The organism is Dysgonomonas sp. UBA7710, assembly GCF_002482385.1.
In the GTDB taxonomy this organism is placed as follows: domain Bacteria; phylum Bacteroidota; class Bacteroidia; order Bacteroidales; family Dysgonomonadaceae; genus Dysgonomonas.
Genome location: NZ_DLFW01000006.1, coordinates 1 through 55,028, shown reverse-complemented (window position 1 = coordinate 55,028; position 55,028 = coordinate 1). Strand labels below are relative to the sequence as shown.

Annotated in this window: 49 protein-coding genes; 33 read left to right on the top strand and 16 right to left on the bottom strand. The window is 39.8% G+C overall.

Features of this window, described 5'->3' with window-relative positions:
- Positions 1-106: 106 nt before the first annotated feature.
- Entirely contained in the window at positions 107-853 is a 747-nt protein-coding gene (locus B3317_RS03585; RefSeq protein WP_291108717.1) for a T9SS type A sorting domain-containing protein, read from the top strand.
- Between the two features lie 51 nt (positions 854-904).
- On the opposite strand, the gene B3317_RS03580 is transcribed toward B3317_RS03585, so the two are convergent.
- A complete protein-coding gene (locus B3317_RS03580; protein ID WP_291108715.1) occupies positions 905-1,057 on the bottom strand; it encodes a thermonuclease family protein in 153 nt (50 codons plus the stop codon).
- Positions 1,058-1,244: 187 nt separating this feature from the next.
- Between B3317_RS03580 and B3317_RS03575 the strand changes: the two genes are divergently transcribed.
- From B3317_RS03575 to B3317_RS03560, 4 genes are read left to right on the top strand one after another with little or no spacing between them, the layout of a single operon-like run.
- The gene (locus tag B3317_RS03575) at positions 1,245-2,393 is read left to right on the top strand and encodes a T9SS type A sorting domain-containing protein (RefSeq protein ID WP_291108713.1); all 1,149 of its coding nucleotides are present in this window, start codon (positions 1,245-1,247) and stop codon (positions 2,391-2,393) included.
- Positions 2,394-2,398: 5 nt separating this feature from the next.
- Positions 2,399-6,148, top strand: a complete 3,750-nt coding sequence (locus tag B3317_RS03570) for a hypothetical protein (RefSeq protein ID WP_291108711.1) — start codon at positions 2,399-2,401, stop codon at positions 6,146-6,148.
- 55 nt (positions 6,149-6,203) lie between these two features.
- Positions 6,204-9,452 carry a DUF6443 domain-containing protein gene (locus B3317_RS03565; RefSeq protein WP_291108709.1) on the top strand — a complete coding sequence of 1,083 codons (3,249 nt, stop codon included), beginning with the start codon at positions 6,204-6,206 and terminating at the stop codon, positions 9,450-9,452.
- Positions 9,453-9,476: 24 nt separating this feature from the next.
- On the top strand, positions 9,477-10,025 hold the full coding sequence (locus B3317_RS03560) for a DUF4738 domain-containing protein (protein ID WP_291108707.1): 549 nt from the start codon (positions 9,477-9,479) through the stop codon (positions 10,023-10,025).
- Between the two features lie 96 nt (positions 10,026-10,121).
- Here the strand turns inward: B3317_RS03560 and B3317_RS03555 are convergent, their stop codons facing one another.
- Both B3317_RS03555 and B3317_RS03550 read right to left on the bottom strand, forming a co-directional pair.
- Complete coding sequence (locus B3317_RS03555; protein ID WP_291108705.1) at positions 10,122-10,475, bottom strand: hypothetical protein; 354 nt, start codon at positions 10,473-10,475, stop codon at positions 10,122-10,124.
- A 44-nt stretch (positions 10,476-10,519) separates the two neighbouring features.
- Positions 10,520-10,816 (bottom strand): putative quorum-sensing-regulated virulence factor, encoded by a 297-nt coding sequence (locus B3317_RS03550; RefSeq protein WP_291108704.1) that lies wholly within the window; start codon positions 10,814-10,816, stop codon positions 10,520-10,522.
- Between the two features lie 217 nt (positions 10,817-11,033).
- On the opposite strand from B3317_RS03550, the gene B3317_RS03545 reads away from it, so the two are divergent.
- The 11 genes from B3317_RS03545 to B3317_RS03495 all read left to right on the top strand — a co-directional run bounded on the left by B3317_RS03545 (position 11,034) and on the right by B3317_RS03495 (position 19,069).
- Positions 11,034-11,333, top strand: coding sequence for a hypothetical protein (locus B3317_RS03545; protein ID WP_291108702.1), 300 nt, complete (start codon positions 11,034-11,036; stop codon positions 11,331-11,333).
- 12 nt (positions 11,334-11,345) lie between these two features.
- The gene (locus B3317_RS03540; protein ID WP_291108700.1) at positions 11,346-14,003 is read left to right on the top strand and encodes a DUF6443 domain-containing protein; all 2,658 of its coding nucleotides are present in this window, start codon (positions 11,346-11,348) and stop codon (positions 14,001-14,003) included.
- A 72-nt stretch (positions 14,004-14,075) separates the two neighbouring features.
- A complete protein-coding gene (locus B3317_RS03535) occupies positions 14,076-14,696 on the top strand; it encodes a hypothetical protein (RefSeq protein ID WP_291108698.1) in 621 nt (206 codons plus the stop codon).
- The gene (locus B3317_RS03530; protein WP_291108696.1) at positions 14,693-15,184 is read left to right on the top strand and encodes a hypothetical protein; all 492 of its coding nucleotides are present in this window, start codon (positions 14,693-14,695) and stop codon (positions 15,182-15,184) included. Before B3317_RS03535 ends, B3317_RS03530 begins: the two co-directional genes overlap by 4 nt.
- A gap of 190 nt (positions 15,185-15,374) precedes the next feature.
- On the top strand, positions 15,375-15,875 hold the full coding sequence (locus tag B3317_RS03525; protein ID WP_291108694.1) for a phBC6A51 family helix-turn-helix protein: 501 nt from the start codon (positions 15,375-15,377) through the stop codon (positions 15,873-15,875).
- Positions 15,853-16,182, top strand: coding sequence for a hypothetical protein (locus B3317_RS03520; protein WP_291108692.1), 330 nt, complete (start codon positions 15,853-15,855; stop codon positions 16,180-16,182). The genes B3317_RS03525 and B3317_RS03520 overlap by 23 nt, the downstream gene beginning before the upstream one ends.
- 19 nt (positions 16,183-16,201) lie before the next feature.
- Positions 16,202-16,483: a hypothetical protein gene (locus tag B3317_RS03515; protein ID WP_291108690.1), complete on the top strand. Its 282-nt coding sequence runs from the start codon at positions 16,202-16,204 to the stop codon at positions 16,481-16,483.
- Positions 16,464-16,637 (top strand): hypothetical protein, encoded by a 174-nt coding sequence (locus tag B3317_RS03510; RefSeq protein ID WP_291108688.1) that lies wholly within the window; start codon positions 16,464-16,466, stop codon positions 16,635-16,637. The genes B3317_RS03515 and B3317_RS03510 overlap by 20 nt, the downstream gene beginning before the upstream one ends.
- Complete coding sequence (locus tag B3317_RS03505) at positions 16,595-16,870, top strand: D-Ala-D-Ala carboxypeptidase family metallohydrolase (protein ID WP_349680489.1); 276 nt, start codon at positions 16,595-16,597, stop codon at positions 16,868-16,870. Before B3317_RS03510 ends, B3317_RS03505 begins: the two co-directional genes overlap by 43 nt.
- Positions 16,867-17,214 carry a hypothetical protein gene (locus B3317_RS03500; protein ID WP_291108686.1) on the top strand — a complete coding sequence of 116 codons (348 nt, stop codon included), beginning with the start codon at positions 16,867-16,869 and terminating at the stop codon, positions 17,212-17,214. The genes B3317_RS03505 and B3317_RS03500 overlap by 4 nt, the downstream gene beginning before the upstream one ends.
- A gap of 481 nt (positions 17,215-17,695) precedes the next feature.
- Complete coding sequence (locus tag B3317_RS03495) at positions 17,696-19,069, top strand: T9SS type A sorting domain-containing protein (RefSeq protein WP_291108684.1); 1,374 nt, start codon at positions 17,696-17,698, stop codon at positions 19,067-19,069.
- On the opposite strand, the gene B3317_RS03490 is transcribed toward B3317_RS03495, so the two are convergent.
- The 3 genes from B3317_RS03490 to B3317_RS03480 all read right to left on the bottom strand — a co-directional run bounded on the left by B3317_RS03490 (position 19,062) and on the right by B3317_RS03480 (position 21,379).
- Positions 19,062-19,235, bottom strand: a complete 174-nt coding sequence (locus B3317_RS03490) for a hypothetical protein (RefSeq protein WP_291108682.1) — start codon at positions 19,233-19,235, stop codon at positions 19,062-19,064. The genes B3317_RS03495 and B3317_RS03490 overlap by 8 nt on opposite strands.
- 262 nt (positions 19,236-19,497) lie before the next feature.
- On the bottom strand, positions 19,498-20,898 hold the full coding sequence (gene fumC / locus B3317_RS03485) for a class II fumarate hydratase (protein WP_291108680.1): 1,401 nt from the start codon (positions 20,896-20,898) through the stop codon (positions 19,498-19,500).
- Between the two features lie 121 nt (positions 20,899-21,019).
- Complete coding sequence (locus B3317_RS03480) at positions 21,020-21,379, bottom strand: hypothetical protein (protein ID WP_291108678.1); 360 nt, start codon at positions 21,377-21,379, stop codon at positions 21,020-21,022.
- A gap of 369 nt (positions 21,380-21,748) precedes the next feature.
- On the opposite strand from B3317_RS03480, the gene B3317_RS03475 reads away from it, so the two are divergent.
- Both B3317_RS03475 and B3317_RS03470 read left to right on the top strand, forming a co-directional pair.
- Complete coding sequence (locus B3317_RS03475; RefSeq protein ID WP_291108676.1) at positions 21,749-23,596, top strand: 2-oxoacid:acceptor oxidoreductase subunit alpha; 1,848 nt, start codon at positions 21,749-21,751, stop codon at positions 23,594-23,596.
- Between the two features lie 4 nt (positions 23,597-23,600).
- The gene (locus tag B3317_RS03470) at positions 23,601-24,632 is read left to right on the top strand and encodes a 2-oxoacid:ferredoxin oxidoreductase subunit beta (protein WP_291108674.1); all 1,032 of its coding nucleotides are present in this window, start codon (positions 23,601-23,603) and stop codon (positions 24,630-24,632) included.
- Between the two features lie 160 nt (positions 24,633-24,792).
- On the opposite strand, the gene B3317_RS03465 is transcribed toward B3317_RS03470, so the two are convergent.
- Together B3317_RS03465 and B3317_RS03460 are read right to left on the bottom strand one after the other, a co-directional pair.
- Positions 24,793-26,493, bottom strand: a complete 1,701-nt coding sequence (locus B3317_RS03465; protein WP_291108673.1) for a tetratricopeptide repeat protein — start codon at positions 26,491-26,493, stop codon at positions 24,793-24,795.
- A 133-nt stretch (positions 26,494-26,626) separates the two neighbouring features.
- On the bottom strand, positions 26,627-27,490 hold the full coding sequence (locus B3317_RS03460; RefSeq protein ID WP_291108671.1) for a mechanosensitive ion channel family protein: 864 nt from the start codon (positions 27,488-27,490) through the stop codon (positions 26,627-26,629).
- Between the two features lie 206 nt (positions 27,491-27,696).
- Here B3317_RS03460 and B3317_RS03455 point away from each other — a divergent pair, with 206 nt between their 5' ends.
- The 5 genes from B3317_RS03455 to B3317_RS03435 all read left to right on the top strand — a co-directional run bounded on the left by B3317_RS03455 (position 27,697) and on the right by B3317_RS03435 (position 33,201).
- Positions 27,697-28,485, top strand: coding sequence for a TIGR02757 family protein (locus B3317_RS03455; RefSeq protein ID WP_291108669.1), 789 nt, complete (start codon positions 27,697-27,699; stop codon positions 28,483-28,485).
- A gap of 271 nt (positions 28,486-28,756) precedes the next feature.
- A complete protein-coding gene (gene rsmI, locus B3317_RS03450) occupies positions 28,757-29,431 on the top strand; it encodes a 16S rRNA (cytidine(1402)-2'-O)-methyltransferase (RefSeq protein ID WP_291108667.1) in 675 nt (224 codons plus the stop codon).
- 40 nt (positions 29,432-29,471) lie between these two features.
- A complete protein-coding gene (locus tag B3317_RS03445) occupies positions 29,472-30,344 on the top strand; it encodes a hypothetical protein (RefSeq protein ID WP_291108665.1) in 873 nt (290 codons plus the stop codon).
- Positions 30,345-30,915: 571 nt separating this feature from the next.
- On the top strand, positions 30,916-32,586 hold the full coding sequence (locus B3317_RS03440) for a B12-binding domain-containing radical SAM protein (protein WP_291108663.1): 1,671 nt from the start codon (positions 30,916-30,918) through the stop codon (positions 32,584-32,586).
- Between the two features lie 204 nt (positions 32,587-32,790).
- A complete protein-coding gene (locus B3317_RS03435; RefSeq protein ID WP_291108661.1) occupies positions 32,791-33,201 on the top strand; it encodes a YybH family protein in 411 nt (136 codons plus the stop codon).
- Between the two features lie 8 nt (positions 33,202-33,209).
- On the opposite strand, the gene B3317_RS03430 is transcribed toward B3317_RS03435, so the two are convergent.
- Positions 33,210-33,944: an HAD family hydrolase gene (locus tag B3317_RS03430; protein ID WP_291108659.1), complete on the bottom strand. Its 735-nt coding sequence runs from the start codon at positions 33,942-33,944 to the stop codon at positions 33,210-33,212.
- A gap of 49 nt (positions 33,945-33,993) precedes the next feature.
- Positions 33,994-34,944, bottom strand: coding sequence for a glycosyltransferase family 2 protein (locus B3317_RS03425; RefSeq protein ID WP_291108657.1), 951 nt, complete (start codon positions 34,942-34,944; stop codon positions 33,994-33,996).
- 386 nt (positions 34,945-35,330) lie between these two features.
- Here B3317_RS03425 and B3317_RS03420 point away from each other — a divergent pair, with 386 nt between their 5' ends.
- The 6 genes from B3317_RS03420 (at position 35,331) to leuB (ending at position 42,056) form a co-directional block, all read left to right on the top strand.
- Positions 35,331-36,821, top strand: a complete 1,491-nt coding sequence (locus B3317_RS03420) for a 2-isopropylmalate synthase (protein WP_291108655.1) — start codon at positions 35,331-35,333, stop codon at positions 36,819-36,821.
- A 26-nt stretch (positions 36,822-36,847) separates the two neighbouring features.
- Positions 36,848-38,242, top strand: a complete 1,395-nt coding sequence (gene leuC / locus B3317_RS03415; RefSeq protein ID WP_291108653.1) for a 3-isopropylmalate dehydratase large subunit — start codon at positions 36,848-36,850, stop codon at positions 38,240-38,242.
- Positions 38,243-38,273: 31 nt separating this feature from the next.
- Positions 38,274-38,621 (top strand): four helix bundle protein, encoded by a 348-nt coding sequence (locus B3317_RS03410; protein WP_291108651.1) that lies wholly within the window; start codon positions 38,274-38,276, stop codon positions 38,619-38,621.
- Positions 38,622-38,665: 44 nt separating this feature from the next.
- Entirely contained in the window at positions 38,666-39,256 is a 591-nt protein-coding gene (gene leuD / locus B3317_RS03405; RefSeq protein ID WP_291108649.1) for a 3-isopropylmalate dehydratase small subunit, read from the top strand.
- An 80-nt stretch (positions 39,257-39,336) separates the two neighbouring features.
- Positions 39,337-40,848 (top strand): alpha-isopropylmalate synthase regulatory domain-containing protein, encoded by a 1,512-nt coding sequence (locus tag B3317_RS03400; RefSeq protein WP_291108719.1) that lies wholly within the window; start codon positions 39,337-39,339, stop codon positions 40,846-40,848.
- Between the two features lie 137 nt (positions 40,849-40,985).
- Entirely contained in the window at positions 40,986-42,056 is a 1,071-nt protein-coding gene (gene leuB / locus B3317_RS03395) for a 3-isopropylmalate dehydrogenase (protein WP_291108647.1), read from the top strand.
- A gap of 147 nt (positions 42,057-42,203) precedes the next feature.
- Here the strand turns inward: leuB and B3317_RS03390 are convergent, their stop codons facing one another.
- The gene (locus B3317_RS03390) at positions 42,204-43,415 is read right to left on the bottom strand and encodes a DUF418 domain-containing protein (RefSeq protein WP_291108645.1); all 1,212 of its coding nucleotides are present in this window, start codon (positions 43,413-43,415) and stop codon (positions 42,204-42,206) included.
- Between the two features lie 238 nt (positions 43,416-43,653).
- Here B3317_RS03390 and B3317_RS03385 point away from each other — a divergent pair, with 238 nt between their 5' ends.
- Entirely contained in the window at positions 43,654-45,450 is a 1,797-nt protein-coding gene (locus B3317_RS03385; RefSeq protein WP_291108643.1) for a chloride channel protein, read from the top strand.
- Positions 45,451-45,558: 108 nt separating this feature from the next.
- Here the strand turns inward: B3317_RS03385 and B3317_RS03380 are convergent, their stop codons facing one another.
- Positions 45,559-46,911: a 3-keto-disaccharide hydrolase gene (locus B3317_RS03380; RefSeq protein ID WP_291108641.1), complete on the bottom strand. Its 1,353-nt coding sequence runs from the start codon at positions 46,909-46,911 to the stop codon at positions 45,559-45,561.
- Between the two features lie 88 nt (positions 46,912-46,999).
- Positions 47,000-48,418 carry a Gfo/Idh/MocA family oxidoreductase gene (locus B3317_RS03375; RefSeq protein ID WP_291108639.1) on the bottom strand — a complete coding sequence of 473 codons (1,419 nt, stop codon included), beginning with the start codon at positions 48,416-48,418 and terminating at the stop codon, positions 47,000-47,002.
- A gap of 501 nt (positions 48,419-48,919) precedes the next feature.
- On the opposite strand from B3317_RS03375, the gene B3317_RS03370 reads away from it, so the two are divergent.
- From B3317_RS03370 to B3317_RS03360, 3 genes are all read left to right on the top strand, one after another.
- The gene (locus tag B3317_RS03370; protein ID WP_291108637.1) at positions 48,920-50,377 is read left to right on the top strand and encodes an amino acid permease; all 1,458 of its coding nucleotides are present in this window, start codon (positions 48,920-48,922) and stop codon (positions 50,375-50,377) included.
- 82 nt (positions 50,378-50,459) lie between these two features.
- Entirely contained in the window at positions 50,460-51,182 is a 723-nt protein-coding gene (locus B3317_RS03365) for an MBL fold metallo-hydrolase (protein WP_291108635.1), read from the top strand.
- Positions 51,183-51,708: 526 nt separating this feature from the next.
- Positions 51,709-52,089 (top strand): VOC family protein, encoded by a 381-nt coding sequence (locus tag B3317_RS03360; RefSeq protein WP_291108633.1) that lies wholly within the window; start codon positions 51,709-51,711, stop codon positions 52,087-52,089.
- Positions 52,090-52,092: 3 nt separating this feature from the next.
- Here the strand turns inward: B3317_RS03360 and aroB are convergent, their stop codons facing one another.
- The 3 genes from aroB to B3317_RS03345 form a co-directional block, all read right to left on the bottom strand.
- Complete coding sequence (gene aroB, locus B3317_RS03355; RefSeq protein WP_291108631.1) at positions 52,093-53,148, bottom strand: 3-dehydroquinate synthase; 1,056 nt, start codon at positions 53,146-53,148, stop codon at positions 52,093-52,095.
- Between the two features lie 214 nt (positions 53,149-53,362).
- The gene (fmt, locus tag B3317_RS03350) at positions 53,363-54,334 is read right to left on the bottom strand and encodes a methionyl-tRNA formyltransferase (RefSeq protein WP_291108629.1); all 972 of its coding nucleotides are present in this window, start codon (positions 54,332-54,334) and stop codon (positions 53,363-53,365) included.
- A 235-nt stretch (positions 54,335-54,569) separates the two neighbouring features.
- On the bottom strand, positions 54,570-54,785 hold the full coding sequence (locus B3317_RS03345; protein ID WP_291108627.1) for a hypothetical protein: 216 nt from the start codon (positions 54,783-54,785) through the stop codon (positions 54,570-54,572).
- Between the last annotated feature and the right edge of the window lie 243 nt (positions 54,786-55,028).

The following is a 55,028-nucleotide window of genomic DNA, read 5'->3' as shown; positions in this document are numbered from 1 at the left end:
GATCCCGACAACTGGAAGAACCGGCAAGAAAACAAACTCTCGGGTGAGGTTGGCATCAAGAGCAACCTAGAAAATCTATCAGACGAAGACTTACAAAATATTATAGATGGCAAAGCTGAGTGACAGAGACATACTCATAAGAAAAGCGGAAGCGGCCATCATACTGCGAAAGCGAGACTCAGGTCAGGGAACACCTAATGCAACTTTCCGTGCTTCAGACAATGAATTTGGAACAGTAAAAGCAACTGTTATGTATGATGGTGTAAGTTACCAAGTGGAAAACTCTCGAGTATGGGTAGGACCTCCTGGGTATTATGCCTCCACTGACGGAGAGACATGGTTTCCGAAGCCAATTTGTATTGACAAAGGCATTGGGCCGGACAATGATGTTTACCCTAAATTGGAAGGAATCGAAGGAAATAGCCCACTTGATTATAAATGGACTCAAAAGTCAAATAATTTTCAATTTTTTCATACTAGTGTAAACAGAGCAATAGTACAACCATTATCAAAAGGTGATATGCTATTTACTTATAGTGCTAAGAACCAATGTGGCTGGTCTGTTACTCCTCAAATATTCCAGATTCCGGCTATAAGCTGCAGTGGATCTGGAGGGGGACTCCCAGGTGAAGGAGTACCAACTGATGGACCATTAAAGAGTACCGCCACTGGCACTCCGACTTCAACCTCCATAAAAGTCTATTCTTTCCCTACAGGTTCGCTTGTTTACAAAGAAAATAAAGCGATCAATTTCGACATTCAGAATACAACCCTTAATGCAGGTATCTATATTCTGGAAAAAACTGACGAAGAAGGTAATGTGACGCGTGAGAAAGTGATGAAAATTAAATAGAAAAATAATTTCTTCTGATAAATGAACCGCCTTTTTTAGATTATAGGCGGTTCACTTTCTTTTCTCCTTTCTCCATTGCCACGGATCAATAGTATCCCCATCTTTCCAAAGTCCTTTTCTATCCGCTCTTGCTCTTTCCTGAAGCTTTATATAATATTTATCCTTTGAATATTTGTAGTTGCATGCATAACCGGATCGGATCATTTCTTTACACAATTTTTATGTTTTAAAACCTGTTATCAAATATTAAATATTAATTAAATTGTGTTATTTTTATATTTTATTTGTGAAATCTGAAGAAGACATTTATCTATATTATAAGAGAGAAGCATTTCTCTTTATACAAGTGCCTGAAATCGTAATTTAAATACTAATAATTAATATCTTAACTATGAAACCTGCCCAAATTCTCATTTTGCTGTTCCTATGGATGGCATTACCCGGTTTTAGCCAATTGAACAGTTCTCACAACCATCTTCGTCCTGGCGATGTGTTAATAAAACAACAAGTAGAATACAAAGATCCCGGAGGGGCAGGCAAAGACCAGCTTTGGGATTTCAGAGATATCAAGACACTGAATGATGCCTATACCCTGACATATTCATTACCACCTCTGGAAGGGGATAGTGTCTATATACTGGGTGCTACCCGCTATCCTAAAAAGGATATTTCGGATGATGAGTTAATTGTGGGCACGGAACATAATACGATGTATTATTACCGGATGATACATGACTCGCTATTACAGACAGGGCATGAAAACCCCGTTGTCGAACTGAAATATACCAACCCGATGGTACTAATGCAATATCCGCTGAATTACGGTCAGTCGATTACCTCGGATTATACCTCTAAAGGTTTGTATTCGGGTACAGTGGATATACATACCCATGGTACAATGGTTACCGTGGCTGACGCCTATGGTAAGATGATATTACCTTCGGGGGATACATTAAGTCCTATACTTCGGGTAAAGGCAATACAAACCATCCTGAATACCCCTGTAGAAGGTTCATCTGGCATAGAGACGGGCGATCAGGGCAAACAGCTCGAGACCTGCCGCTGGTACAGCAAAGGCTACCGTTATCCGGTATTCGAAACAGTACGCAATATTAATATAGCAGACAGCACAACTATTTTTTCGACAGCTTTTTTCTATCCTCCGCAGGAACATCTGTACCTGGATACCGACCCGGAAAACCAAGCCTTACTTGACGAACTGTGGAAAGGGACGGAAGAAAAGCAAGCCATCGACCCTACAGCCAAGACAGTTATGCTACAAGATATTATGGTCTGTAAGATATACCCTAATCCTATAGTATCGGTTATGAATATCGAATATGAATTGAAGCAGGATGCCAGAGTCTCATTTGAACTTTATTCTATTGAGGGTTTGCCAGTAAAGAAGATAGCGGCTGAAAGTAAGACGGCGGGTACTTATTACGAAACGGTAGACTGTTCCAATTTGTCACCGAAAAATTATGTACTTCGTATTATTGCTAACGGAATATTTGTAAATGAAGTTATTATTAAAAAGTGAAGATTATGAAAAAAATAATTATATTATTGATATTATCGGTGCCTCTAAACCTGATTGCACAAAATTTTCAATTTATTCCTACAAGTTTTAATAGTTATTATTTTACTCCTCAAAATCTTGGATTTGCCACACCTCAGACAGCAGAATTTGCTAAATATGGGAATTTAGATATCAATCACTATAATGGATTGTTAAATTTAGAAATTCCGATAATGGAATATAAAGATCATGACTTTAACATACCCGTATCAATTAAGTATATATCTGATGGTTTTATCCCGGGACGAAGGCCATCATTAGTAGGAATGAACTGGATTTTGAATGTTGGCGGGGTTATAACTCGTGAAGTTATCGGCAGTCCTGATGACAATATAGGTAATAATTCCAGTGCGGAAAAGAATATGAAGGACGGGTTATTAGTGGCAATACGTAATAATGCATATAATTATAGCCAAAATGATTTGTGGAATTTTAATGTTCAGAAAACTGGTTCCGTTAATGATAATATAAAACATGACCTAGCCCCTGATATTTTTACTTTCAATTTTGGAAACCATCACGGAAAATTTATAATAGGTAATAATGGCAATGCTGTATCGTTAAATGATGATGGGTATAAAATAGATATAAATGGAGTGAGTGTTCAGGCATATGGAACAGAAAGGACGCCTTCCGGATCAATGATAAAAATAACTACTCCAGACGGATATACATATGAATTCGGCGGTAACAGCTCTTATTTGGAATATACGTGGCCTAATAATCCGCAAGGAGCAATGTTCAGACCGGTAACTATATCTTCTTGGTATTTAAATTCAATAACGGCGCCAAATAAGAGAAAGGTTTATTTCTCATATTCTTCCATACGCCAGACGCAAAGGTATAAGTATTTTGTATTTAATGGCAGCTCGGGTTTTGTGACTACATGGTCTATGGGACCGCCGGACTATTCTGCTACAAATTCTTTAAATGCGCCGGAGAAAAAAGAATTTGATTTTCTGGACTTTGTTTATGTCCCAATGCTGGATAAAATAACAATTGACGAAACTGCAATAAATTTCACCAGAAACCGTTTCTCATACTCCTTTTATAATGATGGCTATCAAGATTTATTAAATCTCAGCCTTATAGATATAAGATATCAGAACAGATTAATAAAAAAAAGTTCTTTCACATATGAAATACAGGGTTCCTACTTTTTTCTTAAAAATTTAAAGAATAATTCACACACACAAGATCCAGAAGCTTACGGGTTTGAATACAATTATACCAGCCAGTGGCCTAATCCTCAAACAATAGCTACTGACCATTGGGGTTTTTGGAATGGGGGATACAATATATCAGAAGACGCCGGTGATTATCTGGCAAATATAGAAAGCCGTAAAGCTGTAAATACCACTGTATTTAAAGTAGGATTATTAAAAAAGGTCGTATATCCTACCGGTGGTATAACTGAAATAGAATATGAGTATAATCGATATAATAATTATAAGAAAAAAAATTCTCAGAGCCTCCATTATGACGATATATCAAGCGTGTCCGGCATTCCCTGTGGAGGAGCAAGAGTATATTCTATGAAAGATTCAGACCAAACAACAGATAAAGTTTATAATTACAGGACTTTCCAGTACAAGAATCCTCAGACAAATAATCTGAACGGAGCTATAAACTTATTACCTAAATACAAATCAACGGAAGTTTTGGCATATTATAATTTTTCATCGGCTTATATTTGGGATCCAAAAGAAAATAAGCAGGTATATACACAATTAAGAAATGATTATAGCAGAACTCTATCAATAATAAGTAGCAATACATTATCTAAGGAAAAAAATATGAGCGAATATCATATAGGTTATCCTGATGTAATAGAATATTTATCAGATGGAAGTCAAATACATTATAATTTTTCAACTTGGACCGATGTGCCTGATGATGAAAACATAAACACAATACTTTTGGACTATATGTACGGATACACCTTGGTCAGCCGATCTTTAACCCTGCCTGAACTTAAAGACAAATATAGTATTTATACAATGAATGATATGTCGGCATTCAGAGGGAAATTATTGAAGAAAACCATCTATTCCGGTAATAATACAGTCGTGTTAACCGAGAATTATACATATAATTTAAGTCAGGCTAAAGATAAATATGCTGTGAGTACTATGGGATTGCCTTATGGGAACATTGCAAATAAAGTGTTTCTGGTTCCTTGCAGGTTAGTACGGAAACAAACAATTGATCAAAATAGTGTCTCACATATTGAAAATTATAAATACAATAAAACAAACCTAGTATCTGAATTAGAAACTATTGATAGCAATGGTTTGTTTTATAACATTTTGTATAAATACCCTATAGATTATGATAATCTTCCTACTACCGATAATATTAAAATACTTACTGATAAAAATATTATTAATGAGCCTGTAGAGATAATAAAAGCAATAAAGACAAGTGAAACTGGAGAAAAAAAAGCTATAGATGGTATTAAATATGATTATAAAGATGTGAATGGAATGGTCTTGAGAAATAATCTTTATCAATTATATACAAGTACTCCGCTCAGTTTAACCTCTTCTACCTTAAGTTCCAGTTTTATAAAAAAGCAAACATATCAAACTTATAATAAGTATGGTGTTCCCACATCTATAGCCAACAATGATATGGAAGAAAATATTTATTTGTGGTCATATAAAGGACAATATCTTATTGCAGAGATAAAAAACACAAGATATTCTGATGTCGTTAATGCGCTTGGACAAGCATTAATAGACAGGATCGCGCCTGCAATAGAACCTTCTGAGGCCGATTTAAAGGCAATAAATAACTTACGAAGCACTTTGAGTGGCGCTCATGTTACGACCTATACATATAGCCCATTAGTAGGGATAATAAGTTCAACTGACCCGATGGGTATTTCTACCTTTTATGAATATGATGAAACTGGTAGGTTAAGAGCCGCTTTTGACAATAAGCGCAATATTGTAAATAAAAACACATATAAATATAAAAACAATCCCAGCTCGGCTGGATATCCAATGCAAATTGCATTCGAGTCAATTCCGGATAATCTGGACATGGCAGCAGCTGTATATTATACATTCAGGGTTTTGAAATCCGGAGGGCCAAACCAGTTTTATTATAGATGGAAAATACAAGATGACATAGGTCAAATCATTGCAAACCAAATTACGACAACGCCGGAGTATACCGTGAATCTGGGGGAAATTTGGAAAGGGCAGAAGACGGTAACATGTACCTTAACTGATGAACTGACCGAAGAAACGGTAAGCATAAGTAAAAGCTTTAATATCTATCATTCGACGCCAATATTTGAAAATATTCAGTGGAAGGAAGAGAATGGGGAATGTATAATTACAGCTAATCTTAATGTACCTACGAGCCAAAATACCTCTTTCAAATATTGTTTTTACGGCTCCAGTCAACTTACATTATCCATGTGGTGGTATCCGAGTAATAATTATCCGGCATCACCTAATGCCTCGATAACATTTACAAATCCATACAGTAGCATTGACTTCCCTGATGAATCATTGTTTAGCGTACTTCCCTATACAGCAATACCTGCCGGAGTAAGTAAAGTAGAGTTGCGCATGCCGAAAGGGAATAACACTAAAGCCAGGCTTTTCATAAACCCTAAATTCAAAGAACTGGAATCCCGTACTGTCAATGGACAAATAGAATGGTTCGGGTGTCAGGTAGAATATCCGCGCCCTATGAATTAATGATGTGGTAAAATCATGGAAGTTTAATATTCAGTATTAAGTCAAACATAAAATTATGAAAACATTCTATTTATATATTATCCCGCTGCTATTGTCAGCTGTCCAGGATGTATTCTCTCAATCTTCCAACCAGAATTACATCCAGACCCGTATCTATACCAATGAAGCGGGAACAGACTACCTGGACCAAGTCCAATACTTTGACGGGCTTGGACGTCCCGTTCAGACTGTACAGAAAAAGGTAACGCCTTCCTATGCCGACCTGGTCACTTTTCAGGAATACGACAGTTTCGGGAGGGAATCAAGCAACTGGCTGCCTGCTGTTGCTTTAGGCAATAACGGGGCTTATATGCCTTTTACTGCCTACAAAGCAAAAGCAATGACTACCTATAGCAATGATTCGGCTTACAGCAGGCCCGTATATGAAGCTTCACCTCTGAACCGGATTCTGGAACAATACGGTCCGGGGCAAGGCTGGTATAATAATAGTAAAAAAGTAAGTACAGCCTATAAAACAAACATATCGGGAAATGCTACCCTGAACTGTATTCTGTACCGGGCAGGGGGAACAAAACAAAGCCCGACTCTGAGCCAAAGCGGCAACTATGTCACCGGCCAGCTCTATGTCACCGAGATGAAAGACGAGGACGACAATACCTCCTATGAATTCAAGGATAAGCTCGGTCAGGTAGTATTGACCCGCCAGATGGACGGGACGACACCACATGACACCTACTATGTCTATAATGACTTCGGCAATAAATGCTTTGTCCTTCCTCCAAGGATTCAGGACGAAGGGGTAACACAGGCCAAACTTAACGAGCTGGCCTACCAGTACAAATATGATCACCGCAACCGCTGTATAGCCAAGAAGTTACCCGGATGCGAGTGGATATACTATGTCTTTGATAATGCCGACCGCCTGATCTTTTCACAGGATGGGGAGCAGCGCAGCAGAGGGGAATGGATGTTCACCATTCCGGATGCGCTGGGGCGTACTGTCCTGACCGGAATTACCTATAACCTGATAAGTGTGGACAGCGGCGCAGTTTGTGCCGAATTCGGAGGAAATTATGGCGGTTATAAAATAAAGCTTGGAAACACTTACCTGAATATTCCGGCATCCTATTTGAAAATCTTTACTGTCAATTATTATGATAACTATAATTTCAGGGGTATGGCTGAGATACCGGTAAGCGGAACGGAGTATAATGCCGAAGCAGGCTACGGCACATGGTACGGGACTGATTATACCGACGCTAATAAGTATAAGAACAAAGGGATGCTGACAGGAACCCTGACGGCACAGATAAAATCCGACGGGACGGCATCTTCTTACCTGTATTCGGTGATGTATTACGACGCCAAGGGGCGATTGGTACAAACCAAGGGTAATAACCACCTGGCCGGAGGTATCGAAAAGGAATATATTGCCTATAACTTCACAGGACAGCCGACACAGAGGAAACATGTGCATCAGGTTACAGGCAAGAATACCCAGACCGAATATTACATCTACAAATATGACCAAGCCGGACGGCTGGTACTGGAAGCACACCTGCTGAATAGTGGGACTACCGTAACCCTCGCCGAAAACACCTATGACGAACTGGGAAGATTGAAGACAAATAAGAAAGGCGGACAGGCAAACCTGAATACAACCTATGCCTACAATATAAGGTCGTGGACAAACAGCATAGCCAATACGAATTTTAACGAGGCCTTGACTTATAGCTATAACGGTAATATATCATCCATGCAGTGGGGACAGGCAGGCAAAACCAGGAAATACACTTTCACCTATGACGGCCTTTCCCGCCTGAAAGCAGCAACCTATACGGGAGAATCCCCTACTAACTTTGCAACATCATATTCCTATGATAAGCATGGAAACATCAAGACCTTGCAACGTTACGGCATGACGGCTGCCTCCACCTACGGGATAATAGATAACCTCGCGGCCGAGCATACCGGCAACCAGTTGAAATATATTACGGACGCAGGGCCTAATGTAACGCTGAATGCGTCTATGGACTTTAAGGATTATACCAAGGGGACAGGGGTAGAATATACTTACAATGCCAACGGGGCGATGGTCAAAGACCTGAACAAAGGTATATCGGCTATAACCTACAACTTCCTGAACCTTCCGCAAATAGTGGATATAAAGAATATGAATGCCGAAGGACGGAATGAATACACCTATTCTGCATCGGGACAGAAACTGAAAGCTGTTCAGAAATGGAACCCGAATTATTATTCAGCTCCGGTAATCGGCTCGGATATTAATGTAAGCTCACTGACAATGAGCAGTACTACTGATTATGTAGGCAATATCATTTACGAAAACGGGACACTGAAAAGAATTCTTGTCGATGGTGGTTATTATGAATCAGGAAATTATTACTTTTACATCAACGACCATCTGGGTAACAACCGGATAGTGGCCAATGCAGCGGCATTGGTGGTTCAGAGTACGCAGTATTATCCTTTCGGTATGCCGTTTGCGGATGCTACGGGGCAAGATGTTCAGCCGTACAAGTATAATAATAAGGAGTTGGATGGTAGGAATGGGCTGAACTGGTTTGATTACAGTGCCAGGTATTTGTCTCTTGATATTCCGGTTATGCCGACGGTGGATCCACTGGCAGAGAAGGCATACGGTTGGTCACCATATGTTTACGTAAAAAATAACCCATTGAAATACATTGATCCTACGGGAAAACGAGAATGGCCTGTTAATGAAAAATATAATGGACATAATAGAAGGCATGAAAATAATTATGGAGCTGATAGACCTAATAATCGAAAACATGCAGGAGTAGATATCAATTTTGGGGCGGGCAGTGATGATATAGGCGCACCTGTATTAGCTACACATTCTGGAGTAGTTACTCGAGTTGCACATTATGCAGATGATAAAGATGGCGGTGGCAATAGGGTTAAAATTGCATACAATAAAGATGGAAAAGAAGTAGTTGCGACTTATTATATGCATTTAGATGAAATAACCGAAGGATTGAAAGTTGGAGATAAGATATCGGAGGGATATCAGATTGGAACTATCGGTGGTTCGGGCAAAGGTAAATCGGACGCCTATACTTCTCATTTACATTATGAAATACATGAAGATGGCAAAAAAGTTGATCCAACCACATCTGCTACGGGATTAAAAGATCCTCAAAAAATGGTAAATGGCGTGGCGAGTAATAAAGACTCTATGACAACATTGATTAAAAATTTAGGAAAAGTCGCTAATTTTATTAAGGATATAGGTAGTATTTTTGTTCAAAAAAGTAATTGATTTTTTCATGAAAAAGTAAATTTTATGTCTAAAATGGGTTTATATAAACAAGCAAGCATATGTTTTCTTTTATTTTTTTTGTTTGTTACATGTAACGGACAAGGAAATAGGGAGGATGGTATAAAAAAAGAGAAGAATATATCTGAAAGCTCAGATACTATTCGTCAGAATGTCATACAGCATGTAGACACTCTAGTAGGGCTATTTCGAATTGATTATACTATAATTGAATCTTTGGATGATACAATTTTAAAAGATAATATTTTAGCTACGGGAGATAAGGTTAAATATGAGTATAGAAATAGAGAGATATGTTTGAATATAGACTACCGTAAAACAACAATATTAAAAAAGAAAGTTAATAAAAATGATTTCACTTCAATAATACCGAAAGATAAAGTTCAAAAGTATCAAATTTGGAGTTTTGATATCAATAATATATCTGATACATTAGCAATTTTTTCGTTAAACATATGTGTGCCTGATACAGATGATTGTTATTCAGTCCTATATTCTGTATCCAATACAGGTAAAATTACAATATCAGAGGAAGAGGTTATATGGGAAGACTAATCTACTTAGTTTCCGTTGTAAGATATTCACGCCCCCGCTCGCGCAGACGTCCCGTTTGAGTGTTGCGTAGCAATAATTATAATCCTGTCGGTATTATCATCGGCAGGATAATTTATCTATATACTTATTCATTTTTTTTATCCCAAACTCAATATACTCATTTCCTTTCTTTACAATTTCGGTTTCAACGATAGCCTTCTGTATAAGTTTGTCGTTGAAACCGTATTTCTTGCTTAAGATATCTTGAGTCGGTTTTACAGGATTATCCCAATCCGAAAGGGAGTTACTGAAGCCGAATTTGAAATGGATCTCATAAGGTGGCTCCGGTATCTTTATTTTAGGTAAAAGCCAGAGCAAGGTATTTTCGTACTGCTTATATTTTTCTGTTTTGAATCGTTTACCTTTCCATGCTTCATTTACAGATAAAGGCTTGATATTGATACGTACCATTTTATATTTAAAATATAATAACGTTCAACAAAAGCCTCTTTCTCTTACAAGCTATTAACAATAGCCTGTTTCAGATTCATATTTGCATCATGCCAATTGAATGACTTGGGCATCCATTCTCGGTACTCCTTTGGAATATCCTTGAAGCTTTCACCTTTATGCTTTCCGAATGGCATTGTTTCAAGAGGTTTGCCGATAGTAGAACTGCTTTCCTTCACTTCTTTTTCTGCATCGCCTTTCTTTACTTTACCAATCTCGTGTATAGGAATGCCGGAGAGAAGCCGTCCTCCAGTACCATACATCTTCCATATCCGTTCTTTCTCGAATGTTATATCTTCCACTTTTCCGAAACGATCAACATTGCCGGCTAGATCGGATATTAAGCAATTCTCTTTTTCATCATCAATACGAGTACCTCGTCCTAATATCTGATAATACAGTGCAATAGAAGCCGTTGAGATACCGAGAATAATACAATCGATCTTCGTATAGTCATATCTTTGGGGCTATAAAAACCAATATCCAATAGCAGAAATCAAAAATGCGACATATGATCAAGTGAAAGCAATCATAAATGAAGCCACATTGACATCCATTGCTTCCAAGGATGAGCCTTCGACCTCGGACTGGGTTCTAATAGACGGCTTGCGGGCATTGCCGAATACTCTTGTCACCACCTATACATATAAACCTCTTGTAGGCATGCTCACTTCAACTGATCCGTCAGGAATAACTGCTTATTATGATTACGATGATTTCGGACGGTTGAAAGAAACCTATATTTATAAGGATAACATTATCGCTCCTGCCAATAAGCAGACTCTCCAGAAATATGAATATCATTATCATAACCAATAAACGACCTTCATTATGAAAACAAGATATATAGTTATCCATCTCTTATCGGTTTTAGTGATAGCCAATCTTCACTCTCAAACAGCAGTTCAGAACTACATCCAGACACGTACTTATACCAATGCTGCAGGAACAGCTTACCAGGATCAGATCCAATACTTCGACGGTTTAGGGCGTCCCATGCAAACCGTACAGCGGGGCATCACCCCGGATGGCAAAGACCTGGTCTCTATACAGGAATACGACGCTTTCGGGCGTGAGAGCAACACTTGGCTTGCCGGTACGGTAAGCGCAAGCAACAACGGGGCGTTTGTTTCGGTAGAAACGGCGAAAGGATATATAAAAGCCACCAATGGCAACGACCAGAAGCCTTATACCTATCCCCTCTACGAAGCCTCACCATTGAACAGGGTATTGGAAGAATACAGCCCCGGACAGGACTGGCATAATAACGGTAAAAAAGTGAGTACGGCTTATCTGACCAATATAGCGGGTGATGCCAGACTCAATTGTAAGCTTTATTTAGCCGGGGGTAGCAACCAAAGTCCTACCCTGAGCCAAAGCACAAATTATGCGACAGGGCAGCTCTATGTCACAGAGGTAAAGGACGAGGACGGCAATACGTCCTATGAATTCAAGGACAAACTGGGGCAGATAGTCCTGACAAGACAGATGGACGGAACAACACCCCTCGACACTTATTATGTCTATAACGACTTCGGCAACCAATGCTTTGTGCTTCCCCCACGGATTCAGGATGAGGGGATAACGCAAGCTAAACTCAATGAGCTGGCTTACCTATATAAATACGACACGCGCAACCGCTGCATAGCCAAGAAAATACCGGGCAGCGAATGGATATATTATGTTTATGATAAGGCCGACAGACTGATATTTTCGCAGGATGGAGAACAAAGAGGAAAGAAACCGACAGCGGAATGGACGTTTAATAAATACGATGCATTTGGCAGGGTAATAATCTCCGGAATACACAAAACTACAGAATCACACGATGCGCTGATAGCAAAATGCAAAGATATCGTTGTTATCGAAAAGCCCGGCGGCTACTATGAATATACCTGGAACTCTCTTCCGGAGGTTTCATATACCGGGACACTCTGCCTGAATTACTATGATAACTATTATGATTATTTTAATGCAACCTTAAGGGAAAAGTTGAAATTTGTAAAGAAGGACGGTTTTCCAGACCGGTATATCCACCATTCCCTGGGAGAAGGAACTCCCAAAGGGTTGCTTATCGGCACCCGTATCAAGACCTTTCAGGCAGATGGCAGCCTGGGTGAAATAGCTTCCAAAATGTATTATGATAATCGCGGACGTATTATTCAGGTTAATTCGACGAATCATCTGGGCGGTATTGACGAAGAACACATCGCTTACAATTTCACTGGGCAACCGGTCAAGAAAATGCATGTACACACCAAGGATGCCAATGGTAGTGGAAAGCTGACTGAACTATATACTTATACCTACGACCATGCCGGCCGGTTGCTAACCACCACCCACCAGCTGACGGACGGAGCAACGGTAAAACCGCAGGTAACACTGGCGGAGAATACGTATGATGATTTGGGAAGGTTGAAGACAAATAAGAAAGGAGGACAGGCGAACCTGAACTCAACTTATGCCTATAATGTGCGTTCGTGGACGAAATCCATTACCAGCCCGTTGTTTACTGAAACGCTGTATTATAATGAATCCTATGGAGGCAGCGTAAAGCAATATAATGGCAATATCTCGGCAATGAGCTGGTTATGCCCAACCGAATCAACTGTTCTTCGGATGTACAATTATACCTACGACAATCTTTCACGGCTGACAAAGGCAGATTACGGTGAGAACAGCACAGTTACCGGACGTTTCAATGAGCAATTCACCTATGACAAGCACGGTAATATGCTCAGCATCGTCCGCCGTGGTAATGCCACGATAGCCGGCAGTCCTGTGGTAGACAACCTTACTATTGCCTACAATGGCAACCAACTGAAGAAAGTGACAGATGCCGCCACCGCCACAGGTGTTAACGGGTCAATGGATATAAAAGACTATATCAACACCGATACCGAATATACTTACAATGCTAATGGGGCGATGAATAAAGATTTGAATAAAGGCATAACCGATATTCAATATAATTCCTTAAATTTACCGAGGCTGCTGGATATTAAAAGCCCTGTAGCCGAAGGACGCAACGAATATACATATACAGCCTCAGGCGTGAAGCTGAAATCAGTGCAGAAATGGAATCCGAATTATTCTACGACTCCTGTCATCGGTTCGGCAGTCAACGTAAGCGCCTTGACAATGACAAAGACTACGGATTATGTGGGTAATATCATCTATGAAAATAATGCATTAAAACGGATATTGGTAGAGGGTGGTTATATCGAAGCAGGCGTGTATCATTATTACCTGACCGACCATTTGGGAAATAACCGGGTAGTAACTAATGCAAGCGGTACGGTAATCCAGATCAACCATTATTATCCTTTCGGGATGCACTTTGCTCCGGGGACAGGTGGTGAATTGCAGCCGTATAAGTACAATAATAAGGAACTGGATCAGATGCACGGGTTGAATATGTATGATTATAGTGCGAGGTATTATGAGAGTGCGTTAGGAAGGTTTACGAGTGTTGATCCATTGGCATAGAAATATTATAATATTAGTCCGTATGCGTATTCGGCTAATAATCCTATCAAATTTGTAGATAAAGATGGTAGAATGTTTGGTCCACCAGATAAACCAGGATTGTGGAAAAGTGCAAAAGCTCTATATGCAGCAACATATACAGTTGTGAGACAAACTATCGGTAATACTACAGGTATTAGCTCAGATGCTTCTAGTTTAGGTGGAGCAGTAGCAGCTTCCCTATCGCGTTATGATGAAGTAAATTTAAAAGGAGATCTTATCGATAAGATAAAAGCGGATCCGGCAATGCAAATAGCGGAACAGTCATTTGTCGGACAATTGGAAAGTAATGAAAAATTAGGGAAAGAAGATTTTACTTATGGAGGTATTTTACGCGTCCAATTTGGAGGAAGTAGGGGAGATGGTCAAGGAAGTTGGGAAGTTGGGAAAACATTAGATGTCGCCCTAAATTCATTAACCTGGCTTATAAGAAATACTGATGTAAACGCCAGCGCGACAGTCTCGAAAGATGGAAAAGTGAAAATAACGTATTCGTTAAGCCCAAACGAGAAATTGGATTTAAGGCCTAATGGCAGTGAGTTATCATATGATATAATAACCAGCGTGTTAGGTTTTCTATATCATGATATTGCGGGGGGAAGCGATCAAACGAAAACAAGAGCAACATGGACAACAGAAACAGAATTAAAATGAGAATAATTTTAGTATTAAGTATTATTATTAGCTTCTTTAATTGTATAGGAGGTGTTAAAGATCAACACCCGGATCCTTATTATCATGAAACTGGTGGTTGGGATTACAGAAGGATGCCTCTGACTAAGCCTTTAGAATTGATAAGTAATGATAAAATCACATGGGGTGTTATAGGATATAAAGCAAACATATATTCGATAACTAGTATTAACAAAATGAAATGTGTGGATAGTCTCCATTATTTATTTCGTTCCTTGGGAACAGTATATATAAAAGGGGTCGAATATAATCAGGCATGGTTTATCGCAGATATAAAAGATAAATCAATTGATGGCTATACAGATTATCAAATATTTACAGATTTATTGAATATGAAATATAATATACAGATTGATACAGCAACTTGGAAAAGTCCCGATGATTATTACAAGGAGTTTGTGAAAATAAGAAAGTTACCGTGGATTCCAGATTGGAAGGAAAACAGGTGAGTTTGTACAGGTTTGTAATGTATGTTGCAGCAATAATTAAAATCCTGCAGTATCATCATCGGCAGGATGATCTTCTATAATATATACAATTTGTTCAGCGGAGCAGAGAAGATACAGAATGAAAACTAATAAGAGGAGTTACCGAAAAAGTAGCTCCTTTTTATATTTTAGGGTAAAGCGCTTCTCCATCATGGCAAAATACAATAAGAAGATAGTTGAAAATATCTGCGAACTGATTCGTACAGATAGTTATACTATTGCCGAGATATGCCGGACGGTGGGTATTGCAAAAGACACATATTATCATTGGCTTAAAACAAAATCCGACTTTTCGGACGCTATAAAGAAAGCGGAAAATGAATTTAACGAATTGATTATAACCGAAGCCAAGAAATCTCTTGTCAAGATGATTCGCGGATATACGGTACAGGAAAAGCGCACCGTGACTGCCGATACGGGTAAGCGCGATGAGAACGATAAACCTATTGTAAAAGTAAAAGAGCATTCAGTTACAGATAAACACTATCAACCTGTGCCCGCTGCCGTGTTTTTCGCATTATCCAACCGTGACCCTAAAAACTGGCAAAATAACAGAACTTCTAACGATCAATTCAACGGTAGCAATGATACATCAGACGATGATAAACCCGCAACAATGAGACTACCCGATGGTACAGAAATCGAAGTTTAAAAAACCAGAACTGGAACGGTTCGGAAAAGAGCCGAATATCGATCTGACTAAGAATCCGAAACAAGCAGAGTTTTTCCTTACATTCATGGCAGCGGCTCAGCATAAGAACCCGTATAAAATACTTTCATACGGCGGGGCCATACGCGGAGGGAAAACATTTGTGTGTCTGGCTATATTCATGCGACTGGCTGAAGTATTCCCACAATCCCGCTGGCATGTTATCCGTAAGGATATGCCATCTTTGGAAGCTACATCTATACCGTCATTCGAGAAACTGATATCAGGCTCTAATAACTGGAATTTTTAATTATATCCCATTATTTGCATTGACGATTGTAGACGCTATGCAAATGACTGCTGTCGGTTATCTGAATGGATATCACGGATACTCTATTCCTGTTCTTCCTGTTCTAATTCTATTCGGTGCAATCGGTATCGGCATAATAAAAGTGAAGTCCATACTTGAAAAGGCTGAAGATAAGGCTAAATTTGAAAGGGTTGGCACATTGGCCAGTAGTATTATTAAAAATAGAGATGATGCAGCAGCTGTTATTGCAGAATTAGGTAAATACTTAAAAGAAGATAGTGATGGCAACACAAATAACTAAAAATTTCACGTTTGAGGAATTAAGCCATTCCAACACGGCCGTAGCAAGAGGTATAGAGAATGTACCTGATGTTCAACAACAGTTGAATTTAACAGCGTTAGCCAAAAGGTTATTGCAACCGCTAAGGGATATTTATACAATGAACCCTCTATAATAAATAGTGGGTTTAGAAGTCAGGAAACGAATAAAGCAGTCGGAGGCGTACCGAACTCACAGCACACAAAAGGGCAGGCGGCCGATGTCCAGGTTAAAGATCCGCGAAAGCTACTTGCAACCTTATTGAAAAGCAGTTTAGATTTTGACCAGGCTATTTTATATCAGGATGGTAGAAATAACTTCTTGCATAATAGGAAACAGGTATTATATTCTAAAGGGACTAAGCCATGAAAAAAGCATCACTCATTTTTTTAGCAATGTTAGTTTGTCTTGTAGTGGGCATTTTTATTGGCGGTTCAAGTATTGATACCGGACCAAAGTTAGAATATATAAAAGGAGCCACAATAACCGGATCAGTAAGTCCGACACAGTTTAAACCGATAAAAGAAGAAAAACCATACATTCATTACCGGGATACAGGAAGTATAAAGTATGTGAATCTTCCGGCTGATACGGCTACAATAATAGCAGATTGGGAGCTAAAGCGAACATATAAACTAACAGCCTTCGATAATAAGACACAAGGTAAGTTAGAATTTTCCCGGTTATTCAATATAACAGACTTGCAACCTTAGATTACAATTTTACTCCGATGATTGAGCGCCAGATAATATATAAAAGAAAAGTCTGGCAACCATTTATATCAGGCTCATATTCTACTCTTAACTACGTTAATTTGGGAGGCGGGATATTCTACCATAATTTAGGCTTTGAATATCAATATCAAAAGAGTTTAGGAAATCAAAATAACGGACATTTGTTCGGACTAAAATATAAATTCTAATCCAATTCATAGTTATTATTTATCGTTACAACCGTCTTGCTTGGAAAAACAGGAAGATTTCATTAAAGTGAATATCACATTAAAATGCTTATATTTATAATAAAAAAAATTACTATTGATGTTAATTTACGAAAATTGCATTATATTTGAAAGAGTAATCAACCTTAAAATAATGCCTATGGAATAAAATTACCCATTTTTCTATTTGTGATAAATATTGTATACAATAAGCTTCCCCAAAGTGATTATTGTTTAATTAATAATTTATGGTTATGAAGAAGATATTGTTGTTATTAAGTTTCGTTTTTATTTCATTGATAAATATAAACGCCCAACCAGCTCAATTATCAGGAATATATCCTAAATATAATTTAGGCTCTAGACCTTTAGAAGACCAGACGCATGAATACGATATATCCTTAATATATGGCTCAAGTGATACATATATACAATTAAGGTGTACTAATGGTGTTTTTACAGTTAATAACTCTTCCTCATATAGCATATCAGCAAGGAGTTCTTTTTCGGTTAAAGTTAAATGGGGAAAAGCTGGAGCAGGAGAAATTTACGGCTCAGATGGGGAAAATCACAGAGCAAGTTATGGAGTTATTATAGAGAAAGCTGCTGTATCCATTTCCGGACCGTCAACTGTCAAATATAATGAATATGCTGAATATACATTATCATTCAATCCTAATATAGGTATAAATAGTTTGACTTGGAATAATTCTCCAGAATTTGAATATGTCAGTGGACAAAATACCCTGAACTATAAAGTTCGACTTATTAAAAATGACTCTAAAACTATAAATAATGCAATAGTAGTTACTGCAAATACAGATTTTGGAAATTTGTCAGCGACAAAGTCTATTGATATAAAACCCGTATTATCAATCAATTCAAATAATACGGTAGTATGTAACGGAAATAATGTATCATATTCAATTAATTCGTTAATGAGTGGGGCCACTATCACTTGGCAAGCTGGAACGAATATGGCCCTCGTCTCCGGTCAAGGAACGGCAAATGCTACTTTCCGCGCATCGGGTAATGGATATGGAACAGTAAAAGCAATAGTAACATATAATGGGGAAAACTATTCCTTGGAAAACTCTCAAGTATGGGTAGGCCCGCCAAGATTTATATCCTCTCCTAATTATGAATCCACTCAGTATAGAGATATTTTAGAAACATTTTTCCTTACTGCAATTTTCAATGGTACCCCTACATCATACACATGGAAAGTTAATGGATCTCCATTATCAAGTAGATATCTAAATGATGATGCAGGAACAATATCTATCCCATTCAAATATCTACCTGCAGGTAACTATACTTACACAGTAGCAGCTAGTAACTCCTGCGGAACTGTTTCAGAACTATTTTTTGTAACAATTACAAACGAAGAACCCAATGAAGGGAAGGACTCCCCTGTAATAATTACAAAATCAGCCATTTACACCCCATCATCTACTCTTAGTAATATCAAGATCTACTCTTTTCCTACAGGTTCCCTTGTATACAAAGAGAATAAAGCTATCAATTTCGACATCCAGAATACAACCCTTAATGCAGGCATCTATATTCTGGAAAAAACAGATGAAGCGGGTAATGTGACTCGTGAGAAAGTGATGAAGATTAAATAGTAAAATAATTGCTTTCGATAGTTGAACCGCCTAAATTGTAAGAAAGGCGGTTCATTTTCTTTTCAGCTTTTGTTTTTTCCTGAAGCTTGATATAATATTTATCTTTTGAATATTTGTAGTTCCATGTATAACCAGCCCAGATCATTTCGGCGTTGATTATTGTCAATTATGCATCCTTATTTACACTGCTATTTCTACTATTTTTTTCTCTGAAAATATTAAAAGATTTAGCTGTTGATATCTATAATATAGGACATTTATCAATAAAACTGACTAATAAAGAATAAGTAATAAGGCGATTTAATATCTATTGCTCAAATGAATAATATTATAAAAGCAAAGTGCTTCCTTCATGCGCACGAAATAAAGAATCTCTTCAAACTTAATTGAAGAGATTCTTTATTTTAAGCCGTTATTCTATTTATCATTTAATTCAGTTTCAAGCTTCCAACCATATCCTCCGGACGAACCCATTTGTCAAACTCTTCGGCGGTAAGGAATCCTGATTTAATAGCCTCTTCTTTTAATGTTGTTCCGTTTTTATGCGCGGCTTTTGCTATTGCAGCAGCTTTTTCATAACCAATATGTGTATTAAGTGCGGTAACAAGCATCAGAGAATTATCTACCAATTCCTTTATTCGTTTGTGGTTAGGCTCTATGCCTGCAACACAATGGTCATTGAACGATTTACAAGCATCACCTAGTAATTGGGCTGATTGCAGAAAATTAGCCGCGATAACAGGCTTGAAAACATTGAGTTCATAATTACCCTGTGATCCTGCGATGGAGATTGTTGTATTATTCCCCATAACCTGTACGCAAACCATTGTGATGGCCTCGTTTTGAGTAGGGTTTACTTTTCCCGGCATAATTGACGATCCCGGTTCATTTTCGGGTAATATCAGTTCTCCGATACCAGAACGTGGCCCTGAACCCAGCAGACGAATATCCTGCGCTATTTTGAATAGTGCCACCGCCATTTGATTCAAGGCCCCATGGGTGCCGACAATGGCATCGTGCGAGGCCAGCGCTTCAAACTTATTAGGGGCGGTAATAAAAGGTAAACCTGTAAATTGGGCAATGTATTCTGCTACCTTCACGTCATATCCGTCAGGTGTATTCAAGCCAGTACCTACAGCTGTCCCTCCCAGTGCAAGCTGGGATAAATGCTTCAATGTAGCTTTAGTTGCATCGATAGCATATTGTAATTGAGCTGCATAACCGGAAAACTCCTGTCCTAAGGTTAGTGGTGTTGCATCTTGCAGATGTGTCCGGCCTATTTTTATAATGTCTTTAAAATCATTAGCCTTACTGCTTAAAGCCGTCTGTAGTTCCTGAGCTTTAGGTATCGTTTGCTCTATAATCTTTTTATATGCGGCAATATGTAATGCGGTAGGGTAGGTATCATTTGAAGACTGTGATTTGTTTACATCGTCATTCGGATGGATCGGACTCTTTTCTCCGAGTTTACCGCCACTTAATACCAATGCCCGGTTGGATATAACTTCGTTGACATTCATATTTGATTGTGTACCTGACCCGGTTTGCCATATTACGAGTGGAAACTGGTCATCGAGTTTACCTCCTAATATCTCATCACATACTTTGGCTATCAGGTCCCTTTTCGAAACCTCCAAAACCCCCAGATCGGCGTTGGCATATGCCGCTGCTTTTTTCAGGTAGGCAAATGCATAGATTATCTCTTTGGGCATAGACGCTTCCGGCCCTATTTTGAAGTTATTTCTTGAGCGTTCAGTTTGTGCTCCCCAGTATTTGTCAGCAGGGACTTTTACTTCCCCCATAGTGTCTTTTTCTATGCGATATTCCATATTTTTTGTATATTTAATTTATTGGTATGAAGTTCGGAATAATTATGATAAAAGTCAAAATCTATTGTATTAAATTTAGATACAAAGAATTATCAGGAGGCAGAGATTTAATATAACAGCTTTATATAGCTATGATTGTTGCAATACCTACCAATACTGCAATTATTCCCAGGGCATTCTGATATTGGAAAAACTTTTTATCAGAATCCTCATATCTTCTTATTTTCAGATATCTGTAAATAAATAATAAGCCAATTAGTATTTCTATTGCACTGCCGCAAATAAGAAAGAACCAGTAAATGGCATTTTCCTGAATAACACTGTATCGGATTGTACTTAGTATTACGATACCTGCAACACCCCAAATGATAATTAATGGCGCAATACAGGCCTGCCATAAAGCCATTTTTTTCACAATGGGATATTTGTTGAATAGGAAAGATATTAATCCGAAGATTATCAAAATAATAGCATATATCATATTGGATTTATTTAAAGTGAACCCAAATATACCTATACTTTTTCTGATTATCCAGTTTTATCTATAAAGAAAGGTCTTGTATCAAAATAATCTATTCGGTATAGACGGGTTTTACCAATACGTTGATAAAATATTTTATCAGATAATTCTTCGTCATATTTCTTCATTGATTCATGCTTTTTAATTAAAAGATAAGGACTCAATCAATAATTGAAGAAAAATGCTTGAGTTCTTTTTAACGAAACTATGTAACCCGAAGTAAAAAGTGTTATTTTGGCATTTTTTTACTCAATTTAGTTTGTTTATTCATTAATACTTTTTTCCTTTGTTCATGATTTAATATACTATCTGTTATTTATAGAATTAGTAATGCAAAACACAGTAAAAATTAAGGACGTAAAGGACATAGTCATACGTTTTTCAGGTGATTCGGGGGATGGCATGCAGTTAACCGGAACCATCTTCTCAAACCTTTCAGCAATCTTTGGGAATCAAATCTCCACCTTCCCTGATTTTCCGGCAGAAATCAGAGCTCCTCAAGGTACTCTTTCCGGGGTTTCCGGATTTCAGGTACATTTAGGAAACCAGATTTACAATTCCGGAGATAAGGCGGATGTATTAGTTGCGATGAATCCGGCAGCATTGAAAGTAAATGCCAATTTTCTGAAAAAAGATTCCGTTATTATTATTGATACGGACTCTTTCTCGAAAAGAGATATGGAGAAGGCACAGTTTGCCACAGAAGATCCTTTTGTAGAGTTGGGACTTACCACTCAGCAAATAATCTCAGTTCCTGTTACTTCATTGACTAAAAGTAGTCTGGAAGGAATGGAAATGGATATGAAATCGCGTATCCGTAGTAAAAATATGTTTGCCTTAGGTTTGGTTTGCTGGTTGTTTAACCGACCTCTCGATGTTGCTAACCATATGCTTTCGGCTAAATTTGCAAAGAAACCCGTATTGGTGGAAGCAAATCTGAAAGTATTGGCCGATGGTTTTAATTATGGACAGAATACTGACACTACCATATCATCATATCGTGTAGAAACTGTAAATGTGGATAAGGGTTATTATCTGGATGTAAATGGTAATACAGCTACTGCTTACGGGCTGATTGCCGCTTCAGAAAATTCAGGTAAGCCGCTTTTCTTAGGCTCATATCCGATTACACCCGCTACTGACATATTGCATGAGCTCGTTAAATTTAAACAGTTAGGAGTTAAGGCCATTCAGGTCGAAGATGAAATAGCAGGAGTGTGTACGGCTATCGGGGCAAGTTTTGCCGGAAGCCTTGCCGCTACCTCAACTTCCGGTCCCGGTCTGGCGCTGAAGGGAGAAGCTATAGGTCTTGCCGTAATGGCAGAATTGCCTCTTGTTGTTGTGGATGTTCAGCGCGGAGGCCCGTCGACAGGTTTGCCGACCAAAACAGAACAAACCGACCTTCGCCAGGCTCTGTATGGACGTAATGGCGAAAGCCCAATTGTTGTTATGGCGGCTGCCAGCCCGACAGACTGTTTCGATATGGCATACTGGGCATCTAAAATTGCATTGGAGCATATAACTCCGGTTATATTACTTACCGACGGTTATATCGCCAATGGTTCATCCGCATGGCGTATACCTGATTTGGATAAGTATCCGTCTATAGTGCCGCACGATGTAAGCCAATATAAGGGCAATGAATGGCGCAGCGCATTACGTGACGATGAAACAATGGTACGTTATTGGGCCGAGGCTGGTCTTGAAGGTTATACACACCGTATAGGAGGGCTCGAAAAAGATTATACCACGGGAGCCATATCTACAGATGCGGCTAATCATCAGAAAATGGTGAACGTGCGTCAGGCTAAAGTTGATAAGATTGCTGATTTTATCCCGCAGTTGGAATTAATCGGTGGAGAAGATGCCGACTTGCTCGTTGTGGGTTGGGGCGGTACATACGGACACCTTCGCGAAGCTGTGGAGAAAATGAATGACGCCGGGCAGAAAGTAGCTTTGGCTCATTTCCGTTTTATTAGCCCGTTGCCGAAAAATACAGCTGCAGTACTTAATAAGTTTAAGAAAATTATTGTTGCAGAACAAAATAATGGCCAGTTTGCCGGCTATTTGCAGGAAAAAATAGAGGGATTGCAAATATCCCGTTACAATAAGGTTGAAGGGCAGCCTTTTGCTGTATCCGACCTGATAGAAGCATTCACCAAGAAATTAGGAGAGTAAAACTATGGATGTAAATGTGAAAATGGCCTCATCTCATCAGGCCAAAGATTATAAAAGCGATCAGTATGTACGCTGGTGTCCGGGGTGCGGAGACCATGCTCTTCTCAACTGTTTATATAAAGCAATGGCCGAACTGGATATACTGCCGCATATGACGGCTGTGGTTTCAGGTATCGGTTGTTCTTCACGTCTGCCTTATTATATGAATACATATGGTTTCCATACTATTCATGGACGTGGGGCTGCCGTGGCTACAGGAGTGAAGACTGCAAAACCTGAATTATCTGTATGGCTGGCTACAGGCGACGGCGATTGCCTGGCAATCGGCGGTAACCATTTTATTCACGCGGTTCGCCGTAATGTGGATATAAATATTCTGTTATTGAACAATAAAATATACGGGTTAACGAAAGGGCAATTTTCCCCGACATCCGACCGGGGATTTGTTTCAAAATCTTCTCCGTATGGTACAGTCGAAGATCCGTTCCATCCTGTTGAGCTGGCTTTAGGCGCTCGCGGAACCTTTTTCGCCCGTTGTATCGACGTCGATCTGGCAAATACTACCGAGATTTTGACACATGCGGCACGGCATAAAGGTACGTCTGTTGTGGAAATCCTCCAGAATTGTGTGATATTTAACGACGCTATCCACGACAATATTGTAGATAAAGCATGGAGGGCCGAACGTACAATATTGCTTAAGCATGGGGAGAAAATGCTGTTCGGAGCCAATAAAGATAAAGGTCTTGTTATGGACGGATGGCAGATCAAAGATGTGATTATCGGACAAAACGGATTTACAATAGATGATGTCCTTGTTCATGATGCTACAATGCAGGATGATACTTTGCATATGAAATTGGGTCTGATGTCTCCTGAAAACGGACTGCCTTTGGCTTTAGGTGTTATCCGCGATGTAGAAGGGCCTACATACGATCAGGGAGTGGCAGATCAGATTAAGGATGTGCAAGCGAAGAATCCTGTGCGTAAGTTAAGGGATTACCTGATGGCTAAGGATGTGTGGGAAGTAAAATAAGTCTAAGATATTCGAGATAATTTTGAAAGCCGGAGTATTATTCTCCGGCTTTTTTATTTGTAGAGCAAACCAATTATCTCATATAATCCGGTTATGAACAAAAAAATAGCAGCAGGATTTTTCCTGCTGCTATTTTTATATTTCGAAAATCTGTTAATGCTTATCTTATCAACAGATTTTTCACATCGGAATTTGTAAGGAATTTAGCAAACTCGATATCATTAAGAACATCAGAAGTTGAGAATCCTTTATCTAATGCCGAGCGCAAGTTGCCAACAACACCTGATGTATTATTTGTTCTGGCTGCAACGATAGCCGACAGGTAATATGTTGTAGCATCTTTATTTGCTACAGCATCCAATGTCTGTTGAGCTTTGTTGTAGTTCTTGGTTAATACCTGAGCAAGAGCGGCATTGTTTGTTTTTGCATCGCCGAATGACTGTACAGCTCTGTTGTAATCACCTTTCTGTATGTATAACAATCCAAGCGCTTCACCCAAAGTATTAGCTCCGGATGCATTACCCAGCAGTTGTTCTGCTTTAGCGGTGTTGCCATCAGCCAGAGAAAGCAAAGCCTGATTCATATTAGCTTCAGGAGCTTTTGCCGATACCTGTGCCGCTTTGTTGAATGCCTGTACAGCTTTACTGTCCTGTCCGGTTGTATAGTAATAAGCACCTAAGTTATTCCATCCGCGGTAATCGTTCGGGAATTTCTGGGTAACATAAGTGTAGATTTTCTCTTTAGAAGTTCCGTTCAGATTGGCAGCGTATAGAAGCTCTTCTACAGAAAGGCCGGTAAGGTCGGAATTAGCAGCGTTCTTCAATTCTTCATCAGTCTTACCGATAACTTCTACATTTGCAATCAGACGCGAACGACGAAGTTTAGGTAGTATTGTTTCTGCTAAATCAGAATATACAGCCGAGATGTTTTTGATTTCTTTTTCCCTTGTTTCAGTATCAGGATACATGGAAAGAACTCTCAATACGATATCTTTATCCTGAAGACTTGATGCCTGAACCAATTTTTGGAAACCTTCCCAGTCCTGAGCGGTATATTTTGCATTGATTTCGGTATCTATGTTCTTTTTCTTAAATTCTTTAGACAGATAATCTGTCGTGTTTTTCTCACGTTTTTCAGCAAGTTTTTCGTTCAGTTCATATCCTCCGTCGGGGGAAGCATAAGCAGATACTTCTACATTTATGTTTTTCCGGTCATTAGAATCAGCCTCTTTAACCAAATCTTTCCATGCAGCAAGATTTGTGGAATTCAGTTCGCTTGAACGCAATTCGGCTTGTTGAATAAGGAACATGATATCTGCATCATATGCCTCTTTGATGATACGCTGGAAAGCGTCAGGTGCTACAGCCGGAGTAGTTGTCGCTGCACTGGCAAGGGCCTGAGTAGAAACTACGCCGTCAGCTATTTTTACATCAGGGAAACCTGCTACGGTTTTTCCGTTTCTGGTGAAGTCGAATCTTAAATATAATTCCGATTTCTTCATTGCCGGAGTGTAGTCAAATTCTGACCGTAGGGTTATGGCGCTCCCACTCTCGAAATTAACAACAGTTCCGTTTCCTGCAACTTTTTCGCCCTGATAAGTGTAAGAAGTGCCCAGAGCTTCGCCACCACTGTATTTCAATACAGGGGTAACAACTACAGAAGTACTTTTTTCGAACCATTTGGCAGGGAAACGTCCGTTGATTGTCACCGGTACTTTTGTGCCCACTAATTCGAGTGGAGAAGGGTTAGTAGTGAATAGAGAATTTGCTAACGGGGTCATTGTCTTTTTGCTACAAGATGTTCCTAATATCGCAACCAGAGCAATTAATGAAAATAATAGCTTTAATTTCTGCCTTTTCATAGCTTTTAAAAAATTATTGATTTATTATATAATATATAGACATTTCTTACCTGCTACAAAACTACCTCTTTTCTTCTTGAATAGAAAATGTCTATATGCTATTTATAGATATAAAGAAGAGTTTTAATATTTTTTAATCTTTGAGCATTTTGATGCTTGTAACAGCCGGACCATAAATGCTATTTTCACGGAATGCGGCATACACTTTTTCGTTCAGATCTACATTTACTGAAGCGTAATCTCCACTATCTACCCATACCCGTATTGTAACATCTAATGTTCCATTATTCAGCATTGTAACGCCAATGAATGGTTCGGGAGTATTTTTTATTGAAGGGTTATTCTTGATGACGGATTGGAGGATAGATTTCACATCATTTACATCCGCGCCATAGCCCAAGGTGAATGTAATATCTATACGCCTTTCCTTTTGAGCTGAGTAGTTGGTTATAGTACCTGTAGATAGAGGCCCGTTAGGTATATAAATGGTGCGGTTGTCTCCGGTCAGAAGTATAGTATAGAGAATACCTATGGCTTGTACCGAACCATCCATGCCTTGAGCTACAATCCGGTCTCCTACCTTAAACGGTTTGTTAATCAGTAGCATAACTCCTCCGGCAAAGTTAGACAGGTTGTCTTTCATGGCCATACCCACAGCTAAACCTACGGCAGCGAGAATGGCGGCAAAGGATGTCATAGAAAGTCCCAGTATATTCACTATCAGTAGGAACAGAATGAGCTGTAGTGTAATATTAGCAAGACTGTCAAGAAAACTTTTAACAGTGGCTTCAATCTGACGTCTTTCCAGAAAACGGTCAATAAATTTTCTCAGCCATTTAATCACCCATCGTCCGATGATAAATACAACTGCGGCAGCAATAAGTTTTAAACCTAAAGTTACGGCATGATCGAAAATTTTGTCAAGAAAATTGTCTATGGCAGATACTGATAATTCTGTATTTTTGAGCGTATCTGCGGGAATAATGTCTAGTAGCATATCTTTTTTTATTTTTGGTTCAAAATTAATTATTATTGGATGAATGAGCAGCTTTTTTGAGCGATTATTTTAACTGTATAAGGATGTAGATCGTTATTTTTTTTATTGTTTATGTAAATCAGCATCTGAATACGATTATTTTCAATAATATGCGATATTTCTGAAAAAACGTATCTTTGCACTCTTGATTTTAATGGAAAGAATAAGTGGAAGATATACATATACTTGATTTAAAAGAATTCTTGGATAAAAAAGTAGCGCAATACAATACTCCCGGATTTATAGTTAACGACCCTGTTTGCATTCCTCATAGCTTCACGTCGAAACAGGATAAGGAGATTATGGGATTTTTTGCATCCATATTTGCCTGGGGGCAACGCAAAACAATTATCAATAAATGCAGGGAGCTGGCTCAGCGAATGGATAACAGCCCCTATGAATTTATTATGCAACATAAAGATTCCGATCTGAAGAAAGTATTGGAGTTTAAGCACCGCACATTCAATGATACCGACTTGTTATATTGTATTCATTTTATGAAGCGGCATTATTCTGAATATAATAGCTTTGAAGATGCATTCTTTCCGGACGAAAATATGACCGTTGAAGCCGCGCTCAACTATTTCGAAACATATTTTTTCTCTCACCCCGATGCCCCTCAGCGTACTCGTAAGCATATACCTTCACCTGCCCGTAAGTCGGCATGTAAGCGTCTCAATATGTACTTGCGCTGGATGGTGCGTAGCGATAATAATGGAGTAGACTTCGGATTATGGAAAAAAGTTAAGCCCAAAGATTTGATTTGCCCGCTTGATCTGCATGTGGAACGTACTGCCCGCAAGTTGGGCTTGCTGCATCGCGAGAAGCCGGATTGGCAGGCTGCATCGGAGTTGACCGGCAATCTCAGGTTGCTGGATGCAACAGATCCTGTGAAATATGATTTTGCCCTTTTTGGTATTTCTATCGAAGAAAAATGTATTATCGAAAGGACTTAGAGCCTGTTTCAATTTTATATGAATACTTTGTTATAATACTATTTTCGTTCATTTTCAGTCTCTTTTTATCCGATTTTCCCCTTTTTTCAGCTTGAATAGTCCGCTATTCGCACTTCAAAAAAGAAAAAATCATTCTAAAAATAGTTCTGAAAATCTGAACGAATAAAATTTAGACAGACTCATAACAAATGCACATAATTTACGTTTTATATATGGTAGGTTATTTTTTTCGTATATTTGCAACGTGTAAGTTTGCATAGAAAGAAAGGAAATGGGAAAGTTATACATCATACCTACACCCGTAGGCAATCTTGAGGATATGACGTTCAGAGCCGTGCGACTACTGAAGGACGCTGCGCTTATACTGGCTGAAGATACACGTACTACAGGTATCCTCTTAAAGCATTTCGATATACAGAACAAAATGCAATCTTATCATAAATTCAACGAACATAAAGCGGTCTCACATATCGTGGACAGACTCAATGCAGGAGAAGATATTGCATTGGTATCCGACGCGGGTACGCCCGGTATATCCGATCCGGGGTTTCTGGTTGTGAGGGAATGTGTCAAGGCTGGTATAGATGTCGAATGTTTGCCGGGTGCCACGGCTTTCGTTCCGGCACTGGTATCTTCGGGCATCCCATGCGACAGATTCTGTTTCGAAGGATTTCTGCCACAAAAGAAAGGACGTATGACCCGTCTGAAAATTCTGGCAGAGGAAACCCGTACTATTGTGTTTTACGAGTCTCCCCACAGGGTATTAAAAACGCTGACCCAATTGGCCGAATACATGGGAGAAGACAGGTATGCCGCTACTTGCCGCGAGATATCGAAGGTATATGAGGAGACATGCCGTGGAACATTGGCGGAACTAATATCTCACTTTTCGGTGAACGAACCACGTGGTGAGTTTGTTATAGTCCTGTCCGGTAAAAATGGATGAATAAATTCGATAATAAAACTAACAAGTTAAATATTTGTATATGAAAAAATTATTTGTAGGATGCTTTTGTTTATTAGCTTTAGCGTCATGTAACGTAAAAAATTCGGATGAATATAAGGCTTTACAGGCCCAACGGGACTCCTTGTTGCAGGTTAGTGCTCAGGGAAATACTGAACTGGCTGAAATGAACAGCCTGATAAACGATGTGGAGGAAAATTTCAGACAGATAAGGGAAGCCGAAAAATATCTGACTATAGAATCCAAATCGAAAGGTGAAATGTCGAATGACACTAAAACCCGTGTCAAAGACAATTTTGAAATGATAAACGAAATTCTGAAAAAGAATAAAGCGGATATCGATAAGTTGAACCAACGTCTGAAGAGTAATTCGGGACAGATGTCAGGTTTGAAATCTACTATCGAGCGTCTGAATGCGGAATTGACTGAAAGAGCAAACACAATATCCGAGTTGCAATCGTCTCTTGCTACACGCGATGCTCAGATTGCTTCATTGCAGACTGATGTGAAGTCATTGACAGAAAATGTGGATAACTTATCTACCCAGACAGCGGAACAGGCTTCTAAGATCAAAGAGCAGGACAAGGAATTAAATACTGCTTATTATATGTTTGGTACTTCAAAAGAACTGAAAGAAGCTAAAGTTGTAACCGGAGGCTTCCTTGCATCAAACAAAATCCTGAACGAAGGTATTGAAAAAAGTAAGTTTATAAAGATTGATATACGTGATACTAAAAGTATCCCTGTATATGACAAGAAAGCTAAACTTTTGTCAGACCATCCGAAAGACAGCTATACACTGGATAAAGATGCAAGCGGTAAAGTGGTTATTAAAGTGACAGATTATAAGAGATTCTGGAGCCTGACTAAATTTCTCGTTGTTGAGGTAGGATAATATCAGAATTTATAGATATAGCATTAGGCCGGTACTTTATTCGTATCGGCTTTTTGTTTTTTAGAGGGATATATTTATCTATGTATTTAGCGGATAGCCTTTAGCTGTCAGCTGATAGTTCTTTGAAAAGTTTTAAGTAATAAGTAAAAAGTCGACAGGAGAAAAACAAGAAAAGTGTCAGGTTTGTCAAGTTTTGTACATAAGCTATTGGCTAACAGCTATCAGCTAATAGCTAAAAAGGTGTTACGTTTGTTACTTTTTTGAAATAGTTACAGGTTACTTCGCCCTTCGGGCAGTTACAGTTACGGGTTGGCTGGCGCCCTGTTTTGTTTCACGCAAAGACGCGAAGGCGCAAAGGTTTTACATTTTACGAGTTGTTGACTGATGACTGCTAACTGTAAAAGTTGTTACTTTCGTTACTTTTTAACTGTATATAGTTAATAGAAGTGAAAAACGAAAAGTAAAGACTTGAAAAATGAAAAATATTTTTTGCGCCTTAGCGTCTTTGCGAGAGTATATTGTTAACTGATAACTGTTGACTGATAACTGAAAAAACTCTTACCTTTGCCGCATGAAAACGATTCTCACAACTCTTAACGCTAAGTATATCCATACTTCATTGGCTCTTCGTTGGCTTTATGTGGCTAACAAAGACCGCTTTGATATTTCATTTAAAGAATATACCATTAAAGAGCAAGTGGAAAAGGTTGCGAGAGAACTATTAGATAGTGCCTGCGATATAATAGGTATAAGTGTTTATATCTGGAATGTAGAGCAGACGAGAGAATTGATTTCGTTACTAAAAACAGAAAAGCCGGAGCTAACTATTATTCTGGGAGGACCGGAAGTGATGTATGAGCCGGACTTTTTCCTTCACAACTGGGATATCGACTATGTGATAGGAGGTGAGGGAGAGTTTGTCCTGGGTGAATTATTAACTGCGATTGAGGAGGGATATGCCGTTGAAATAAAGGGTGTGTCAACCCGCGAATATATCAGTAAAGTAATTGTACAGGCCGATCTGGAAAAACTTGCATCTTTGCCTTCGCCATACATGCTGGAAGAGGATAGGGAAGATATGAAAAACAGGCTTGTGTATTTCGAAACATCCCGCGGATGCCCTTATCAGTGCCAGTATTGCCTGTCTTCTCTTGAGAAAGGTGTACGCTACTATCCTAAAGAATATATTCTGGAGAATCTGGGGTATATGATAGATAACGGTGCTAAGCAAATCAAGTTCCTCGACCGTACTTTCAATCTGAATATGGAACATACACATACTGTATTCGATTTCCTGATTAAGAATTACCGTCCGAATCTCAGTTGCCAGTTTGAGGTATATGCCGATTTACTAAAAGATGAAACGATTGACTATCTGAATACTAATCTGTCAAAGGATTTCTTCCGTTTCGAAATAGGTATTCAGTCCACATATGAGCCTACGAATATCGCTGTAAGGCGCAGGCAGGACTTTCCTCTGTTGGCAGGCAACGTAAAGAAAATAATGGATGGAGGTAAAATAGACCTGCATCTGGATCTGATAGCCGGACTGCCCTATGAAACATTGGAGTGTTTTATAAAATCGTTCAATGATGTATTTTCTTTAGGGGCAAAAGAAGTACAGCTCGGCTTTCTGAAAATGTTGCGGGGTACGAACCTGAGGAAACAGGCCTCGCAATATGGCTACGAATACGATATGCAGGCACCTTACGAAATAGAGTGCAATGCAGATATCTCAAGACAGGAACTTGACCGTATACATGAAGCAGAGCACGCATTGGAGAAATTCTGGAACAGCGGACGGTTTCCCCGTACGATGAATGAGTTGTTCAGGACTTATTATCAGGGGCGTTACTTTGAATTATTCGACGAAATAGGGCAGTACTACAAGGCGTGGAATCTGCCTCACCGTAGCTATCAGCTGGAGGACTTGTTCCGCTATCTGCACAGTTTCCTGTTATCGAAAGATATTGACTTGTTCGAATGTTTACGGACCGATTACTATAATAACTTTACCCGCAGGCCTCAGGGCTTTTGGACGGATGTGATGGATAAGAAACAGCGGAAGCAGCTATTGTATCAGATAGGGCAGGATAGGGGTTTCCTGTCGAAGTACAGGCTTAACCGTAAAATTATAGAAAAACAGACGGCGGTTGACTATATATCCGGCAATGAGTACCGGCTTACTGTATTTATTGATGATAAGCGTCTGTCTATACCATATTCTGTGCAAGGTGAGTAATAAAAAGCAACCCCTTCGGGGAATTGCGTTATGTTTATGATATGCAATTTATAATGCTTTATATATTGGGGTGCTTAAACTAAAAGATAAGATGTGATCGTGGCTGTTTCTCAAATATTTACTAAATTGGCAGACAATTGGACCTGGTAGTTACAGTAACTATTAAGTATGAAACATTTTATATACATATTAATTTTATCTCTTATGGCTGGATGCACAAGTGTTTCCTCTGACAAAGAGGATATTAAAGCTACAATCATAGCTTTGGAAAAACATGCATTAGAACTGTGGAATAATGGAAACCCTGATGGGTTTATAGAGTTGTCTTCTGATGATGTTGTTTATTTCGACCCGGCTTTCGAGAATAAACTTGAAGGAAAGAAAGCCCTCGAAGAATATTATAATACCATCAGGGGAAAGATTAAAATCGACTTGTATAAAATGATCGATCCGGTTGTACAGGTATCAGCAGATACTGCCGTCCTGACATATGATTATGAAGCTCATAGAGACGGTCAGGTATTCAGGATGCACTGTACGGAGGTCTATAAATCAGATTCGTCAGGTCAGTGGAAAATTATACATACTCATTGGTCTTTTGCCCAGCCCTTATAAGTAACGGATCAGCTCTCTTTCAATATCTTGTAATATGCAGACCAATTATTGTATAATGCCTCCATTGAAGGTAATACAATATTTGCTCCGGCATCAATCAATACTTCGTCGGGCATCGGGCCTGTATTGACGGCAATCGTAAAAATTCCGGCGGCAACAGCCGCTTCCACGCCGCGGGGCGCATTCTCAATGACTATGGCTTGGTTCGGGGTTAATGCGCCACCTTTTTTCAGCCCCATCAGGTAGGGTTCAGGATGCGGCTTACCGTGCTTCACGTCAAAGGCAGTTACCATCTTGTCTTTAGCAAACAGTCCGGGAAAGTTATGCTCCAGCTTATTGATAAGCGTAGGCTGTCCCGATCCGGTGACAAGGACAGGTGTAAGACCGTCTTCGTTTACTTTCTTAACAAAGTCGTAGGCAAAAGGAATAAGCGCGCCATCGTTATATTTTGTGAAGAGTTCCGTTTTGCGTTTATATATGCTATCTGTTTCTTGCTTAGTGGCATCCCTCCCTTTTTCCCTGTTCATCAGGTGATTAATGGTCTTGCCACCGACCATGCCTTCATACAGGTAAAATTCTTCGGGAGTACTGGGGATATTGAATTCATCCATTGTCTCCTTCCACGATTTGGCATGCCATTTCATGGAATCGTAAAGAACCCCGTCCATGTCGAATAGTACGGCTTTGAGATCGAAACGGGTATAATTGTGTTTGTTGAGATACTCTTTAAATATAGCTTTCATTATGAATGTTTGATTTTGAATCAATTATGTTAATGATATGAATGTAGAATTACCTGCGCATACGGCGGCAAATCTTCCTTTTCTTCCATTGTATATAGGGTACCAGCAGCCAGTTATGTTTGATGTCGTCAGCGCTGCGAACAATTTTCCAAGACTCTTTGTTGCCAGTCGTTTTAGACTTATAGTAACGTTGTTCGAGCAGGAAAGCCATTCTTTGATGAAGGCTCAGCGGAGGTTTTTCTCCTTTATTCTTGCAGAAGATGTTCATCCAGTTGAAAAAACTGACAAGGGCACGGAACATTTTTATATTTACCGGCTTTGAATCTGTTGCTGCAGATACGTTCTTGCCGCTATTCCGCCATTGTACATAAGTCTGTCCGATTGTATTAATACCTTTTTCATATGCACAGCTGATTACTGTAGCGTTATCGGAGCACATTGCGAGCTCGAAGGGTATAAAGCCACCCGTTTTTCTGAAATGAGATAATCGGAACACAAATTCCGGCATGCGTGCATCAATCTTATAAGTATATAAGAGTTTGAAAAAGTCTAATGCGGGCAGATGTTTTGGGTATGCAGCAGGGGTGCTTAATAAGTTGCCATCTGCATCTATTATGTTGAGATTGAAGTGGTGGACATCATAATTGGTACTTTGTATTTCTTGCCGGAGAAGCCTGATACAATCAGGGTCTAAAATATCATCGTCCGAAAAAAGAATAAACCAGTCTTCGTTTTCCGTCATATTCAGACACCTGTTCCAATGCGCGACAAGATCTTTTCCTCCAAGATTTTCATCGAATCTGTTATATACGAGATTTAATTTATCTATATATTGCCGGACGATTTCGAAAAGATTATCAGGACTGTTATCGTCTCCGATATAAACTTTGAAATTCTTATCTGTTTGCTTTACCAGCGAATCGAGGGTCGTCGGTAAATATTCAGATTTATATGCAGGTATTATTATTGCAATATTATATTGGGATTCGATCTCTTTCATTTAAGTTATATCTGAGGCAAATATTAGTTGCTGATTACTTCGGCTGATATTGCACCGGTTGCCGGAATACGCAAAATATATACAAATATACGCTTAATCTTTGATAAAACCCAAACTGTATAAATGTCACAAAATATCAAAAAAGGAATCTTTTTATTTGTATTTCCGAAAAAATGGAATAACTTTGTCAATCGAAAAATGAAACTTATGTTGATGCATAGTAATATTATTATTAGTTCACTCATTATCCTCTGGAGAAATTTAGGGTGAGCATTGCTATGTAGAAAATAATATAAAGAAAAAACAGGGCCTTTCTCACTCTTCAGTAGATGAGAAAGGCTTTTTTTATGTAAAACAAACAGTATACTAAATCAATTAGAAAAGTTATGGACAAGTTATTTATTTTTGACACCACATTGAGAGATGGAGAGCAAGTACCGGGTTGCCAGTTGAATACTATCGAGAAAATCGAAGTAGCCAGAGCCCTCGAGTCGCTCGGTGTTGATGTTATCGAAGCCGGATTTCCTGTATCCAGCCCAGGTGATTTCAATTCGGTAGTGGAAATATCTAAAGCCGTAACCTGGCCTACTATATGTGCTCTTACGCGTGCCGTGGAAAAAGATATTGAAGTAGCAGCCGAAGCTTTGAAGTATGCTAAGAAAAAGCGGATACATACAGGTATAGGTACATCGGAGTACCATATTAAATATAAATTCAACTCTACTCAGGACGATATACTTGAACGTGCAGCCGCATGTGTAAAATATGCGAAACGTTTTGTAGAAGACGTGGAGTTTTATGCCGAAGATGCGGGACGTACCGATAATGCTTATTTGGCAAGGGTAGTGCAGGCCGTAGTAAATGCAGGAGCTACGGTTGTAAATATTCCCGATACTACAGGTTATTGTCTGCCTACTGAATACGGGGCAAAAATCAAATACCTGATAGATCATGTGGATATGAAGAATGCAATTCTGTCTACACATTGCCATCAGGATTTAGGCATGGCTACAGCCAATTCCATAATGGGGGTGCTTAACGGAGCGCGTCAGGTAGAGGTGACAATCAATGGTATCGGAGAACGTGCCGGAAATACTTCACTTGAAGAAGTCGTGATGGCTATCAGAAGTCATAAAGAATTGAACATTGAAACGAATATCAATACTCAGAAGATATATCCTACAAGCCGTCTTATCTCTAACCTGATGAATATGCCTGTACAGCCGAATAAGGCGATTGTGGGGCGTAATGCTTTTGCTCACTCGTCGGGTATTCATCAGGATGGTGTGTTGAAACATCTTTCTACATATGAGATTATAGATCCTAAGGATGTGGGTATCGATGATAATGCAATCGTACTGACTGCGCGCAGCGGGCGTGCAGCTCTGAAAAACAGATTAAATTTGCTGGGTATTGAAGTCGATGACGATCAGTTGGCAGAACTGTACCAACGCTTTCTGGATCTGGCCGACCGAAAGAAAGACATAACCGATGAAGACGTATTGATTCTGGCCGGGAAAGAAACGGATAAGATGCGGCGTATCAAACTGGATTACCTGCAAGTATTATCAGGCCTTGGAGTGCGTAACGTGGCCAATGTAGGTCTGGATATCGCAGGTGAAAAATTTGAAGCATCAGCTTCAGGTAACGGTCCTGTAGATGCAGCTATCAAGGCTATAAAGCAAATAATCCGTCGTCAGACTGTAATTGAAGAATTCCTTATTCAGGCTATAAACCGGGGAAGCGATGATATAGGTAAAGTGCATATGCAGGTAGAGCACGAAGGTGTGAACTATTACGGATTCTCTGCAAATACTGATATTGTGGCTGCATCGGCAGAAGCCTTTATTAATGCAGTGAATAAATTTGTAAAATAATCAACATAATAGATTCAATAGAAAATATGAAAACTTTATTCGACAAAATCTGGGATGCGCACGTCGTATCTTCTGTAGAAAACGGGCCAACGCAGTTATATATCGACCGTCACTTCTGTCACGAAGTGACAAGTCCTCAGGCTTTCAATGGATTGCGTGCAAGAGGATTGTCTGTGTTTCGTCCAGATAAAACAACTATAACAGCCGACCATAATACGCCGACTATCGATCAGGATAAACCGGTAAAAGATCCTGTATCTAAGAACCAGTTGGATACGCTTTCTAAAAATGCAAAGGAATTCGGTATAGATATGTATTATCCTTTGGGGCACCAGAAAAACGGAGTTGTACACATCATCGGTCCTGAAAACGGATTTACTCAACCGGGTATGACTATCGTTTGTGGGGATAGCCACACATCTACTCACGGCGCTTTCGGTGCTATCGCCTTCGGTATAGGAACCAGCGAAGTGGAAATGGTATTGGCTTCACAGTGTGTATTGCAGACTCGTCCTAAAACAATGCGTATCACATTCAATGGGAAACTGGGCGAAGGCGTTATTGCAAAAGACTTAGCTCTTTACATGATTTCGAAACTGACAACAGGTGGCGCTACAGGCTATTTCGTTGAATATGCAGGTGAAGCTATCCGCAATATGTCGATGGAAGAACGCATGACCCTTTGCAACCTGAGTATAGAGATGGGTGCCCGTGGTGGACTTGTCGCTCCGGACGAAACGACTTTTGCTTACGTAAAAGGTCGCGAATTTGCGCCGAAAGGTGAGGATTGGGACAAGGCGCTGGCATACTGGAGAACATTGAAGACTGATGAAGGTGCCAAGTTCGACAAGGAACTTACATTCGACGCAGCCGATATTAAACCGATGATTACCTACGGAACAAATCCGGGCATGGGAATGGCTATCGACGGCACAATACCTACACTCGACCAGATAGATGAAGCCGGCCGTATCTCTTTCCAGAAATCAATGGATTATATGGGATTCAAACCGGGAGAGAGAGTGGAAGGCAAGTCTATCGATTATGTATTTCTCGGAAGCTGTACAAATGGACGCATTGAAGATTTTCGTACTTTCGCCAATTTTGTGAAAGGCAAGCAGAAAGCCGACAATGTTATCGCGTGGCTTGTACCGGGCAGTCACAAGGTAGCCGATCAGATAAAGACCGAAGGACTGGATAAAATACTTACAGATGCAGGTTTTGTTCTTCGTCAACCGGGCTGTTCTGCATGTCTTGCTATGAATGATGATAAAGTTCCTGCGGGGAAATATGCAGTATCTACATCGAACCGTAACTTCGAAGGCCGTCAGGGACCGGGTGCACGTACTATTCTTGCAGGGCCATTAGTAGCGGCAGCGGCTGCTATTACTGGTAAAATAACAGATCCGAGAACGTTTTAATGTGCCAATTTTCTAATATGCCAATGTGCCAATGAAAGAAACTGGAAATATAATCATAGATTTGTCTTTCAAATTTGCATTAGATATAATTGCTTTCTGCGAAACATTGGAGATTGGAAGGAAGTTTGTAATAGCCAATCAACTGTTAAGAAGCGGCACTTCAATCGGAGCGAATGTAAGAGAAGCTCAAAATTGTGAAAGTAAAGCTGATTTTATTCATAAAGTCAAAATAGCCGCTAAAGAAGCTGAAGACGTTGAGTATTGGTTAGAGTTATGTAAATATTCGGAGAATTACCCATTCAACGAAAAATTATTAGAAGACATTAAAACATTACAGAAAATAATTAACAAGATTATAAATACGTCCAAAAGCAGATAATTGGCACATCGGCACATTATCTCATTGGCACATTTGAAAATACAATGGAAAAATTTCAAACACTTACATCGACATACGTTCCACTACCTATCGAAAATGTGGACACTGACCAGATTATCCCTGCACGCTTTCTGAAAGCGACAGACAAAGAGGGATTCGGAAATAATCTGTTTGCAGACTGGCGTTATAACAAAGACGGAAGTCCGAAAACCGATTTCGTACTTAACAATCCTACTTATAGCGGGCAAATCCTTGTTGCCGGAAAAAACTTCGGTAGTGGTTCCAGCCGTGAACACGCTGCATGGGCAGTCGCCGGATATGGTTTCAGAGCAGTAGTATCGAGCTTTTTTGCCGATATTTTCAGGAATAACTCATTGAATAATGGTGTACTTCCCGTAGTGGTTACACCTGAGTTTCTGGCAGAAATATTCGCTAGCGTAAATGCTGATCCAAAAGCCACTTTGACTATTGATCTGGAAAAACAAACGATAATAAATAACGCGACCGGAAAATCGGAAAGTTTTGAGATCAATCCTTATAAAAAGGAATGTTTGCTGAAAGGACTGGACGATATAGACTATCTGCTCTCTAAAAAAGAGGTGACGGAGGAGTATGAGGAGCAATCAATGTTCTAATTAAATAATATGCCGATGTGCCAATATTTTCGATACTCATTGGCACATTGGCACATTATTCACATTGGCATATTACAGTTATGATAGAAATAATGGATACTACCCTGAGAGATGGGGAACAGACGTCTACCGTCTCGTTTTCGGCTCAGGAGAAGATGAGTATAGCACATTTGCTTCTTGTCGATCTGGGGGTTAACCGTATTGAAGTAGCCTCAGCACGGGTTTCGAATGGAGAATTTGAAACTGTAAAGAAGATTGCTTCATGGGCAAAAGCAACCGGGCATATCGATAAGATTGAAATACTCGGCTTTATAGATAAGGGCGCGTCTATCAACTGGATTAAAGACGCAGGTTGCCGGACTATCAATCTCTTGACAAAGGGATCGTACAAACACGTAACCGAGCAATTGAGAAAGACTCCGGAACAACATCTGGAGGATATCAGATACGAAGTCGGGCTTGCTGAGAAGATGGGTATAACCGTAAATGTTTATCTGGAAGACTGGTCGAACGGGATAATGAACTCTGAAGACTATGTGTATTTTATGATGGACGGAATGAAAGATTTACCCATCAGACGGTTTATGCTTCCCGATACCTTAGGTGTTCTCAACCCTCATAGTGTATGGCGTTGTTGCCGCCGGATGATAAACCGTTATCCGAATCTGCATTTCGATTTTCATGCGCACAACGATTATGATTTGGCCGTAGCTAATACAATGGTAGCGGCCGAAGTGGGAGTAAAAGGTGTGCATGTTACAATGAACGGGTTGGGCGAACGTGCCGGAAATGCATCGTTGTCCAGTGTGATTGCCGTATTCCATGACCAGTTGAAACTGGAAACTTCTATAAAAGAGGATAAGCTGAATAAGGTAAGCCGTGTAGTGGAAAGTTATTCGGGAATAAATATCGCAGCTAATCAGCCGATTGTAGGAGACAATGTATTTACACAATGTGCCGGGATACATGCCGATGGCGACAATAAGAATAACCTTTATTATAATGACCTGTTCCCGGAACGCTTCGGACGTGTACGGGAGTATGCATTAGGTAAGCTGTCTGGTAAGTCCAATATCCGTAAAAATATTGAGGCGCTTGGTATAGAGCTCGATGAGGAGGATATGATGAAGGTAACCAACCGTGTTATCGAATTGGGTGATAAGAAAGAAATCATAACACAGGACGACCTGCCATACATTATTTCTGATGTATTGAAGAACAATGAGAAGGAAAAACGGATAAAAATCCTTTCCTTTGCATTCCTTCTCACCAAAGGTTTGCGCCCGACTGCTACTGTACGTATCGAAATCGACGGACAGGAACATGAATGGACTGCACCCGGAGACGGACAGTATCATGCCTTCTCAAAAGCATTGTGGAAGATATATTCACGTCTGAATAAGCCGACTCCTACGTTGACTAACTATGCGGTATATATTCCGCCGGGAGGACGTACCGACGCATTGGTGCAAACTGTAATTACCTGGGAGTTTAACGGGAAGAGCTTCAAGACCAGGGGACTCGACGCCGACCAGACAGAGGCGGCTGTAAAAGCTACAGAGAAGATGTTGAACATGATAGAGGATATGTAACAAATATGAAAATTAATTAATGTGCTAATATGCGAATGTGCCAATAGTGCAAAGCGATAGATAAGCAGAGAGAGTAGTATATTAGTAACTTGTTATTTAGAAAAGAAAAAATATATAGAACAATAAAAAAATATATAATGAAATTAAACATCGCAGTACTTCCCGGCGACGGGATCGGACCCGAAATTATCGGGCAGGCTTTGAGAGTGACAGAAGCCATTTGTGAAAAATTCGGGCATGAGCTTAGTTATGAATATGGGGTAGTGGGCGCAACCGCTATCGATCAGGTTGGCAATCCTTATCCGGATGGAACTCATGAGTTGTGTATGTCGTCCGATGCCGTACTCTTCGGAGCTATAGGCGATCCTAAATATGACAATAACCCATCGGCCAAAGTACGTCCCGAACAAGGGCTACTGGCTATGCGCAAGAAACTGGGATTATATGCAAATATCCGTCCGGTTTCTACTTTTCCGTCTTTGATACACAAATCTCCGTTGCGCGCCGACTTAGTAGACGGAGCTGATTTTATGTGTATCCGCGAACTTACCGGAGGACTTTATTTCGGACGTCCGCAAGGCCGTAGCGAAGATGGGGATACTGCATACGATACATGTGTATATACGCGTGAGGAGGTAGAGCGCATTCTCCACCTTTCTTACAAATATGCCCGTATGCGCCGCAAGAAGGTGACTGTAGTAGACAAGGCGAATGTGCTTTGTACTTCCCGCTTGTGGAGACAGGTTGCGCAAGAGATAGAAAAACAATATCCGGATGTGGAAACCGAATATATGTTTGTGGACAATGCTGCTATGCAGATTATCCAATGGCCGAAACGCTTCGATGTACTTGTAACCGAAAATCTTTTCGGAGATATCCTTACCGACGAGGCATCTGTTATTACAGGCTCACTGGGTATGCTGCCGTCGGCATCTATAGGTATCCATACATCTGTATTCGAACCTATACACGGGTCGTATCCGCAGGCAGCAGGTAAGAATATAGCTAACCCGCTGGCAACAATATTATCGGCGGCACTGATGTTTGAATATGCTTTCGATTTGCATGAAGAAGGCGCGCTTATCCGTCAGGCTGTGGCCGCTTCGATGGATGCGGGTGTTGTTACTGAGGATATAGCTTCTAAAGACGGAGAAAAACATTCTACATCTGAAGTCGGTGACTGGATTGTGGATTATGTGAAGAAGTAAGTTGTTCATGAAATACAGAAAAGGTATCATTTCTTGATACCTTTTGTCATTGGCTCCGCTTCGCTCTGCCGAACGTTGTTTCTGAACGGAGTGAAGAATGCCGTCTTATTTGACAAGATTCTTCACTCCGTTGAGAATGACAAGTAATTATCCTTTTCTCTTTAAAGGTACGGGTTTAAGCCATGTCAGAATTCTCCATATCCATTCTACCGGACCATAATAGAAACGTTTTATCCACCAGTTGCTATAAAATATCTGGAATGCACAGACTGCTAATCCGGCCAGAGCGCATTGAAGGAAACTGCATGATACGGCCATATTCAGCCCGAAACCGTAGAATATAAAGACTCCCAAGAGAGACTGCATCATGTAATTGGTAACACTCATACGTCCGACAGGAGCCAATCTTTCTAATGCATTTTTACCCGCAACCGTTTTATAGTAGAGCAAAGTAAAGCCGCAGATATAAATTGTCATCATACCCAGATTTGCATATGTAGTGAACAGGCCTTTCCCTACAGCCAGAGCATAATCTTTAACTCCGAAAAGCGGCAGGAGCAATACTATAGCATAAAAGAATACAAACCACAGGAAAGCATAGGGTAGTACCTGTTTGCTATATTTTATCATTTTCTCTTCGCTCTTATGGATTCCGTAACGGCCAATCAGCAGACCGACAATAAACAGCCCTGCAAGTTGGAGATAGCGGTAAACATCTATAAACCACATCATCTTTGCTGTTTGCCCTTCCACTGCATTGAATTTTATCATATCCCGGAAAGAACCATTGATAAACATATCGGCACTTTTTTCGAATAGTCCGTTCATGCGGATATTAAATGCATCGGGAGTATTGGGTACATTATTACTCATCAGAGAAATGAATTGTATAACCTGCGGTATTTGTAGAAACAAGAGGAACGCGATGCCTGCCAGCCACTTTGCAGGTACTTTGTATAGAGGGATGAGTATCAGTCCCAATGTAGCGTATATAACGAAGAATTCGCCCATATATATCAACCCGTTGATATAACCCAGTGCAAATAATATTACCAGCCGCCATACGAATCTTAGCCGGAAATCATTGCCTTTCTCTGCCTGTGAATCCATTTGTATAAAGAAACTCAAGCCGAACAAAAGGGAAAATATAGCGTAAGATTTTCCCTGAAACAAAAAGTGGATGATATCGTTTACAGCAGTGTCTATCCATTGCCAGAATGGAGAATCCAGAATAGGGGTATATGTGAGGTCGAAGTGCTCCATACTATGCAGTAACATTATGCCCATTAGGGAGAAGCCCCTTAAGGCATCTATAGAACTGATACGTTTCTTTGGTGTGATTGCAATGTCTTGTTTCATGGTGTATTTAGTTTATGCTGCAAATATAGGCCTAGAGGGTTTCAATACCCTGTATATTTTGAGCATAAAAGGCAAAAATTCGGTCATTCTTATTTTATATACATTCTGTAAGTATCCCAAAAGCAGGAATACAGCTAAATCCAGGCAGGAAAAAGGAGGATTCTTAACACTATCGATTTGAATAAATATTTATTAGTCTGACTTATTTTTTATACTTTTGGAATTCAATAATTAAAAAATGAAATTTGATAAAATATACAATAACCTCCTTGTCTGGAAAGCCAAGAATGTCAAGGAAAAACAATTGGTCATATTCGTAAGTTTCCTTATCGGGATATTTACGGCTTTGGCCGCCTATATACTGAAAAGCCTGATACATCTGATACAACACTTCCTTACATCTCAGTTTTTGACCGAAGGAGCAAATTATATATATCTGATAACACCAGCTGTAGGTATTCTTATAGCTGGACTCTTCGTAAAATATGTTGTACGGGATGATATCAGTCACGGGGTAACAAAAATATTGTATGCTATTTCGCAGCGTAAAAGTTTTATCAAACTTCATAATGTTTATACTTCCATTATAGCCAGTTCCATCACTATCGGATTCGGGGGATCGGTAGGAGCGGAGGCTCCTATTGTACTGACCGGATCGGCTATCGGGTCCAATCTCGGGCGGCTATTTAAGGTTGAACAAAGATACCTGATGCTGCTTATCGGTTGCGGTGCGGCAGGTGCCATTGCGGGTATTTTCAAGGCTCCTATTGCCGGACTGGTGTTTGTCGTAGAAGTTTTATTGCTCGACCTTACTACTTTTACGGTATTGCCGCTTCTGGTAACGTCTGTGACTGCTGCTACACTTTCATATTTGACAATGGGAACCAAGGCCATGTTCAGTTATGCGCATACAGATGTGTTTATCTTGGAGCGTATCCCTATGGTTATCCTGCTCGGTATTTTCTGTGGTGTGGTGTCTCTCTATTTTACCCGTGCGATGAACTGGATAGAAGATATATTCCGGAAACTTAGCTATTGGCAGAAATACGGACTCGGTGCAACTGTGCTGAGTATACTCATATTCCTGATGCCTCCGCTTTATGGCGAAGGCTATGATACGATAAATGCATTGATTAGTGGCAGCAGGGAATACGGCGCATTGCTCGATAACAGTTTGTTCTTCCAGTTTAAAGATTTCCGCTGGACTATCATTATTTTCCTTGGCGGGGTTTTATTGATGAAGGTATTCGCTTCCAGTTCTACAAATGGTGCCGGAGGTACAGGGGGGATATTTGCTCCGTCGTTGTTCCTCGGTTGTATTGCCGGATTTATATTTGCATACGCAGCTAACCACTCTGAGTTCAGCCAGTATCTGCCTTTATTACCGGAAGAAAATTTTGCCTTGATGGGGATGGCCGGTGTGATGGCCGGAGTGATGCATGCGCCGTTGACAGGGACGTTCCTGATTGCAGAATTGACCGGAGGATATGAATTGTTATTACCTCTTATGATAGTTTCGATCTGTTCTTATGCTTTTATCAAGATATTTGAGCCGCACAGTATTTATTCGATGCGTCTGGCTAAAAAGGGAGAGTTACTTACTCACCATAAAGATAAAGCCGTATTGACTCTGATGAATATTAACCGGTTGATAGAAACTAACTTCCAAACTGTACATCCTGAGATGACATTGGGTGAGATGGTGAAAGTGATATCGAGTTCGTCCCGTAATGTTTTTCCTGTGGTGGACGACAGGAATCGCTTTTTGGGTATTGTACTGATAGATAATATAAGGAACATAATGTTCCGTCCCGAATTATATAACCGTTTCAAGATTTCGCGTGTTATGACATCTCCGCCTGCAATTATTGTAGTGGGTATGACAATGGAAAGGATAATGAAGCATTTTGATGAAACCAAAGCATGGAATCTGCCTGTAATAGATGAAAACGATGTATATCTCGGATTTATCTCCAAATCGAATATACTGGATGTTTACAGGGAAGTGCTTGTCGATAATTTTGCCGAAGATTAAAAGGATATCAGTAGTTGAATAAATTATTCTGAGTGCAGCATAATAATACATAGATGAGAAAGCCCGGATATTTAGTTTATCCGGACTTTTCTACTATTCAAAATAATATTACTTCAATTCTTTGATCTTCACATTCTTGAACCATACTTCGTCGCCATGATCCTGTAAAAGGATGTTACCTTCGGCAGCATTTCCAAAGTTAGGCCAATCACGGTACTTACTGTAATTAACCAAAGCCTTCCACATATCGTTATTGCGCTCATACTCCAGAATTTTCACACCATTCAGCCAGTGTTCCACTTTATTATCCTTAACCACGACCACGGCTGTATTGAAGTCCTTCTTATTGAAAGGCTTATTTTCCGGTGCCGGAATAAGGTCGTAAAGAGATCCAAGTTTGCGGTTCCCTCTAACTCCCAGTTTAGCATCAGGATGCTTATCATCATCAAGGATCTGGAATTCGCAGCCGATAGCAGACCCTTCGCCTTTATTCAGATCTGGATTCACAAAATACTTGACACCACTATTGGCTCCTTCGGTAATTTTGAAATCGACACTTAGTATGAAGTTTTTATATTTACGTGTGGTAACGATATCTCCACCGTTAGTAGATTCTCCACCACCACTTTTCAACACTTTCAATATACCGTTGTCTATTACCCAGCCTTTTTCCGGGAAATTACTGATTTTAGCTCCACGCCAGCCGTTTGTGGTTTTACCGTCCCATAAGAGAGCCCAACCCTCTTTCGCTTCTTTAGGCGAAATTGTATTTACTATACAATTGACCTGAGGTGCATCATTAGCATCCGAAGTCTTGTATTTTTCTACATCAGTAGTGCAAATTCGGATATCTTTCCAACTTACGGTTTTTCCTTCCTGAGCCTTATCTCCAATCGCATGAACCTGTAAGGCAATAAATCCCTCAAGCGTCATATCGTCCCAGATATTAGCGCAGGCGATACCATTTACCCATGTGCGGATAGAACTACCGATGGCCTCTATTCTCGCTTTATTCCATTGCCCGTTCTTAAAGGCTGTACGTGCCGACGGATTCACCGTCATCGGATAAAGCCAGTTACGGCGTGCTTCGTCATAGATACCTCCTGTCCATGCACGTTCGGCAGGATCTATTTCGAACTGGTAACCGTGTACCCGTCCATTCTGATAATCTTTAAGGCTCAGACTACGAAATTGCACACCGGAGTTTAACCCGTCATCCACTTTAAAGTCAAATTCAAGGATAAAATCCCCATAATTCTTCTCCGTAGCTAAAAAAGTATTGGGGGTATTCATCTTCGAGATACCGACAATAGTACCATCCACAACTTTATATTCGGCTTTCCCGTTGAGCTTTTTCCAGCCTTTCAGATTCTTGCCGTTAAATAATGGTTCCCATTTTTCCTGTGCAGATATTGCTGCTGTAAACAAAAGAAGAATGGCTAATAATATATTCTTATTCATCTTGATTTAATATAGTTGACAAGTTACGAGTCACAAATCGGCTGACGCACAAACGGCGTAAAGCGATTCATAACTCATAACCTATAATTTATAATTTATAAAAATCTTCCCAGCCCTTACGTGGAGGAATGCCCGTAAGCATCGCATTGGCAAAGGCATTGTTTGTTATCTGCTTGGTACGGCTGTCGAAATGGAACTTTGTATTCAGACGTTGTGCCATTACTCCAAGAGAGAATACCTGACTCAACGGGCCATGTATTTCGAAAGGAGAACGGGTCTTCTCAACCCCTGTACAAGCCAGCAAGAAATTAGCAAAATGGTTTGAAGGGCTTTTGGGAACTTCCGGAAGTTTCGATGCCATATCTTTAGCCTTCGACTCAGGGATAATAGAAAGTGTACTACCGTGAGATGCACCTTTAAAGGTCAATTCTTTACTATAAATAATCTTACCCGGATTAATCGTTGTTTTCTTGATTTCTCCTGCCCCGGAAGCCGGAATATTAGGATCTAAAGCCGATTCTCCGTATCCCTCCGGTATTGGAGGAAGATTATCTACTCCATCATACCACGTAATGTCACAAGGCGGCATTTCTCCTCTCGGACCAAATTTAAACTGAATAGTAGAGTCTGTAGGGAAGAAATAATCGTTATGTCCGGTCAGTTTTATAGGATTGATTTCATAAGGTAGGCCTAAATCGAGGAACTCATGTACGGTATCGAGAATGTGTGCGCCCCAGTCTCCCAGTGCTCCCATCCCGAAATCGTACCAAGAACGCCATTCTCCGTTATGATATTTATCACTGTATTCATGATATGGTACGGCACAATGCCATGTCATCCAGTCCAATGTACTTGGAATAGGTTGCGCTTCGGGATACTTATATATATTTACATCCCATCCATGCCATCTGCGAGGATTATTCATATGGGCAACTACGGAGGTCACATCTTTGATAATCCCTGCATCCTGCCAGGCTTTGAACTGAAAATAATTGGCTTCGGAGTGCCCCTGATTACCCACTTGTGTTACTACATTCGGGTATTTACGGGCTGCCTGCATCATCAGTTCAGCCTCAAGGAATGTACGCGCCATAGGTTTTTCCACATATACGTGCTTTCCATGCGCCATAGCCATCATCGTAACCGGAAAATGCGCGAAATCGGGTATAGCTATGGCAACTGCCTCAAACTCGTTGCCTATTTTATCGAACATTACTCTGAAATCCTTAAACTGTTTGGCCTTCGGATATTTAGCTATTACTTTCTGTGTCTGTTTTGCTCCCATATCCACGTCGCAAAGAGCAACAACATTTACAAGTCCTGTTTTTTCAAAATCTCCAATAATCTGTTCGCCCCTGTTACCAATACCTATATAGGCAATATTAACCTTTCTGTTCGCCCCTACAACCCGGTTGTAGCTCTCGGCGTTCATTGTACCAATGCCACCGACAGCTAGCCCGGCTGAGGCTACTGCGGCTCTTTTCAAAAAATTTCTGCGTGTTACCATGATTTAGTATTTTGAGTTTAAATTAGAGTTAAAATAGCATTATTATATAATCTGGGTATATACACCTGTTATTCTGGGATACAGCAAAAAACACCATATCCCTTATATTTATTTCAATTTGAACAGAATGATTGACATCCGGATGAATAGATATATACGAATTACTTAAATTAATAGGTTCTGTTGAGAAAACTTTAACAAAATAACTAATATATAACCTAACTTCAAAATATGTGTGCGAACACACACTGCTGTAAATAATACATAAAAATCTGAATAAAAATACTTTAACCACCAAAACAAATAACCCTGAATCAAAATATGTTTTACAACATGTTTTATATTATTCAAAACAATTGTTTTACAAAAAAAATGCATCTTTAAAATATCAAAAAAAATAATTTTATCAACAACACAAAATAAATATAATCATTTTGATACAATATAGATAATTTATATTTCAAAAAGTATTATTTTTGGAAACAAAATATATAAAAAAATATGAAACATCAGTTATTCCGAAAAAAAGATATAACGTCCTTGCTTCAGGATTCTTTTCAAGAGAAAGGTGGGTTGAAAAGAACCCTGACTACCGGACACCTTATAGCTTTGGGTATAGGAGCAATTATCGGAACAGGTATTTTTGTTCTCACGGGAACAGCTGCCGCTAATTATGCAGGACCGGCCCTTACCATATCTTTTATTATTTCTGCTTTAGGTTGTGCTATGGCCGGATTATGCTACGCCGAATTCGCCTCAATGATTCCCGTTGCAGGCAGCGCATATTCATACAGCTATTCTACATTGGGCGAATTCTTCGCGTGGTTTATAGGCTGGGATCTGATTTTGGAATATCTGTTTACAGCAGGAACTGTAGCTGTGGGTTGGTCAGGATATTTTGTCAGTTTCCTCGACGATTTCGGAATACACATACCCCAGAATATGCGAATGGCGCCTTTCGATCACACTAGTGCCGATGGATGGTTTACAACGGGTAGCGTAATTAACTTCCCTGCGATGTTTATTGTTGCCGTCATGTCGGTATTGCTCATAAGAGGCATAAGTCAGTCCGCTACATTAAACAATATCATAGTTGTGGTAAAGGTAGTCGTCATCCTGCTTTTCATTGGCTTCGGATTATCATATATAGACACAAGCAACTGGTCGCCATACATTCCTCAAAATACAGGTGAATTCGGACATTTCGGCTGGAGTGGTATTTTTCGCGGGGCGGCCGTCATATTTTTTGCATATATCGGATTCGATGCCGTATCTACAACTGCACAGGAAGCAAAGAATCCACAGAAGGATATGCCGAAGGGTATATTGATTTCCCTACTCATTTGTACAATCCTGTATATTGCAGTAACTGCCGTTTTAACAGGAATAGCACATTACTCCGAACTAAGCGTTCCAGCTCCTATCGCATTGGCAATAGATAAAGCAGGTGATGACCTGCATTGGTTGCGATTGCCTGTAAAGATAGGCGCAATAGCCGGTTTAAGCTCCGTAATATTAGTAATGATGCTTGCCCAGTCACGCATCTTCTATACAATATCGAGGGACGGGTTGCTACCGGAGTTCTTCTCTAAAGTGCATACAAGATTCAATACACCCCATAATTCGACCATTGTAACAAGTATAGCAGTAGGTCTTATTGCAGGTTTACTACCAATTAATATACTCGGAGAATTAGTCTCTATCGGAACATTGATGGCGTTTACGCTTGTATGTATTTCCATTGTGATACTGCGTAAAACCCGCCCGGATGTTAACCGTCCATTTAAAACACCATGGGTACCTCTGGTTCCAATATTGGGAGCTTTGATCTGCCTGTCTCAAATGGTGGCTTTGCCATTAGACACATGGTTAAGGTTAATCGTATGGATGCTGATAGGCTTTGTTATCTACTTTGCTTATGGAATAAAGCACAGTAAGCTGAATAAACCCAAAACTTAATCAAAACTTCAAATTGGCTGCCAGAACTAAATGACGAGTATATTGTTAAAAAAGGAAGCACCAATTATTTACCAGAAAGAAAATGAAGCTTACATACATCTACCATAGCGGGTATGCTATTGAGACGAAAGACTTTACTGTCATTATAGACTATTATAAAGATTCCGATGATAATCTCCGCGAAGGCATCGTACATAAAAAGCTCCTTAAAAATAAAGGCAGGCTTTATGTACTATCCACCCATTCACATGCAGACCATTTCAATTCCGACATACTGAAATGGAAGGACTTGAAGAAAGATATCATATACATCTTCTCGAAAGACATTCTGGACAACCGGATGGCCAATGAAGAAGACGCCATATACCTCGACAAATTAGACGTATATAAAGACCATAATATCATTATCCGCGCATTCGGCTCCACCGACTTAGGAGTGTCGTATCTCATTCATATTAAAGATAAGACCATATTTCATGCCGGAGACCTTAACAACTGGCACTGGAACGAAGAGTCTACCGAAGAAGAGATCCGGGAAGCCGAAGCCTTTTATCAGAATGAACTGGATCTGCTTGCCGCCAATGTAAAGCATATCGATATGGCGATGTTCCCTGTCGACCCTCGCCTGGGTAAAGACTATATGAAAGGGGTGGAACAATTTATAGATGCAATACAAACAACCGGCATTGCTCCCATGCATTTTGGCGAAGCGTATGACAAGGCCTCAGCTTTTGCTCCTTACGCAGCAGTAAAGGGAAGTAAGGCAGTCCAGTGGCAACAACGGGGCGAGGATATTGAATTTTGAACGGATAAAGCTAAGTATTCAGTTAGCAGTTAACAGTCATCAGTCATCAGTTAACAGTTAGCAGTAAACAACCCGTAACTGCCCGCAGAGCGAAGAAATAACATTCGCCGAAGCGAAGGCGAGGCAAACTTGTAACTGTTAAAAGGTAACAAAGGTAACACTTATTTCAGTTAATAGTAAACAGTCAGCAGTTAACAACTCGTATCTTGTTTACTCGTAACCTGTAACTGCCCGCAGGGCGAAGTAACTCGTAACTGTTAAAAAGTTACAAAAGTTACACTTTTTCCTCTATTTTTTATCTGTTACTTTTTTCCCTCTCTGTAAGTCCCCCTTGGGGGATTGAGGGGGCTGATTCATTTTTTCAAAGAACTACAAGCTAACAGCTAAAGGCTACCGGCTCCAATTATATAGATAATTTTTTTCAAAAAGATAAAATTGGGAGTTTGCCTTGGTTATAATCCGATAATATGCCATTAAATTCCATCTATTGCTTATTTTTGTAACTCACCATCAAAACAAGACTATTATGGAAATAAAAGGAAGATTCGACCATTTTAACATCAATGTGACCGACCTCGACAAGAGTATAGCTTTCTACCATAAAGCACTCGGCCTAAAAGAAATAAAGCGCAAGGAAGCCGGAGACGGTTCATTTATACTTGTATATCTGGGAGATAGTTTCAGCCCGTTCTCGCTTGAACTGACATGGCTTAGAGACCATCCTCAACCATACGAACTGGGAGACAACGAAAGCCACTTGTGCATCCGTGTAGAAGGAGATTACGACCAGGTGCGGGAATTCCACCGCGAAATGGGATGCGTCTGCTACGAAAATCATAATATGGGGCTGTACTTCATCAATGACCCTGATGATTACTGGATCGAAGTATTACCTGTTATCATCTGATAATCAGAGTCCCACACTTTCCCTTAAGAAATCAATCGAATCGAATATATCTTCTTTAGTTGCGGTTCGGTTGATTTCTATTTTACCCACATCCGACAGGAAGGTGAAATTCACCGTGTCCGATTCGTTCTTCTTGTCATGCTTCATATATTCGTATAGCTGCTCATAATGATCGCAGTCGAAAAAGAACCCCTCATAGTTATCTTTTATAAAATAGACGGTCTTGTATAGCTTATCCTTAGGGAAACCACAGTATTTCTGTGATAAGTATAGTTCACAAACAATTCCCCATGCTACGGCATAACCGTGTTGTATAGGTCTGCCAACTTCATATGAAAGGCTTTCGAATGCATGGCCGATGGTATGTCCCAGATTCAGTGCCTTACGGATGCCTTTTTCGAAAGGGTCTATTTCAACAATACGCTCCTTTACGGCAACCGAATCGACAACCAATTGTTTCAGTTTATCATAATCTATTTCTTCGGTATCGAAAGACAAAGTTGCCTTCCACTCTTTATCACTGTCTATAAGCCCGTGCTTGACCATTTCGGCATAGCCCGACAGGAAATTCTGATGGTCGAGGCTACGGAAAAACACGGAGTCGATTAAAACCGTCTCGGCCGGGGCAAAAGCTCCTATTTCATTTTTCAATCCGTTGAAGTTGATTCCGGTCTTTCCCCCTACTGCCGCATCCACAGCACCAAGCAGGGTGGTAGGTATATTAATGCACTTTATCCCGCGTTTGAAACTTGCCGCTGCGAATCCGCCTATATCGGTGAGCATACCTCCCCCCAGATTGATAAGCAGGGAGTGGCGTGTTGCTCCGTTCTCTGAAAGATACTTCCATATTGACGACAGGGACTCTATATTCTTGTTATTGTCTCCTGCCTTTATTATTATCTTGCCTGCCCGCGTTACCTGTTCATTATCCTTCACCAGCGGATAGCATAACTTTTCCGTGTTTTCGTCTGTCAGGATAAACAGCTTATCAAAAGCCAGCTGGCTAAGGATATGTGATAAATCTTTATTGAGGTTGTTTGATTTTATAACTTTCTGCATTGTTTTTATATTGTTAAAAGGTAACAAAGGTTACACATTTATATTCTTTCTCCCTATGTATTTAACAGTAGACTCTCTAAATCCCGTATTAAATTAATCTTCATTCACAATATATTGTTAAAAAGTAACAGATGTAACACATTTTCGATACTTTATCATCCTGTTACTTTTCTTATCCGGAAGTATTCTTTTAACCTGACATATAGATAAAATATCATATAAAATATGCATTCTCTCCAAACTTATATCCCCTAAGTAATTCATCTGTTTTCATAGCCCTCTTACCCGGAAATTGTATTTCTGTAACATTGATGTATCCATCGGGACAAGCAACATGGAGATATGACTTATTATCTGTCCGGAGATTGCCTGCCGGAGATTGCCCCTCACTTTTTATTTTTTCAGATACATATATTTTTACCGTCTGCACTTCTTTTCCTGCCTCGTGCAGCTCCGTCCATGCGGCAGGATAAGGAGATAATCCCCGTATAAGGTTATATATTTCATCCACAGGCTTATTCCAATCTATCCGGCAAGTCTCTTTGAATATCTTCGGGGCTGCTTTCAGTTCCTTTTCGTCTACAAATAACTGCTCTTGTGCCACTGCATCTGCTTTATCTTCGAGTATCAGGTCTACAGTACGGCGAACAAGTTCCGCGCCAATATGCATCAATTCGTCATGAATCTTTCCGGCATTGTCTTTTTCGCCTATTTCCTGTTTTTCGCTAAGGATTATTTTACCTGTATCTATTTCATGTGTGAGGAAGAAGGTAGTCACTCCGGTTTCCTTTTCGCCGTTGATAATCGCCCAGTTGATCGGCGCGGCACCCCGGTATTGCGGAAGTAGCGAACCATGCAGGTTGAAAGTGCCCAGACGCGGCATATCCCAGACCACTTCGGGTAGCATGCGAAAAGCAACCACAATTTGCAGATCGGCATTCCATGCCTTCAGATCGTTCAGAAAAACTTCATCTTTCAGCTTTTCGGGTTGAAGCAAAGGTAAATCATGTTCAAGGGCATATTTCTTTACCGCCGAATATTGTATCTTGTGTCCCCGTCCTCCCGGCTTATCGGGCATAGTGATTACACCCACTACATTATATCCGTTTTCTACAAGTTTCCGCAAGCTCTCCACCGCAAAGTCGGGAGTACCCATAAAAACGATTCGTAAGTCTTTCTTATTCATCTGTGATTTTGATTTCTTCACAACAAAAGTAGCTAAAAAACAAATCTCCCCCAAAGGTACGGGAACACAAAGTTATCCTTTGCGCTTAGAGCCTTAGCGGGAGTAATATATATTTTCTTTTATCCTTGATTTACCGGACAGGATTTAAAATAACAGATAGGATTTTATGATATATTATTGGGCATAACTTACCATTGCAGTTCTACCAGCCAAAGTTATAGATGGGTTTGCGATCTTATTTCCCTTTATTGCTGTTAAATAAATCTTTCTTGAAAAACAGGACGCGTATAAGCCAAAGCACAAAGCAAGTAACACATACGATGGCGATAGTTGCCCCCGAGCGTAAAATTATACTCAACGAAATAGGCTGAATATCCCACAGAGCCAATACGGTAAGGGTGGCTCCTGTAAGAATTATAACAGCAGATAATATACCGATAAAGATTTTCATAAATACTTACTGTTAAAAGGTTTATTCTTTCGCAAAGATAGAAAAGTATAGAATAGATATTTTTTATCTTTTCATAATTTTGATTAAAAAAGCATGTTAATAACCAAAAATGTTTTATTCGAATCAGTAGTTGGATTTTAATGTTCTATTTCATTAGTCATTTTCTCGCAATGGCATAATTCAAATAAATTTGATTCTGCCTTCATTGCTTAACGAAAACGTTCGTTTTTTTTATGCACATAA

What these genes read in the sequence shown, in the direction of transcription:
- B3317_RS03365 (WP_291108635.1), top strand. Translation starts at nt 50,460, where the DNA reads ATGAAGCTTACATACATCTACCATAGCGGGTATGCTATTGAGACGAAA.
- B3317_RS03390 (WP_291108645.1), bottom strand. Translation starts at nt 43,415, where the DNA reads ATGAAACAAGACATTGCAATCACACCAAAGAAACGTATCAGTTCTATA.
- B3317_RS03370 (WP_291108637.1), top strand. Translation starts at nt 48,920, where the DNA reads ATGAAACATCAGTTATTCCGAAAAAAAGATATAACGTCCTTGCTTCAG.
- B3317_RS03575 (WP_291108713.1), top strand. Translation starts at nt 1,245, where the DNA reads ATGAAACCTGCCCAAATTCTCATTTTGCTGTTCCTATGGATGGCATTA.
- aroB (WP_291108631.1), bottom strand. Translation starts at nt 53,148, where the DNA reads ATGCAGAAAGTTATAAAATCAAACAACCTCAATAAAGATTTATCACAT.
- B3317_RS03440 (WP_291108663.1), top strand. Translation starts at nt 30,916, where the DNA reads ATGAAAACGATTCTCACAACTCTTAACGCTAAGTATATCCATACTTCA.
- fumC (WP_291108680.1), bottom strand. Translation starts at nt 20,898, where the DNA reads ATGGAATATCGCATAGAAAAAGACACTATGGGGGAAGTAAAAGTCCCT.
- B3317_RS03565 (WP_291108709.1), top strand. Translation starts at nt 6,204, where the DNA reads ATGAAAACATTCTATTTATATATTATCCCGCTGCTATTGTCAGCTGTC.
- fmt (WP_291108629.1), bottom strand. Translation starts at nt 54,334, where the DNA reads ATGAATAAGAAAGACTTACGAATCGTTTTTATGGGTACTCCCGACTTT.
- B3317_RS03420 (WP_291108655.1), top strand. Translation starts at nt 35,331, where the DNA reads ATGGACAAGTTATTTATTTTTGACACCACATTGAGAGATGGAGAGCAA.
- B3317_RS03430 (WP_291108659.1), bottom strand. Translation starts at nt 33,944, where the DNA reads ATGAAAGCTATATTTAAAGAGTATCTCAACAAACACAATTATACCCGT.
- B3317_RS03530 (WP_291108696.1), top strand. Translation starts at nt 14,693, where the DNA reads ATGAGAATAATTTTAGTATTAAGTATTATTATTAGCTTCTTTAATTGT.
- B3317_RS03475 (WP_291108676.1), top strand. Translation starts at nt 21,749, where the DNA reads ATGCAAAACACAGTAAAAATTAAGGACGTAAAGGACATAGTCATACGT.
- B3317_RS03465 (WP_291108673.1), bottom strand. Translation starts at nt 26,493, where the DNA reads ATGAAAAGGCAGAAATTAAAGCTATTATTTTCATTAATTGCTCTGGTT.
- B3317_RS03460 (WP_291108671.1), bottom strand. Translation starts at nt 27,490, where the DNA reads ATGCTACTAGACATTATTCCCGCAGATACGCTCAAAAATACAGAATTA.
- B3317_RS03500 (WP_291108686.1), top strand. Translation starts at nt 16,867, where the DNA reads ATGAAAAAAGCATCACTCATTTTTTTAGCAATGTTAGTTTGTCTTGTA.
- B3317_RS03520 (WP_291108692.1), top strand. Translation starts at nt 15,853, where the DNA reads ATGGTACAGAAATCGAAGTTTAAAAAACCAGAACTGGAACGGTTCGGA.
- B3317_RS03525 (WP_291108694.1), top strand. Translation starts at nt 15,375, where the DNA reads ATGGCAAAATACAATAAGAAGATAGTTGAAAATATCTGCGAACTGATT.
- B3317_RS03345 (WP_291108627.1), bottom strand. Translation starts at nt 54,785, where the DNA reads ATGAAAATCTTTATCGGTATATTATCTGCTGTTATAATTCTTACAGGA.
- B3317_RS03425 (WP_291108657.1), bottom strand. Translation starts at nt 34,944, where the DNA reads ATGAAAGAGATCGAATCCCAATATAATATTGCAATAATAATACCTGCA.
- leuB (WP_291108647.1), top strand. Translation starts at nt 40,986, where the DNA reads ATGAAATTAAACATCGCAGTACTTCCCGGCGACGGGATCGGACCCGAA.
- B3317_RS03535 (WP_291108698.1), top strand. Translation starts at nt 14,076, where the DNA reads ATGTTTGGTCCACCAGATAAACCAGGATTGTGGAAAAGTGCAAAAGCT.
- B3317_RS03580 (WP_291108715.1), bottom strand. Translation starts at nt 1,057, where the DNA reads ATGATCCGATCCGGTTATGCATGCAACTACAAATATTCAAAGGATAAA.
- B3317_RS03480 (WP_291108678.1), bottom strand. Translation starts at nt 21,379, where the DNA reads ATGATATATGCTATTATTTTGATAATCTTCGGATTAATATCTTTCCTA.
- B3317_RS03410 (WP_291108651.1), top strand. Translation starts at nt 38,274, where the DNA reads ATGAAAGAAACTGGAAATATAATCATAGATTTGTCTTTCAAATTTGCA.
- B3317_RS03555 (WP_291108705.1), bottom strand. Translation starts at nt 10,475, where the DNA reads ATGGTACGTATCAATATCAAGCCTTTATCTGTAAATGAAGCATGGAAA.
- B3317_RS03435 (WP_291108661.1), top strand. Translation starts at nt 32,791, where the DNA reads ATGGCTGGATGCACAAGTGTTTCCTCTGACAAAGAGGATATTAAAGCT.
- leuD (WP_291108649.1), top strand. Translation starts at nt 38,666, where the DNA reads ATGGAAAAATTTCAAACACTTACATCGACATACGTTCCACTACCTATC.
- B3317_RS03570 (WP_291108711.1), top strand. Translation starts at nt 2,399, where the DNA reads ATGAAAAAAATAATTATATTATTGATATTATCGGTGCCTCTAAACCTG.
- B3317_RS03400 (WP_291108719.1), top strand. Translation starts at nt 39,337, where the DNA reads ATGATAGAAATAATGGATACTACCCTGAGAGATGGGGAACAGACGTCT.
- B3317_RS03495 (WP_291108684.1), top strand. Translation starts at nt 17,696, where the DNA reads ATGAAGAAGATATTGTTGTTATTAAGTTTCGTTTTTATTTCATTGATA.
- B3317_RS03470 (WP_291108674.1), top strand. Translation starts at nt 23,601, where the DNA reads ATGGATGTAAATGTGAAAATGGCCTCATCTCATCAGGCCAAAGATTAT.
- B3317_RS03360 (WP_291108633.1), top strand. Translation starts at nt 51,709, where the DNA reads ATGGAAATAAAAGGAAGATTCGACCATTTTAACATCAATGTGACCGAC.
- B3317_RS03560 (WP_291108707.1), top strand. Translation starts at nt 9,477, where the DNA reads ATGTCTAAAATGGGTTTATATAAACAAGCAAGCATATGTTTTCTTTTA.
- B3317_RS03585 (WP_291108717.1), top strand. Translation starts at nt 107, where the DNA reads ATGGCAAAGCTGAGTGACAGAGACATACTCATAAGAAAAGCGGAAGCG.
- B3317_RS03385 (WP_291108643.1), top strand. Translation starts at nt 43,654, where the DNA reads ATGAAATTTGATAAAATATACAATAACCTCCTTGTCTGGAAAGCCAAG.
- B3317_RS03375 (WP_291108639.1), bottom strand. Translation starts at nt 48,418, where the DNA reads ATGGTAACACGCAGAAATTTTTTGAAAAGAGCCGCAGTAGCCTCAGCC.
- B3317_RS03540 (WP_291108700.1), top strand. Translation starts at nt 11,346, where the DNA reads ATGAAAACAAGATATATAGTTATCCATCTCTTATCGGTTTTAGTGATA.
- B3317_RS03380 (WP_291108641.1), bottom strand. Translation starts at nt 46,911, where the DNA reads ATGAATAAGAATATATTATTAGCCATTCTTCTTTTGTTTACAGCAGCA.
- B3317_RS03510 (WP_291108688.1), top strand. Translation starts at nt 16,464, where the DNA reads ATGGCAACACAAATAACTAAAAATTTCACGTTTGAGGAATTAAGCCAT.
- rsmI (WP_291108667.1), top strand. Translation starts at nt 28,757, where the DNA reads ATGGGAAAGTTATACATCATACCTACACCCGTAGGCAATCTTGAGGAT.
- leuC (WP_291108653.1), top strand. Translation starts at nt 36,848, where the DNA reads ATGAAAACTTTATTCGACAAAATCTGGGATGCGCACGTCGTATCTTCT.
- B3317_RS03445 (WP_291108665.1), top strand. Translation starts at nt 29,472, where the DNA reads ATGAAAAAATTATTTGTAGGATGCTTTTGTTTATTAGCTTTAGCGTCA.